Source organism: Andreesenia angusta, assembly GCF_001855385.1.
GTDB classification, from domain to species: Bacteria; Bacillota; Clostridia; order Tissierellales; family Gottschalkiaceae; genus Andreesenia; species Andreesenia angusta.
Map to the genome: position 1 here is coordinate 1 of NZ_MKIE01000002.1, position 57,671 is coordinate 57,671.

Consider the following 57,671-nt stretch of genomic DNA (forward strand, 5'->3'; position numbering starts at 1 on the left):
CTATAGCGGTTCAGAGACTTCAGATAGCTATAGACCAGGCAAAAGAGATGGGAGTTCTAGGGAAGAACATCTTCGGAACAGGATTCAACTTCGACCTAGAGATAAGACTAGGAGCAGGAGCTTTCGTATGTGGAGAAGAGACTGCGCTTATAGCTTCAATAGAAGGCGAAAGAGGAATGCCTAGGAACAAGCCACCTTTCCCAGCGCACAAGGGACTATGGCAAAAACCTACACTTATAAACAACGTTGAGACTTACGCAAACGTGCCACAGATAATCCTGAAGGGTTCTGAATGGTTCAAGAGCTTCGGAACAGAGAAGTCTCCTGGAACTAAGGTATTCGCACTTGGAGGAAAGGTAAGCAGAACTGGACTAGTTGAGATACCTATAGGAACTACGCTTAGAGAGGCCATATACGAAGTTGGAGGAGGAATCCCTAACGGAAAGGCTTTCAAGGCAGTTCAGACAGGAGGACCATCGGGAGGATGTCTTACAGCAGACGACCTTGACGTGGCTATAGACTTCGAGACACTTTACGACCTGGGATCTATGATGGGATCTGGTGGAATGATAGTAATGGACGAAGACACTTGTATGGTGGACATAGCTAGATTCTTCCTAGACTTCACAGTTGAAGAGTCATGCGGAAAGTGTACACCTTGTAGAGAGGGTACAAAGAGAATGCTGGAGCTTCTAGAGAAGATAACTAGCGGAAACGGAGAGATGGAAGACCTGGACAGACTAGAGAGCCTTGCAGAGACTATCAAGTCGGCGTCGCTTTGCGGACTGGGACAGACTGCTCCAAACCCTGTTCTTTCGACTATGAAGCGTTTCAGAGACGAGTATATAGCCCACGTTGTAGACAAGAAATGTCCAGCAGGAGTGTGCCAGGACCTTCTAGAGTACCACATAACAGACGACTGTATAGGATGTACGAAATGTGCTAGAAACTGTCCAGTGAGCTGTATAGAAGGTAAAGTGAAAGAGAAGCACGTGATAGATACAGAATCATGTATCAAGTGTGGAAACTGTATGGAAGTCTGCCCAGTAGGAGCAGTTATAAAGAGATAGCACAAAGATATAGAGAGTGGAGGAGACGTTTTGATAAAGAACATAGATATAGAGTCTGCAAGGGAGATGCTATTAGAGAGGGCCAAGCTGACAAAGTCGGAGATGGTACCTGTAGAGCAGTCTCTTCACAGAGTTATATCTTCCCCAATATACTCGAAGATAAATGTGCCTGACTTCAATAGGTCTCCGCTTGACGGATACTGCCTCAGGTCAAAAGACACTTCGGAAATAGGCGAAGGCGGAAAGTGGTTTGAGGTGGTAGGGAAAATAGGGGCTGGAGATGTGTTCAGAGGAGAATGTCCAGAGAATACAGCTGTCAGGATAATGACGGGAGCGCCTATTCCTAAAGGCTGCGACTGCGTGATAATGCAGGAGCAGGTTGAAACTTCAGAGGGAAAGGTCAGAATTCCAAGGCCACTGCTGGCGAACGAGAACCTGGTCGAGCTAGGAGAGGATATAAAGTCAGGAGAGCTGGTCTTGAAAGCTGGGAAGAAGATCACCCCTGAGGCCATGGGAGTGATTGCAAGTTTGGGCCTAAGTCAAGTAGAGGTCTATAGAAAGCCTAGAGTGGGCATAACTTCAACAGGCAACGAGCTGATGGAGATTTCTGAGAAGCTTGAGTATGGAAAGATATACAACAGCAATTACTATACGCTCTATGGGCTGATTCAAGAGCTTGGAGGGGAGGTGATAAACCTGGGTATCTCCGACGACTCTGTAGAGGCCATCTCTGAGAAAGTCGTAGAGAGCATAGACTCCCTGGACATGCTGATAACTACAGGTGGGGCCTCGGTGGGAGATTACGATCTGATACACAAGGTATATGAAAATCTGGGGGCGGATTTTCTGTTCTGGAGAGTCAAGATGAAGCCGGGTACTCCAATGCTTTCCTCTGTCTACAAGGACAAGCTTCTCATAGGCCTTTCAGGGAATCCAGGGGCTGCGATGATATCCTTCGAGGAGATAGTCAGCCCTGTCGTAAAGAAGATGTCGGGACAGCGCTGTTATGAGAGGATCAGAATAAAGGCAGAGCTTAAGGACGACTTCAAGAAGAAGAGTGTCCAGAGAAGGCTCCTCAGGGCCAAGTTCAGGATAGAAGGCGATAGGAATGCCGTATATATAGGGGAAAAGCAGAATCCTGGGGCGCTTAAGTCCATGTTGGACTGCAACTGCTTTATAGATATAGAGGCTGGCACTGCAGGGCTAAAATCAGGAGATATCGTGGATATTATTTTGTTGAAAGGAGATAGTTTTCTGTGATACCCGTTATACTTTTTTCAGGATATTCAAATTCAGGAAAGACTACAGTTATAGAGAGCGTAGTTTCGGAGCTTACAGATAGAGGCTACGACATAACTACAGTAAAGCACCACAAAGGGGATTTCGAGCTGGGCGGAGAGGAAAAAGACAGCTACAAGCACATGAGAGCTGGTGCTAGCAGGGTCATACTTTCCTCGGACACTCAGCTTGTGGATATAGTCAAGCTTGAAAGTGAGAGAAGCTTGAACTCTATCATAAAAGGCATATCAGATGCCGATTTGATTGTGGTAGAGGGATACAAGAGCACAGTATATCCCAAGATCGAGGTTTACAGAAGTGAGCTTGGGCACAAGAGGCTAGGAAAGAACAGAAACATAGTGGGACTAGTGTCCGACGAATCATTAGAGGAGTTTATGCCGGTTTTCAATTTCTCTGAAATGAAAAAACTGGCTGACTTTATAGAGGATAGCTTTTTAAGAGCAAAAAGTGAGGAGGTTCTAAGTTGCTAAATATAAAGATAAATGGAATAGACGTAGAGGCCAATGAAGGTATAACTATCCTGAAGGCCGCTGAACAGATTGGAATAAGCATACCTACGCTTTGCCATGAGGACTGTCTTACGACGTTTTCGGGCTGTAGAATATGTGTCGTAGAGGTCGAGGGTGCCAAAAACCTTATGGCGGCCTGTTCGACAGCTATATGGGATGGAATGGTTGTAGAGACTCATTCTGAAAAGGTTATGAAGGCCAGAAAGGACATACTTGACCTTATGTTCTCAAACCACCCTCAAGACTGTCTGACTTGCGAAAAGTCTGGAGAGTGCAGTCTTCAGGACTACTGCTACGAGTATGGAATAAAAGAGGGATCTTACAAAGGGGACAAGAAGAGTTTCGAGATAGACGACTCAAACCCTGTTATGATAAGAGACCAAAGCAAGTGTATACTATGCGGAAAGTGCGTGAGAGTTTGTGGCGAAGTCCAAGTAACTTCTACTATAGACTTCACTGGAAGAGGTTTCTACTCTAAGGTCACAACGGGATTCGACCTTCCTATAAGCACAGACAACTGTAGAATGTGTGGTCAGTGTATAAGCGTATGTCCTACTGGAGCGCTTATAAACAAGCAGTTTGTGGGAACTAGACATTGGGAGATAGAGAAGAAAGTGACTACTACTTGTCCATTCTGCGGTACGGGATGTCAGTTTGACTTGAACGTAAAAGGCGGAAAAGTGATAGGCGTTACTCCTAACCCAGACTCGCCTGTAAACGGAACTTCGCTATGCGTAAAGGGAAGATACCATACAGACCTTATACACAGCGAGGACAGGCTTACAGTGCCTCTTATAAAGAGAGATGGAGAGTTCGTGGAGTCTACTTGGGAAGAGGCTATGAGCCTAGTTGCATCTAGACTAGGGGAGATAAAGTCCAAGTTCGGACCTGACTCAATAGCGGGACTTAGCTCGGCGCGTTGCGTAAACGAGGACAACTTCGTATTCCAGAAGATGATGAGGGTTGCAATCGGAACGAACAACGTAGACCACTGTGCTCGAACCTGACATGCTCCGACAGTTGCAGGTCTTGCAACTACACTTGGAAGCGGAGCTATGACTAACTCTATCGGCGAGATAGAGGGAAATGAAGTGCTGTTTGTAATAGGTGCAAACCCTACAGAGGCACACCCTATAATAGGAAACAAGATGAAAAAAGCAGTTAAACACAATGGAACTAAGCTTATAGTTATAGACCCTAGACGTACAGAGCTTGCTGAGATGGCCACAATCTGGCTGCCTATAAACTCTGGTACAGATGCGGCGCTTGTAAACGGGCTTATCCATATAATAGTGAGAGAAAACTGGCATGATGCAGAGTATATAGAGGAGAGATGTACAGGTTTCGAAAACCTTATGGAGACTGTGAAGGAATACACTCCTGAGAGAGTTGCCGAGATAACTGGAATATCTGAAGAACTTCTATACGAGACTGCCAAGCTTTACACAAGCACAAAGAAAGCTGGAATATTCTACACTCTAGGAATAACAGAGCACACTACGGGAACTGCAAACGTAATGAACCTTGCAAACCTTGGAATGGTTACAGGCCATATAGGACATGAAAATGCAGGTATAAACCCGATGCGTGGACAGAACAACGTTCAGGGAGCATGCGACATGGGAGCCCTTCCTAACAGCCTTCCAGGATACCCTAAGGTGGAAAGCGCAGAGGGAAGAGCGCATTTCGAGAAAGCATGGAGCGTAATCCTAAACGACAAGAATGGACTTAGAATACCAGAGATGCTAGACGAGGCATACGATGGAAACCTGAAGGCTATGTACGTGATGGGAGAGGACCCTGTGCTTACAGACCCTGATGCAAACCATGTCAGAAAGGCACTTGCGAACCTTGACTTCATGGTAGTTCAGGACATATTCCTGACTGAGACAGCAAAGTATGCTGATGTAGTTTTCCCAGCGACTTGCTACGCTGAGAAAGAGGGGACTTTCACTAATACAGAGAGAAGAGTTCAGAGAGTCAGAAAGGCAGTAGAAGCTCCTGGCGAGTGTAGACTTGACTGGGCTATACTATCTGAAGTTGCAAGAAGACTTGGAGCAGAAGGCTTCGACTACAGCTCTGCCAAGGAGATATTCTCAGAGATAAGAGCGACTATACCGAGTTACAGAGGTATGACTTACGAGAGAATAGACAAAGTAGGTCTTTCGTGGCCATGTCCTACAGAAGAGCATCCTGGAACGAAATTCCTCCACAAGGGAACTTTCCCTATAGGAAGAGGAGTCATGGTTCCAGTAGAGTACGAGCCGCCAGCGGAGCTTACTTGCGACGACTACCCTATAATCCTGAACACAGGAAGAATGCTTTATCACTACAATATAATGACTAGAAATTCAAGCACGCTAGACGAGATAAGACCATACGAGCTTGCAGAGATACACCCTGCAGACGCTGAAAGGCTTGGGTTTAAAGAGCTTGAGTTCGCTAGAGTGAGCTCTAGAAGGGGATCGGTATTGACTAGAGTCACTATTACAGACAAAGTGAAGCCTGGAAACATGTTTATGACTTTCCACTACAAGGAGTCGCCTGTAAATGAGCTTACAAACGCAGCGTTCGACCCAATAACTAAGACGGCAGAGTACAAAGTATGTGCTGTAAAGTTAGAAAGAGTTGAAAATCAGGCGGAAGTATGTATATAATTAAGTGTATATAGACAGAGCTGGGGGAGAGCTTATGCTCTCCCCGAGTTTTATTGCATATACAACAATACAAAGACTCAATAGCGACAGGAGGTTTTTAAGATGAAAGAAGTTATAAAATTCGCAATCCAAAATGAAATCGAAGCCTACAATTTTTATGAAGATGCAGCAAAGAAAATAGAAGACAAGCAACTAAAAGAGACTTTCGAAGACCTTGCAAGAGAAGAGCATAAGCACAGAGAGTTTCTTGAAGACTTCCTTGCGGAAGGGCTAGAGAAGATGCACTTCAAGCCAGTTGAAGACTACAAGATAGCCGAGAGCGTAGATGAAGTTCACCTTAGCACAGACATGAAGTTTGTAGACGCAATAGCACTTGCTATGAAAAAAGAAGAGGAAGCCATGGCGATGTACCAGAAGCTTTCAGAAATATCTACAGACGAAAGCCAGAAAGAGCTTTTCGACGGACTTGCAGATATGGAGAAGATGCATAAAGTAAGACTAGAAGAAATATATACAAACGCGGCTTTCGTCGAGGTTTGGTAAAAAAGATCCGAAAGGATCTTTTTTGTTGTAAAAACACAGGCTCTTTATGTTAAAATATATATTAACGAAAGAAGAGGAGTGAGTTTTACTTGAGGATAATATCAGGAGAATACAGAGGTTTCAGGCTTAAGACTCCTAAAGGAGATAGCACAAGGCCTACTACAGACAGGGTCAAGGAGTCAGTCTTCAGCATGATAGAGAGCAAAAAACATATCACAAGCGGAGCTAGGGTGCTAGATCTGTTTGCAGGATCTGGAGGGATAGGGCTTGAATTCCTAAGCAGAGGTGCGGCTCACGCCTGTTTTGTAGACAGCGACGCAAGCAGCATAAGCGTAATAAAAGAAAATATAGCCAAATGCAGAGCAGAAGACTCCACGGAAGTCTACAGAAACGATGCATTTAAAGCCATAGAACTGCTCTCTAGAAAGAGGCACAAGTTCGACTATATATTCATGGATCCGCCTTACGAAAAAAATATAATACCCAAAATTCTAGAAACAATATATAATAGTGGTATATTGAGTTCAAACGGGCTGATAATTGCAGAGCATGAAGCCGGCCTAGAGATGGAAGAAAACGTGTGCAACATGGCGAAAATAGACTCTAGAAAGTACGGATCTATAGGTGTCAGCTTTTTCACACCTGGGGAGACGTCGGAATGATAGCCATCTATCCTGGAAGCTTCGATCCCATAACAAACGGGCACCTAGATATAATAGAGAGATGTTCAGAGAAGTTTGAAAAGCTCGTGGTTGCTGTGCTCAATAACACTTCCAAGAACACACTTTTTTCTGTGGAAGAAAGGGTGGAGCTTATAGAGCGGACTGTGAAGGACTACCCAAATGTAGAGGTAGACTCTTTTTCAGGGCTTCTAATAGAGTATGCATCTTCCAAAGATGTATCTGTCATAGTCAGGGGCCTTAGAGCGGTGTCGGACTTCGAGTACGAAATGCAGATGGCACTTACAAATAAAAGCTTACATAGTGAAATAGACACTTTTTTTCTTATTTCGAGCAGCCAGTACTCATTCCTAAGCTCGAGCGTAGTCAAAGAAGTGGCTAGGTTCGGCGGAGACGTTTCGGGAATGGTGCCTGAAGAAATAGAAGAGGCACTTCGAGAGAAGTTTAAAAAAGAGGAGGAAAAATAGATGGAGATAAACAGACTATTAGACGAGATAGAGGAGATAATCGAAGAAGCTGGATCGTCGCCTTTTTCGAAAAAAATAAAAGTTGACAAAGAAGAGCTTATGGACATAATAACCGACATAAGGTATAAACTTCCTGAAGAGCTGAAAGAAGCTGAGCAGATATCCCAGCAGAAAGAGAGGATACTTCAGGAGGCCAAAGAGAGAGCTGACGGAATAATGAGCGAAGCCAAGTCCCATATAGAGGGCATGATAGACGAGAGCATGATTGTAAACAGGGCTGACGAGAAAGCCAAGAAGATAATAGAGACTGCCAACCTCTCTGCGAAAGAGATAAGGGCTGGGGCCAATATATACGCAAAAGACCTGCTCACAGAGGTAGAGGAGAGCATAAAGCAGGCCAAGGCGGATATGGAAGAGATAATAGCAGAGATAAGAGAGAACAAGAAAGAACTTAAATAAGCCTGGATTCCAGGCTTATTTTTTTATATATGGAGTTGTAGTGTAGTCTGTATCGAACCTGAGAAGCGAAGAGTGCTTGCTTAAGCCCAAATAGTAAAGGTCTGAGGCCTTAGTGTCGAACTCAAGCATTTTAAGCGCCACAGTGTCTTCTATAAGCTTAGAGTCGGACATCTTGTTTATTATACATAGATCGGAATTGTCTCTCGTTTTTCTGAGTATTTCAAATCCCTTCTGGTTTGAAGCTAGAACCCTTATATACCTGGTTTCAGAGTCCATAAAGCTCCTGAAGTCATCTCTGTAAAGCCCTAGCAACATATGGATAAGGACTCTCTTTATGCGAGACATGGCGTACCTCTTTGTCTTTGTATGCTCTAGCACCTCTCTTATGGAATTCGAGACCCTGAGTGATTTGTAGAGCCTGTTGGAAAGGTCGCGGTCTAGATCTAGCACATTTCCTCTCGTCGCCTCGTCTGAAGTCCTTATCAAGTAGAGCAGTATGTCTGAAAAGTTCTCCAGCTTGTTGAAGGTGGAGTTGGAATCTAGAAACTCCTGCATAGCGCTATATGAGTCAGGCGGCACCGCCGACTCCACCGATGAAAGCTTCCCGGAGCTGAAGAAGGTGTTCCTGATGGCTGTAGCAGACGAGATCTCGTCCCGAAGGTCGCTGTCGTTGTACCTAGAGGAGACCCTTTCGATAGTGAAAGGCTCTATATGGCTTTTTAGTCGCTTGAGCGCCTTTATATACTCTATGCCGAGTATGTTGTTGGAAGACGATATGATCTCCGACATATCCTCCTTAGATTCATCGCTGAAATAAGACAAGAGTGAAAGCTCTCTGGCCTTCGGAAAGGAGTGCCCTTCTCCTAGATGCTTTTTAAGGGTAGCGACGTACTCCGTGGGCTCCTCTATCAAAATATCTGCAATCATGTTTAAATGCTTTAAAGAGCCGGCTTCGCTTCCAAAGGAGATGCAGTCGACTGAATTCATGGCATCGAGTACTTTCACGGCGCCAAAGGCGAAGTGCTCTGCAGACTGGCAGGCGAAGGCGAAGGGAAGCTCTACAACTAGATCGACACCGTTCTCTACGGCCATCTTGGCCCTTTTGTACTTGTCTATAAGCGCAGGCTCGCCTCTCTGGAGAAAATTTCCGCTCATTATGCTCACGCTGTATTCGGATTTTGTTAAAAATTTAGACTTCTCAAGGTGGTAGAGATGTCCCTTGTGGAATGGATTGTACTCTGTTATAAGGCCTACTGTCTTCAATGAAAAACATCCTTTCTTCTGATAAAATGCAATTACTGTTAGATGGCTTTTTATATATATTCTACTAACAAAAACAAGATAAAAAAAGCATTATTATTCTTAAATACACTAGAACAAGAAAAAGTTTTCATAGCTATTGCGACAGAAGTGAAGAAATCTTCAAGTATAGAATTTAGTACATAAAATCTCGATTAAAACGGCCTATAATTGTTGATTTTTTATCAAAACTATAATATCATGAAACAGGAAGAGATAAATTTCAAAGATAACAAAGACAAATTTTTAGGAGGTTACATTAAGACTATGAATATACTGGTAATAAATTGCGGAAGTTCGTCATTAAAATATCAATTAATAGATATGTCAAACGAGAGCGTTCTAGCTAAGGGACTGGCGGAGAGAATAGGAATCGAAGGCTCAAGAATAAAGCACGAGCCAACAGGAAAAGATAAGGTACTTATAGAGAAGGACATGCCTGACCACAAGGCAGCACTTGAAATAGTTACAAATGCGCTTGTAGATGGAGAGATAGGATCTATAGCTTCTATGGACGAAATATCAGCTGTAGGACACAGAGTTGTTCACGGTGGAGAGAAGTTCTCAGCATCGGTTATAATAGATGAAAATGTAATGAAGGGAATAGAGGAGTGCATAAACATAGCGCCACTTCACAACCCACCAAACATAATGGGAATAAGAGCATGTCAAGAGCTTATGCCGAATGTGCCAATGGTTGCAGTGTTCGATACAGCGTTCCACCAGACTATGCCAGAAGACTCTTACATCTATGCACTTCCTTACGAGCTATACGAGAAGTACAAGATAAGAAGATACGGAGCTCACGGAACTTCTCACAAGTATGTAGCTTACAGAACAGCTGAGCTGCTAGGAAAGGATCTTTCAGAGCTTAAGCTTATAACTTGCCACCTAGGAAACGGAGCTAGTATAGCTGCGATAAAGAACGGAAAAGTAGTGGACACTAGCATGGGATTCACTCCTCTAGAGGGACTTATAATGGGAACTAGATGTGGAGACATAGACCCTGCTATAGTGCCATTTATAATGGAAAAAGAGAACCTTACGCCATCAGAGGTGTCTGACCTTCTAAACAAGAAGTCAGGAGTTCTAGGAATTTCAGGAGTTAGCAGCGACTTCAGAGACATAGAGGACGCTATGGCTGCAGGAAACCACAGAGCTAAGCTTTCGCTAGAGATATTCAACAACGCTGTTGTAAAGTATATAGGAAGCTACGCTGCTATAATGGATGGAGTAGACGCAATAATATTCACGGCTGGACTTGGAGAGAACTCTAAGGAGGCTAGAGAAGAGATATGCAAGTACTTCACTTACCTTGGAGTTGAGCTAGACCTAGAGGCCAACGACATGAGAGGTAAAGAGAGAGTAGTCAGCACAGAGAACTCTAAAGTGAAAGTAATGGTCGTACCTACTAACGAAGAGCTTATGATAGCTAGAGATACATTGGGATTAGTTAAGTAAAACTATTCAGTTATAGTACAAAATTCTTGACAAAGTGATTCAGGGTTAATATAATAAAGTTTGGCAACATATAAGAGGTGACTTAGTATGAAACTAGATTTGACAGAAATTTTTGATAATTCTGTTTTATGCATCGAGTTTGATCAGTCGATTGAAGTAGACTTGTCAGAAGTAGCTAATGCTGTCCTGAATCCTGTACGTGTCAAGGGAACTGTGTACAATACTGGAGATGGAATTTTCCTGGACGGAACGCTTTACTACTGCTACAAGGATAACTGCGCGCGTTGTCTGACTGAAGTTGAGGGTGAAATTGAAACAGAGATATCAGGAAGAATCTTAGAAGACGAAGAATCTAAGTTAGAAGAAAGTGATGAAAAATTGATCGCTTACAATAAAGACGAGATCACTCTAGACGAAGTCATAGCAGATGCAGTACTCTTGTCAATGCCTATGAGGATTCTCTGCGGAGAAGACTGCAAAGGGCTTTGTCCTAAATGTGGAAAGGACTTAAACCAAGGGAAGTGCGAATGCCAAGACGACGAAGTAGATCCTCGCCTTGCTAAGTTGAGAAATTTTTTTGAATAGTTAAGGAGGTGTTTTTAAATGGCAGTACCAAAGCGTAAAATTTCCAAGTCAAAAAGAGATAAAAGAAGAGCTTCGGCACAAGTGCTAACAAAAGCTACTATAGTGGAGTGTCCACAGTGTCATGAGCCTAAACTACCTCATAGAGTTTGTGGATCTTGCGGATACTACAAGAACAAAGAAGTAGTGGCAATAGACTAGTCAAGATGAAAAAGAGAATCCAGGCGATTCTCTTTTTTTGTGTCTATTTGCAGGGAGCATAAAAATATTGATTTTTTAGTATCCGTAATATATACTTAATATTAGTATCTGGTACTAGTTATAAGTATTAGCTCGAGGTGATAAGGTGAAAGGGAAGAGGATAAGCAAAAAGGACAGGCAAGTGCAACTTGTAGAAAAGCTGAAGAACGATCCTTTTTTGACAGATGAGGAGCTGATGCAGATGTTTGGGGTCAGCATACAGACGATAAGGCTCGACAGGCTTGAGCTTGGAATACCAGAGCTCAGAGAGAGAATAAAGAGCGTAGCGGAGAGCAACTACTCGAAAGTCAGAACTATAGGCGGCAGAGAGATTGTGGGGGAACTTATAGATATAAAGCTTGGAGAGAGCGGGATATCTGTCCTTCAGACAGACGAGTCTATGGCCTTCGAGAAGACTAAACATATAAGAGGACATAATATATTTGCGCAGGCAGAGTCACTTGCCATAGCGGTTATAGACGAGGATACGGCCATAACTGCGGTTGCAAACACGAAATACTACATACCTGTAAAGGCTGGAGAGAAGCTTGTGGCAAAGGCAGAAGTAGTTAGACACAGAGGGGACAGGCATTTTGTCCATGTATTTATATACTCTGGACAGGAGCAAGTATTTAGAGGCAAGTTTATACTGATGCCCTTGAACTAGGAGGTTTTTTCATGAAGATAGCCGTGGATATAATGGGCGGAGACAGAGGTATAGGAAATAACGTCGCGGGGAGCTTAAAGGCCCTTGAGACTTTAGATATAGAGTTGGTTTTGGTAGGCAGAGAGAACGATATAGCTTTAGAGCTTGAGTCCCAAAGCTACGATAAGAGCAGGCTGGAAATCGTAAATGCAGATGAAGTGATAACAAATGAAGACGAGCCGGCCATGGCTGTGAGGAAAAAGAAAAACTCTTCGATAGTCATAGGGATGAACCTCTTGAAAGAAGGGAAAGTCGATGCATTTGTGTCTTCAGGGAACACCGGAGCGCTGCTGAGCGGAGGGCTTCTGATAGTGAAGAGAATAAAGGGCATAGATAGACCGGCGCTCGGCGTTGTATATCCAAACAGAAGAGGGCCATCTTTCTTGCTGGACGTTGGAGCCAATGCAGACTGCAAGCCCAAGTACCTTCAGCAGTTCGCCGTGATGGGGAGCATATACTCGAAAGAGGTACTGGGGGTGGAAAACCCTAGAACAGGGATAGTCAACATAGGAGCCGAAAAAGAGAAGGGCAACGAACTGACAAAGGCTTCTTTTGAACTGCTGGAAAATACAGATTCCATAAACTTCGTGGGGAATGTAGAGGCTAGGGAGATACCGGATGGAGAGTACGATGTGCTGGTATGCGATGGATTTACTGGGAACGTGATATTGAAGCTTTCGGAAGGGCTTGCCATGGGCATATTCTCTATACTGAAAGACAAGATGAAGTCTTCCATAAAGAACAAGCTGGGAGCGCTGCTCTTAAAGAGCGGGCTCTATGAGCTTAAGTCAAGCCTTGACTACAGCGAATACGGAGGGGCTGCGCTCCTTGGGATAAAGGCGCCTGTTATAAAGGCCCACGGAAGCTCTGACGAAGTGGCTATAATGAACGCCATAAGACAGGCAAAGCTGTTTGTAGAGTACAGAGTCGTGGATAGAATAGAGGAAAATATAGCCCTTTTAGGAGGAGACGATAGTGAATAAAAGAGGATTCAATGCAGGAATACTGGGCATAGGCTCATACGTTCCTGAAAAGAAAGTCACAAATTTCGACTTAGAGAAAATGGTCGAGACTTCAGACGAGTGGATTACAACTAGAACTGGAATAAAAGAGAGAAGAGTCGTTGAAGAGGGTCAGCACACTTCGGACCTGGCACTAGAGGCCAGCAAGAAGGCGCTAGAAGACGCCAAGATGACTCCAGAGGACATAGACCTTATAATAGTGGCTACTATGTCTCCAGACCTTCCTACTCCGGCTACGGCGTGCTTTCTGCAAGATAAGCTAGGTTGCACTGATGTGCCGTCTTTCGACATATCAGCAGCGTGCTCAGGCTTTATATACGGCCTTTCAATAGCAACAGCATATGTGAACTCGGGGCTATACAAGAACATACTTCTAGTAGGGGCTGAGGCCATGTCTAGAATAGTGGACTGGACAGACAGGTCCACATGTATACTCTTCGGAGACGGAGCAGGGGCTGTTGTAGTTGGAAAAGTTCCAGAAGACAGAGGTGTGCTGGGCTTTGAAATGGGAAGCGACGGATCTGGAGCCAAGCATCTGCTCATACCTTCGGGCGGAGTTTCAAATCCAAACACAGAGGAGACGCTCGAGTCTAGAGAGAACTATATAAAGATGGACGGATCTGAAGTCTTCAAGTTCGCAGTCAGAAGGATGGACCAGGTCTCAAAGAACGTGCTCGAGAAGCTGGAGCTGGAAGTAGAGGACATAGATCTGCTGGTTCCGCACCAGGCCAACATAAGGATAATAGATTCGGCTGTAAAGAAATTGAAGATAGACTACGACAAGGTAGTAGTAAATCTAGACAAGTATGGAAATATGTCAGCGGCTTCCATACCTGTTGCGCTTGACGAGGCAGTAAAGTCAGGCAGAGTTTCTGATGGAGACAAGGTGCTGATAGTGGGGTTCGGAGGCGGACTTACTTGGGGGGCTTCGGTCATAAGCTGGCATAAAGACAAGGAGGCTGTATATGTTTAAAACAGAAATTTGCAAATTATTCAATATAGATTACCCGATACTTCAGGGAGGAATGGCCTGGGTAGCCACTGCTGAGCTTGCAGCTGCTGTGTCTAACAGCGGAGGGCTTGGTATAATAGGATGCGGTAACTCTCCTACAGAGGTTGTAAGAGAAGAGATCAGAAAGATAAAGTCGCTTACAGACAAGCCTTACGGCGCAAACATAATGCTGCTTTCTCCTTATGCAGAAGAGATAGCGGAGCTTCTATATGAAGAGGGTGTGCCTGTGATAACTACTGGAGCCGGGAACCCTGGAAAGTACGTGGAGAAGTGGAAGTCAGTTGGGAGCAAAGTTGTGCCTGTGGTGCCGTCTGTGGCTCTTGCCAAGAGAATGGAGAAGTCCGGGGCAGATGCAATCATAGTGGAAGGAACTGAAGCAGGTGGACATATAGGGGAGCTCACGACTATGGCGCTACTGCCGCAGGTTGTAGACGCTGTAAACATACCTGTGATAGGTGCAGGGGGCATAGCTGACGGAAGAGGATTTGTGGCGGCCATGGCGCTTGGGGCGAGCGGAGTTCAAATAGGGACTAGGTTTGTATGCTCTGACGAATGTATAGCACACCCTAAGTACAAGGAGCTTATAATCAGCTCGAAGGACAGGGATGCAGTTGTAACAGGAAGAAGCACAGGGCATCCTGTGAGAAATATAAAGAACAAGTTCACCAAGGCTCTTCTGAAGATGGAAGAAGAGGGAGCTTCTGTGGAGGAGCTTGAAGCTTTCGGAGCGGGATCGCTAAAGAGAGCGGCTATAGACGGAGAAGTGGAAGAGGGCTCTGTGATGGCTGGGCAGACTGCCGGATTTATAAAGGACATAAAGCCTTGCCGTGAGATAATAGAGGATATAATGGCAGAGGCGAAGAGTGTGTGTGCGAACATCTGCTCGAACAGCTCAAACTAGGAGGAAAATATGGGAAAGACAGCTTTTATATTCCCTGGTCAGGGTGCACAGTACCCTGGAATGGGAAAAGACATATATGAGAACTATGAAGAGGCGAAGGCTCTTATGGACAAGGCAGACGAGGTGCTGGGCTTTAGCCTTACGGACACTGTGTTTGGCGGATCGGAAGAGGAGCTTTCAAAGACAGAGGTGACTCAGCCGGCTATACTTATGACTTCAATCGCCATGGCGGAAGTGCTGAAAGCCAAGGGAATAGCTCCTGACGTAGTTGCAGGACTCAGTCTTGGGGAGTACTCAGCGCTTGTAGCTTCAGGCGCCATAGACTACTCTGACGCTGTAGAGCTTGTAAGAAAGAGGGGAATCTACATGGAAGAGGCCGTTTCAGACGGAGCAGGGGCTATGGCCGCGATACTGGGCCTTGAAAACGAACTGCTTACAGAGATTGTAGAGAGCCTTAAGGGCGAAGGCGTGATAGAGATAGCCAACTACAACTGCCCTGGGCAGCTTGTAATCTCTGGAGAGGCTCATGTGGTTGAAAAGGCCGCAGAGCTTTCAAAGGAGAAGGGTGCCAAGAGGGCTGTAATGCTTCAGGTGAGCGGACCTTTCCACACTAGCATGCTTGCGCCGGCAGGAGAAAAGCTAGGCGTTGCACTTGACGATGCCAAGATATCGGAGCCTGAGACAGAGATATACTTCAACGTAAACGCAGAGAAGATATCCAGCCCTGAGGAGATAAAGAGCGCACTTGTAAAGCAGGTCTCGAATTCAGTGCTCTGGGAGAGCATAGTGGACAAGATGATAACAGAAGATGGAGTAGACAGGTTTGTGGAGATAGGGCCTGGAAAGACGCTGACTTCTTTTGTGAAAAAGATAAACAAGAAGCATAAGGCTGATATATCGCTTTACAATATAGAAAACCTGGAGACGATGGAGAAGTTTCTAGAGGAATTCAACGCTTAAAGGAGGAGTTATCATGGAATGCTTGAGTTTAGAGGGAAAAGTATCGCTTGTGACAGGAGGAGCTAGAGGACTCGGAAAGTCGATAGCGCTTAAGCTTGCAAGCCTTGGGTCGGACGTAGTTATAAACGACATAGGCGGAGAAGAATCTGCAATGGAAACAATCTCAGAGATAGAGTCTATGGGAAGAAAGGCTGTCTACATAAAGGCCGACATATCCAAGTTCGAAGAGGCCAAGTCGCTTGTAGAGCAATCTGTAGAGCAGATAGGCAAGATAGATGTGCTTGTGAACAACGCAGGCATCACAAGAGACAACCTCATAATGAGGATGTCGGAAGAGGACTTTGATGCAGTTATAAACGTAAATCTGAAAGGTACTTTCAACGTCAGCAAAGCCGCTATAAGAGGCATGCTGAAGACGAAGAACTGTTCTATAATAAACGTTTCGTCTGTTGTTGGAGTTGCAGGAAACGCCGGACAGACAAACTATGCAGCTTCCAAGGCTGGTGTAATAGGCTTTACGAAGTCGCTTGCCAAAGAAGTTGCCAAGAAAAATGTAAGAGTGAACGCTGTGGCACCTGGCTTTATAGAGACGGACATGACAGACAAACTGCCTGAAGAGATAATAGAGGGATACAAGCAAAATATACCGCTTGGAAGCCTAGGGTCACCTGAGGACGTATCAAACACTGTGGCTTTCCTGGCGAGCGATATGTCAAAATATATCACTGGACAGGTAATAGTTGTAGATGGTGGATTGTTTATTTAGGATAAATTTATTATAATAGAATAAGCTGTGGAAGGAGGTGCATACTATGGTATTCGAAAAAGTAAAAAAGCTTATATCAGAACAACTTGATGTTGAAGAAAGTGAGATACAATTAGAGTCTTCATTCCAAGGAGATCTAGAGGCGGATTCATTAGACGTAGTTGAACTTATAATGGCTATAGAAGACGAGTTCGATATAGAGATTCCAGATGAGGAAGCTGAGAAAATATTGACAGTTAAAAATGCCGTTGACTATATAGAGCAGAACCAATAGTCGATGGAGTATTTTAAGGCCCCATATGGGGCCTTAAAATAAATACCATAGTGATGGAGGAAGAATATGAACAGAAGAGTAGTCATAACTGGACTTGGTGTACTTAGCCCTATAGGAAATGGAAAAGAATCCTTCTACCAAGCGCTTAGAGCAGGAAAATCTGGAATAGGCAAAATAACGAGATTCGACACGGAGGCTTTTTCTACAAAGATAGCTGGAGAAGTCAAAGACTTCAATCCTGAAGAACATATAGATAAAAAAGAACTCAAGAAGATGGACAGATACACTCAATTCGCGGTAATCGCCAGCAAGATGGCGGTTGAAGACGCAGCCCTTGACCTTGACAGTATAGACAGAGAAAGATTCGGGGTGGTGCTTGGATCGGGAACTGGCGGAATGGAGACTTTCGAAGAGCAGTACGCCAAGTACATGGAGAAGGGACCTAGAAGAATCAGCCCGTTCTTTATACCTATGATGATAACCAACATGGCGGCAGGGCAGGTTTCGATCTACCTTGGAGCTAGAGGGATAAATGAGACGATTGTCACAGCTTGCGCATCTGCGACTCACGCTACAGGAGACGCTTTCAAGGCGATACAGAGAGGCGCTGCAGACATAGTCATAGCTGGAGGGACTGAAGCACCGCTTACACCTATGTCTCTTGGAGGATTCTCGGCTATGAAGGCGCTTTCGACTAGAAACGACGAGCCTGAGAGAGCAAGCAGACCTTTCGACAAGGAGAGAGACGGATTTGTAATGGCTGAAGGAGCTGGAGTGCTTGTGCTTGAAGAGCTAGAGCATGCGCTTGCAAGAGGAGCCAAGATATACGGGGAGATGCTGGGTTACGGAATGACTTCCGACGCAAACCACATAACTACGCCGGCAGAGAACGGAGAGGGAGCTTACAGGGCCATGAAGATAGCTGTAGAGGATGCTGGCATAAAGCCTTCTGATGTGGACTACATAAACGCCCACGGAACTTCTACAGAGTACAACGACAAGTACGAGACTGCGGCCATAAAGACGCTTTTCGGGGAGAGCTTGGACAAGCTTAAAGTCAGCTCTACAAAGTCGATGACAGGACATCTCCTAGGAGCTGCTGGAGGAGTAGAGGCTTGCGTCTGCGCACTTGCAGTCAGCGAGAGCTACATCCCTCCTACTATAAACTACGAAAACCCTGACGAGTCTTGCGACTTGAACTACGTTCCAAACGTAGGGATAGAGCAGGAAGTCAACTACACGCTTTCCAACTCGCTTGGATTCGGGGGGCATAATGCCACTATAGTTATAGGAAAATATAGAGGATAATATAACGAAAAGGTCTCAGCCAATAGAGGCCTTTTTCTTTTTTGTATATGTTTTGAAAGCGCGTTTGTGATAAGATATTAAGGAAAATAATAATGGCGATGTAAAGAGTTTAAGCACTTGAATTTTTTACACCGCTATTACATCTGGAGGTAGAAATGAACAGAGTAATAAAGTTTCAAGAGAGGATAAGCTACAGGTTCAACGATATGGACACTGCAAGGACCGCTCTCACACACAGCTCGTACGCCAACGAGAGAAAGGGAAAGAACATAAGCTACAACGAGAGGCTGGAGTTTCTAGGTGACTCTGTGCTTGGCATAGTTGTAAGCGACTATATATTCAAGGAGTGTCCGAACAGGCCTGAGGGGGAGCTCACAAAGCTGAGAGCCACCATAGTCTGCGAGGGGGCCCTTGCCATAGGGGCTAGGGAAGCTGAGCTTGGAAAGTACCTCTACCTTGGAAAAGGGGAAGAGTATACAGGAGGAAGGAACAGGGACTCGGTGCTGGCAGACGCATTCGAGGCCGTTATAGGTGCGCTCTATCTAGACGGAGGTATTGAGCACTCAAGGGATTTCATATTCAAGTACCTGGGAGGAGTTATAGGGAGGGCGCTTTCAGGAGAGGATCTATTCAAGGACTACAAGACGCAGCTTCAGGAGCTGCTTCAACGGGACAGCAGCGTGAAGATAGAGTACAGGCTAGAGCGGGAGGACGGTCCGGACCACAGCAAGCTGTTCTACACAGGTGTCTACGTAGACGATGACTTGAAGGGAATAGGCTCTGGGAAGAGCAAGAAAGAGTCTGAGCAGAATGCGGCCAAAGAGGCGCTTTCCAAGGAGAGCGAAGATGAGTAAGAGAAACTATATAATACCTATTTTCGTGCCTCACACAGGCTGCCCGAACGACTGCATCTTCTGCAACCAGAGAAAGATAACGGGAAAGAGCACAGACTTGACTGCGGGAGAGATAGTCGAGAGGATAGAGAGCTACCTTGAGACGCTTCCTTCCGAGAACAGGACGCTTGAGATAGCCTTTTTTGGCGGAAGCTTCACCGGGATAGATATGGATATACAGAGGGAGTTTCTGGACGTGGCCTACAGCTACAAGCAGAGAGGCGTAGTGGACAAGATAAGGCTCTCTACAAGGCCTGACTATATAGATGTGGAGAGGCTAGAGCTTCTTAAGTCCAGAGGAGTGGACATAATAGAGCTCGGAGTGCAGTCTATGGACAGCGAAGTGCTTGAGAAGAGCTACAGGGGGCATACAAGAGAGCATGTGGTGGAGGCCGCCAAACTTATAGCGGAGTACGGCTTTACGCTGGGGCTTCAGATGATGGTGGGGCTTCCAGGGGATAGTTTTGAGAAGAGCATAGAGACTGCAAGAGAGATAATAGCCCTCAAGCCTCAGATAGCCAGAATATACCCAACGCTTGTGATAGTGGAGACAGAGCTTGAAAACGAGTACAGAAACGGGAACTACTCTGCGCTCAGTTTAGAGGAGGCCGTTTACAGGTCGAAGTACATACTCTACCTACTAGAGAGTGCGGGAATTCAGGTCATAAGGGTTGGACTTCAGCCAAGCGACAACATAAGCGAAGGCGGAGACATAGTAGCAGGACCTTTCCATCCGGCCTTCAGACAGCTTGTAGAAGGCGAGATATACTACGATATAGTTGACAACTACCTCTCGGGGAAAGAGCAGACAGAGGGGCTGGAACTTGCGATATCGGCAGATGCTTCCAAGATATCTGAAATAGCAGGGCAGGGGGGAGTCAACAAGAAGAGGCTTATTCAAAAGTACGGGCTTGGAAATATAAGCATATCTCCTGCATCACTTGGAAAAGACAGACTAGAGCTGGACTTGGGCGGAGAATCATGCATACTGGACAGAAGCGCTGTGCTGGACATCATATATCGTGAAAAACTGAATAGAGAGGTGTAGGTTTTGTACTTAAAGAGACTAGAGATACAGGGATTCAAATCATTCGCAGACAAGACAGTCATAAAGTTCGAGAGCGGAATAACAGGAGTAGTAGGCCCGAACGGCTCCGGAAAGAGCAATATATCGGACTCCATAAGGTGGGTGCTTGGAGAGCAGAGCATAAAGAGCCTCAGGGGAAACAAGATGGAGGACGTCATATTCTCAGGAGCTTCCGGCAGAAACGCCTTAGGCTTTGCAGAGGTCACTATGGTGCTCGACAACTCAGGGGGGATTTTCCCTATAGAGTATGAGGAGCTGGCGGTGACCAGGAGGATGTTCAGATCAGGAGAGAGCGAGTACTACATAAACAGAAACTCCTGTAGGCTAAGGGATATACGCGAGCTCTTTATGGACACTGGAATAGGAAAAGACGGTTACTCCATAATAGGCCAGGGCAGGATAGATGACATACTGAGCTCCAAGTCTGAGGACAGAAGAAAGATATTCGAAGAGGCAGCCGGGATAGTGAAGTACAAGAGCAGAAAAGAGGAATCGGAGAGAAAGCTCCAGAGGACAAGAGACAATCTAGTCAGGATAGACGACATAATCTCAGAGCTAGAATCTCAGATAGGTCCTCTTTCGGAGCAGTCAGAAAAGGCCAAGAGATACCTAGAGGTAAGCGAAACTCATAAAAAGCTGGACCTTGAACTCTTCGCGATGGAATTTGAGTCGCTGAAGTCAGAAGAGGAGAAATGCGAGATAAGGCTTTCAGAGGTGTCAAAAGAGCTTGAAGAAAATTCAAAGCTAAAAGATAGCTTGAAAGAGAAGATATCCTCAGACGAAGAGAGCGTAGAAGAGCTTGAAGAAGAGCTGCTAAAAGCAAACGAAGAAAAATACAGTATACTTGCCAAAAATGAGAAACTGGAGGGTCAGGTAAGGCTTTATGAAGAGCAGATAAAGTCTAGCCAAAGGGATATAGAGCGTATAGAGAGAGAGACGGCCGAGCAGAGTGAAGAGCAGGCAAAGCTTCAGAGTGAGATGGAGCTTAAGACAAGAAGCAGAGAGGAATGTCTGGAGAAGCTTGAATCCAAAAACAAGACGATAACTCAGAGGGAGTCGGAGCTGTCCGAGATAATGAAGCGAGTGGCCGAGATAGAGGAGTCTGTAGAGCAGAGAAAAGAAGAGGCGCTTGAGCTTTTAAACTATATCTCCGAGGAGAAGCTGAAGCTCAACACACTGGACTCCAACAAAGAGAGCTTGAGACTCAGAGCCGAGCAGATCTCAAAAGAGATAGAGCGAAACAAAAGCAAGGCCGAAGAGGTCTCCAGGCACAACTTAGAGCTTTCAGAGAAACTCGAAAAGATGAAGAAGAGCTTGGCTGAAATAGAGTCGGAAGCTTCGATTAAGAAGAGCCAAAGAGAGCAGACGCTGGAGAGCAAAAAGAAAGTTCAGAACTACATTGAAGGCTTGAAGTCGGGGCTTCAGAGCAAGCAGTCCAACTTGAAATTCCTAAGAGAGATGAAAGAAGAGTACGAGGGCTACTACAAGGGAGTCAAGAACTTCCTGATTCAGTCTAAAAACATAGAGGAACTTCAAAACGGCATAGATGGGCTAGTTGCTGAGCTTTTAAGCGTCAGCAAAGAACATGAAAAGGCCATAGAGGTTGCGCTGGGAGGAAGCCTCCAGCATATAGTGTTGGGAACTCAGAGAGACGGAAAGCGCTGCATAGAGTTTCTGAAGGAGAGGAAGCTTGGGAGAATAACTTTCCTACCTAGAGACTCTATAAAGGGAAAGACACTGAACGCCAACGAAGACAGGATACTGTCGGAAAGCGGAGTTCTGGGGCTTGCCTCGGACATAGTGGAGTACGACGCAAGGTACGCGGAGATATTTAAAAATCTGCTCGGAAGAACGGTGGTCATAGACAATATGGACACCATGATATCTATATCTAAAAAATACGGCAACTACCTAAAGCTCGTGACGATTGAGGGAGATGTGCTAAACCCTGGAGGTTCCATGACAGGAGGAAGTTTCAAAGGAAACAGCCTGAGCCTTTTGGGAAGAGAGAGGCAGATAAAAGAGCTGGAAGACGGGATTCTTTCAGGCAAGTCGGAGTACAGCGAAAAGGTAGAGATATACAGAAGTTTGGAAGATGAGATAAGCTCCCTTGAAACAGAGCTAGTGGAGCTAGAGAAGAGCGAAAGAGAGATAAGTTACGAGAAAAACAGACTAGAGAGCCAGTACAGCCATACCTCGGAACAGGAGGCAGAGCTTGCAAAAGGAGCCTCAAGCTACGAGCAAGAGACTGTGCAGATAGAAGAGGAGCTTCAGAAGCTGGAGTCCAGAAGAGCTCTTGTAGAGCAGAAGATAGAGGAGCACAAAGAGAACATAGACAGAATACAGCTTGAAGTCGAAAATCAGAGCAGAGAGATAGAAAAAGAGAAGTCCGTGGTAGAGCAGGACAACGTCGAGCTTACAGAGCAGAAGATAGAGCGAGCTTCCATAGAGGAGAGCCTGAAGAGCGCAGACTTAGAGCTAGACAGGATTTCGAAAGAGATAGAGAAGACGGTGCGAAAGCTTGAGAGCTTGAACTCTGAGCGAGAGCGATTAAGTGAGAGCAGAGTAAAGATCGAGAGTGACATAGAGAGTTCCAAAGCTGAAATAGAGGGCTTGAAGAGCGACATCCAGCTTTCAGAGGAGAGCATAGAGAAGCTAAAGCAGTCGAAAGTCAAAGTGTTGGAAGCTTTAAAAGAGGCTGAAGCTAAGTACAAGCAGCTGGAGCTTGATATGGAAAGCATTGAAAAAGAAAGGCTGAAGCTGGAGCTTTGCAAAGAGAAAGCCGAGGTGAAGCTGGACTCTCTGAGAGAGAGAATATGGGACGAGTACGAGCTCTCATACTCCATGGTGCTGAATATGGAGCTGGACGGAGGGTCCAGAGCTGAAATAGAGAGCGAGCTTCAGACTGCAAAGCAGGAGCTTAGAAAAATTGGGAATGTGAATCTGGAGTCCATAGAGGAATACGAGAAGGTATCCGAGAGGTACAACTTCCTGAAAAAGCAGAGGGAGGACCTTATAGAGGCCGAGAAGTCGCTAAAGCACGTGATAAAAGAGATGAACCACAAGATGAAAGAGCAGTTCAAGTACAAGTTCGAGGAGATAAGAATTCAGTTTGCCGAGATATTTGTGGCCATGTTTGGCGGAGGGAAGGCCGACATAAGGCTTGAAGAGCCGGATGAAGTGCTGGAAAGCGGGATAGAGATAATAGCCCAGCCTCCCGGAAAGAAACTTCAGTCGCTTTCGCTGCTTTCAGGTGGAGAGAGGGCCCTTACAGCTATAGCCATACTGTTCGCCATACTGAAAACTAGATCCACACCTTTCTGCATACTGGACGAGATAGAGGCAGCACTTGACGAGTCGAACGTCTACAGATATGCAGAGTATCTGGAGAGCTTCTCGAAAGACACTCAGTTTATAGTCATAACCCACAGAAAGGGAACTATGGAGTCGGCAGACTCGCTCTATGGCGTGACTATGGAGGACAACGGCATAAGCAAGATAATTTCAGTGAAACTCACAGACAAACTCATAGAGGAAAGCAGCAGGGGTTAAAGCAAGGTCTAAAGCCCCTGCTTTATTTTTATCTCACTGGGTATTGAATAGATATATTCTAAATCTGGGGAGGGAGAAAAATGAAAAAATTCACAGGAATCATTGCTGGACTTATGATTATGGCGTTTGCACTTGCTGGCTGCGGGTCGTCGAAGCTAGGCGAAAACTACAGCGAGGATAAACTGAAGGCTGCGGCTGAGTCTGTAATAGAGAACACCAGCGAGGGAAACTACAAAGCTGTACTGGAGGGGGCATCGGACGAGCTTAAGGCTGCACTAAGCGAGGCGAAGCTCAAAGAGGTCTGGGACCTCTATGGCGAAAAGGGGAAGCTCGAGGAGATAACTAAGATGAAGTTTGAAGAAAAGGACGGCTACGGCGTGGTGACGGCGATTGCCAAGTACGAAAAAAAGAAAATACAGTTTACTCTGTCTTACAACGAGGATATGGAACTTTCAGGATTTTGGCTGAGATAGAAATCGCAAGAATTGATCTAAATCACGGAAGTAGAATATCTTATATCATATACTGTTGATAACGATTATCAATGGAATTCGACAGGGGGAATGGATATGAAAATGGAACAACATGTGAAGATAGATGAAGCGAAGATAGAAAAATTGATGAGAGTCAAGCTCTCGTACTTGAAGGGCGAGCTTGATCTGGAGAGCGCAAGAGAAAAGATCAGAGAGATAACGGATAGAGTTACAGCCCAGGAGTTCGCCATATGCGAGCAGAAGCTACAGGAACACGGCATAAGCGATGACGAGATAGCCGAGAGGATAGAGGAGATAGTGTCTATCTTCGATGGAGTGCTTCAAAGTGACGAGCTAGAAGTTCAGAGTGGACACCCTATAAGGACATATATAGAGGAAGTAAAGGCGATACGTGTAGTGCTTGAGCAGATAAAAGAAGAGCAAAGCGGAAAATTCATAAAGAACAGGTGGCTTGAGTTATACGAGAAGCTTTCTGAGATAAGTGTGCACTTTGCCAGAAAACAGAACCAGCTCTTCCCTGCGCTTGAAGGCAAGGGTTTTGACAAACCTTCAAAGGTGATGTGGACGCTTGAAAACAGGATTAGAGATATCATAAAAGAGGCTAGGGCTTACTTGGAGTCTGACGAGGATGAGAAATTTTTATCTATGCAAGTGGAAGTGATGGAGCTTGTAGAGGATATGATGCAAAAAGAGATGGAGATACTTTTCCCAACTGCGCTTGAGATGATCTCAGACGAGGAGTTTGTAAAGATGAGGATAGGAGACGACGAGATAGGCTATTGTCTTATAGAGAATCCACCGGCATATAAGCCTGAGCTGGGGGTAAGTGAAGGTATTAAGTCTGAAGCAAATGGAGAGCTACTTAAAGATCTGGCGAAGCTGCTTCAGAAACATGGACTTGATACATCGGAAGACAGCGAAAAAGTGCTAGATGTAAGGCAGGGGAAGCTCACTCTAGAGCAGATAAACCTTATATTCAGGCATCTTAAGGTGGACCTATCCTACGTGGACGAAAACGAGATAGCCCAGTTCTACAGCGACACAACGCACAGGGTATTTCCAAGAAGCCCAGGGGTGATAGGGAGAAAAGTCGAGAATTGCCATCCTAGGGAGAGTGTGAGCACTGTAAAAGAGATAATAAGGGCGTTCAGAGAAGGCGAACAGGAAGAGGCCGAGTTCTGGCTTGAAATGGGCGGAAAGTTCATATATATAGTCTACACTGCTGTAAGAGACGACAACGGGAAGTTCAGGGGAGTGCTGGAGATGATGCAGGACGCCACGCATGTAAGGTCTCTTGAGGGGAGTCAGAGGCTGCTCTCTTGGGAGAATGAAAAAAGAGATGCAGATCATGAAAAAGATATCAAAGTCGAAGTTAAAAGCAAAGATAACAGCTACGGCATAACTAAAGACACGCTTATAGGGGAGCTTGTAAAGAAGTACCCGCATATAAAGAGCTTTATGCTAGGCTTGTCGCCCAACTACAGCAAGCTGAAGAACCCCATACTCTTCAAGACCATGGCCAACATGGCCACTATGGAGATGATAGCATCTAGAGGTGGGTTTGAAACACAGGAGCTTATAGACAAGATAGTCGCAGAGATAGACTCTAACGAAAGCTAAAGACACTTAAAGAGCATATAAAAAAGAGATATGGAAAATCCATATCTCTTTTGCATTCTGTCTATTAAACTCTCTCTGCTACAAGCTCTCCCATCTTAGCACATCCAACTATCTTAGTGCCTTTGCTTGCTATATCTCCAGTTCTGTATCCTTCGTCTAGTACCTTTTCAACGGCAGCTTCTATTGCAGAAGCTTCTTCTTCAAGGTCGAAAGAGTATCTAAGCATCATAGCCGCTGAAAGTATAGTAGCTAGCGGGTTGGCCTTGTCCTGTCCTGCTATGTCAGGAGCTGAACCGTGGCTAGGCTCGTATAGTCCAAGCTTTCCGTCTGAAAGACTTGCAGATGGAAGCATTCCTATAGATCCTGTAAGCATGCTCGCCTCGTCTGAAAGTATGTCTCCGAACATGTTTGAAGTTACTATTACGTCAAACTGCTTAGGGTTTACAACTAGCTGCATAGCTGCGTTGTCAACTAGAAGGTGCTTAAGCTCTACGTCTGGGTAGTCTGCTGCAACTCTAACTACAACTTCTCTCCAAAGTCTTGAACTCTCAAGTACGTTCATCTTGTCTATGCTAGTCACAAGCTTGTTTCTCTTTCTAGCTATTTCGAAAGCCACTCTTGCTATTCTCTCTACCTCTGACACAGAGTACTTCTCAGTGTCATAAGCTGCTTCTTCGCCGGCTTCGTTAGTAAGTCTTCCTCTGTCTCCAAAGTAGATTCCACCTGTAAGCTCTCTAACTATGCAGATGTCAAGGCTGTCGCCTATTATCTCAGGCTTAAGTGGTGAAGCATCTTTAAGCGCCTTGTAAAGAAGCGCTGGACGAAGGTTTGCAAAAAGTCCAAGCTCTTTTCTGATTCCAAGAAGTCCAGCCTCTGGTCTAAGCTCTCCTGGAAGGTTGTCCCACTCGTATCCTCCAACTGCTCCAAGAAGTACAGAGTCGCTCTTCTTGCATATGTCTATAGTCTCCTGTGGAAGAGGCACGCCAGTCTTGTCATAAGCAACTCCTCCCATAAGCACTTCCTCGTAGTTGAATACGTGTCCGTATTTGCTACCTATCTTGTCTAGTACGATTTTCGCCTGATCTACTATCTCAGGTCCTATTCCGTCTCCGGGCATTACAGCTATATTGAATTCCATAAAAAAACCTCCTAAATATTATTTAAATTCGTTTTAAACTATTTTTCGACTCCATCTATGTTGAGTAATTTGTACTCGATAGAGTCCTTTAGAGCAATTAAACTTGCTTCTATTATATCAGAAGAGACCCCGATTGTCGTCCAGTTTTTGACTCCGTCGGTTGACTCTATGATAACTCTTACCTTGGCTGAAGTGGTGTTCTCAGTATCCAACACCCTTACCTTGTAGTCTGTAAGGTAGACATCTTTCAGGACAGGGTAGAAGACCTCGAGGGCTTTTCTAAGCGCCTTGTCTAGAGCGTCTACAGGTCCTTTTCCCTGTGCCGCCGTTATTTCGGCTACGCCACCAACGCTGACTTTCACCATGCTAGACGAAGTGAACTCGCCACTTTCCACGTCGTTCTCACCTATGGCCTTGAAGAAGTCTATGGCGAAAGGCTCTCTGTACATTCCAAGCACTTTCATGACTACAAGCTCGAAAGAGCTCTCTGCGCCCTCGTATTGGTAGCCTTCATGCTCTAATCGCTTCAGCTCGTCTATTATCAGCTGGGCTTCTGGAGAGTCTTTAGTGATGCTAGGGTCTATCTTCTGGACAGAAGATAGTATAGAGCTTCTGCCTGAGACCTCCGACATCAGGAACCTTCTCCTGTTTCCAACAAGCTCTGGAGATATGTGCTCAAAAGAGTGCGACGCCTTGTTGACCCCGTCTATATGCATGCCGCCTTTGTGGGCGAATGCGCTGGCGCCTACATAAGGCATTCCCGTAGACATATGGATGTTGGCTATCTCGCCTACAGCCCTTGCCGCCGGCGTAAGCTCTGACATAAGCTCTGATGGGATACATTCATAGCCCAGCTTTATCTGAAGGTTGGGTATTATAGTCGAGAGATTGGCGTTTCCACACCTTTCCCCGAAGCCTATGAAAGTACCCTGCACATGGTCTGCGCCGGCCCTAACGCCTTCCACGGAGTTGGCTACAGCCATTCCGCAGTCGTTGTGGCAGTGGAGCCCAACGCTTGTAGAAGGAAATCTCTCGCATACAAGCTTCACGATTTCAGATATTTCATGAGGGAAAGTCCCGCCGTTTGTGTCGCAAAGCGCAAGGCATGAAGCTCCCCCGTCTACAGCCGCCTGAAGCGAAGCTAGGGCATACTCGGGATTGGACTTGTAGCCGTCAAAGAAATGCTCTGCGTCAAACACCACTTCTTTTCCAGCAGACACAAAGAAAGCTATAGTCTCCTCTATCATCTCCAGATTCTCTGGAAGTGTAGCTTTTATTATATCTGTGACATGGAAGTCCCAGCTTTTCCCGAAGATAGCTACAGCAGGCGTTTCGGCTGTCAGAAGAGCCTGTACATTGGCGTCTTCCTCCACAGATATACCCTTTCTCCTGGTGCTTCCGAAGGCCACTATCTTTGCATGTGAAAGAGAAAGCTTCTTGACTTCGTTGAAAAACTCGAGGTCCTTTGAATTAGATCCAGGATTTCCGGCTTCTATATAGTTTACTCCGATGCTGTCAAGCTGCTTGACTATCTTTATCTTGTCTTTGACAGAGAAAGATATGCCTTCACCCTGAGCCCCGTCTCTAAGTGTAGAGTCAAATATATTTATATTTCTTTTCAAAATAAAACCTCCTTCGTTCTTGATTTGAAAAAACCGTATAAAAAAACTCGTCCTATATAAAAGGACGAGTTGAAAACCCGCGGTACCACCTTAGTTGAAAAACCACTTTAGAGCCTATAACGCGGCAAAACGGCATATCCTAACGGCGTAGCTTTCGGATATGCGACTCAAGAGTGATCTGTATATTGCGACTGGTGCCGGCTTTCACCACAGTGCCGGCTCTCTGCGACCATCCATCAAAATACCCTTCTCTTTCACAGTCTTTTCAGTTTCATGATAGTTAAATTATTTTATACTCTATCAATTAATAGGGGAGTTGTCAATAATTATCGTGCAAAAAATACTACGCCAGGCTTGGCTATTTTTTAACGATTTGAGCGCTGGGAGCATCTAAAAAGTGGTTGACAGAACATATGACGGGGGGTATAATTATTCTAAGAATTTGCATTATAAATAGTGTAGATATGATGATGGAGAGAAAAATGCACTGTCCAATTCAAGAGAGCTGACGAAACGGTGGAAGTCAGCATTGGTAGGCATATAATGATCACTCCTGAATAACTTATCTGAAAAGACGTACATAGTGTCTTATTAGGACGAGTCGGCAGTCACCGTTAAAAGACGAAAGGATTTAACCTTTAAAGAGGCATTTATGCAACTAGGGTGGTACCGCGGAAGTAGATCTTTCGTCCCTATAGATCAGTGGATCTATGGAGATGAAGGATTTTTTTAATATATCAATGAATATAAAATTTTAAAAATACAATATGATTAGGGGGATTTTTAGAAATGGCAAAAATGTACTATGACGCAGACGCAAACTTGGAATTATTAAATGGAAAGACAGTAGCAGTAATAGGATACGGAAGTCAAGGACACGCACACTCGCTTAACCTAAAAGAGAGCGGAGTAGACGTAGTGGTTGGACTATACGAAGGAAGCAAGTCTTGGGCGAAGGCAGAAGCAGAAGGACTTAAAGTGGCTACAGTAGCAGAGGCTACTAAAGTTGCAGACATCGTAATGATACTTCTACCAGACGAGAGACAAAAGGCTGTTTACGAAGAGTCGATAGCTCCAAACCTAAAAGAGGGAGCAGCTCTTGCTTTCGCACACGGATTCAACATCAGATTCAGCCAGATAGTGCCACCAGCTAACTCAGACGTATTCATGGCAGCTCCTAAGGGACCTGGACATCTAGTTAGAAGAGTATACCAAGAAGGATTTGGAGTACCAGCTCTTATAGCTGTATACCAAGACGCTTCAGGAAAAGCTAAAGACATAGCTCTTGCTTACGCTAAAGGAGTAGGTGGAACTAGAGCAGGAGTTCTAGAGACTACTTTCAAAGAAGAGACTGAGACTGACCTTTTCGGAGAGCAAGCAGTTCTATGCGGAGGAACTACAGAGCTTATAAAAGCTGGTTTCGACACACTTGTAGAAGCTGGATACCAGCCAGAGATAGCTTACTTCGAGTGTCTACACGAGCTTAAGCTTATAGTAGACCTACTATACGAAGGCGGATTCGAGAACATGAGATACTCTGTTTCAGACACAGCTGAGTACGGAGACTACATGATAGGAAGAAGAATCATAACTGACGAGACTAGAGCAGAGATGAAGAAAGTTCTTAAAGAGATCCAAAACGGAGTATTCGCTAGAAACTGGCTACAAGAGAACGCCCTTAACAGACCAGAGTTCGACTCTATAAAGCAAGCTGAGCTTGAGCATCCAATAGTTGAGGTAGGAAAGAACCTAAGAAGCATGATGGCTTGGATAAAAAAATAGGGGATGATTTAAATGAGAAGTGATGCAATAAAGAAAGGCGCCGCAAAGGCGCCTCATAGATCGCTGCTTAAAGCGCTTGGAATGACTGACGAAGAGATATCTAGACCGCTTATAGGTGTGGTGAACTCTTTCAACGAGATAGTTCCAGGGCATATAGAGCTCGACAAGATAACTGAAGCAGTGAAGCGTGGAGTGCTTATGGCAGGCGGAACTCCTATAGAGTTTCCGGCAATCGCAGTTTGCGACGGAATAGCCATGAACCACGTGGGGATGAAGTACTCGCTTGCGAGCAGGGAGCTTATAGCCGACAGCATAGAGACTATGGCCAGAGCGCACGCTTTCGACGGGCTTGTAATCATACCTAACTGTGACAAGACAGTTCCAGGAGCTATGATGGCTGCTGCAAGACTGAACATACCTACTATAGTTATGAGCGGTGGAGCTATGCTTGCAGGAAAGACTTTCAACCAGGACACAGACCTTGCGACTGTATTCGAGGGAGTTGGATCGCATGAGAACCAAAAGATGAGCGACGAGGAGCTTCTAGAGCTTGAAAACTCGGCTTGCCCTACTTGCGGATCATGTTCTGGAATGTTCACAGCCAACTCTATGAACTGCATGACAGAGGTGCTTGGGATAGGGCTTCCGTACAACGGAACTATACCGGCAGTCTTCGCAGATAGAAAGAGGCTTGCAAAAGAAGCTGGAATGAAGATAATGGAACTGGTTGAAAAGCAGATACTTCCAAGAGATATAATAAACGAGAAGTCGATAGAGAATGCACTTGTAGCCGATATGGCTCTAGGATGTTCTTCAAACACTGTACTTCACCTTACAGCCATAGCTCATGAGGCTAAGGCGGATATAAACCTTGAGAAGATAAACGAGATAAGCCAGAAGACTCCTAACCTCTGCAAACTGAGCCCAGCAGGACCTTACCATATAGAGCATCTTCACGCTGTTGGGGGAATACCAGCAGTTCTGAACGAGCTTTCTAAAAAAGGCCTTCTAAACGAGGACTGCATGACGGTTACAGGCAAGACTATAGGCGAGAACTTCAAGGGCAAAGAGAAGAAGGGAAGCAAGGTAATAGCCGATATAGACGCTCCGCACAGTGCAACAGGCGGAATAGCTATACTCAAAGGCACACTTGCACCGGAAGGCGCTGTTGTAAAGAGATCGGCCGTGGCTGAGAGCATGCTTAAAAACACTGGTACAGCCAAAGTATTCAACTCTGAAGAAGAGGCTGTAGAGGCTATACTTGGACACAAGATAGTAGCTGGAGATGTAGTTGTAATCAGATACGAAGGACCTAAAGGCGGGCCTGGAATGAGAGAGATGCTTTCTCCTACAGCTGCCATAGCCGGAATGGGACTTGGAGAGTCGGTTGCGCTTATAACAGACGGTAGATTCTCGGGAGCTACTAGAGGAGCCGCAATAGGACATGTTTGCCCGGAGGCTTCAGAGGGAGGACCTATAGCTCTAGTTAGAGACGGAGACGAGATAGAGGTAGACATCCTAGCTGGTGTGATAAATCTGCTTGTAGACGAAGCTGAGCTAGAGGAGAGAAAAAAGACTCTGGAGATAAGAGTAAATGAATTTGAAGGCTACCTTGGAAGATATGCGAAGCTTGTGGCTTCTGCATCAGAGGGAGCAGTCCTAAAATAATAGATTGTACACAAAAGTCCTCCTCTTAACAGAGGGGGACTTTTGCACTATAGAGAGAAAGAAGGGATTTAAATGAAACTAAGCGGAGCGCATATAGTGCTAGAGTGCCTTAAAGAGCAAGGTGCGGACACGCTCTTCGGATATCCGGGAGGGGCTGTTATACCTTTCTACGATGCACTTTACGACAAGAGCGGGGACTTCAACCACATAAGACCTTCGCACGAGCAGGGGGCTTCACATGCAGCAGACGCATACGCCAGAGTGACGGGAAAGGTGGGTGTCTGCGTGGTGACTTCAGGGCCTGGAGCAACTAATACAGTCACGGGGATAGCCAATGCCTATATGGACTCGGTGCCAATGGTGGTGATTACAGGCCAGGTAGGGAGAAGTCTTCTAGGGAAAGACTCTTTCCAGGAAGTAGATATAACAGGAATAACATCACCTATAACAAAGCACAACTTCCTTGTAGAGGATGTAAAGACGCTTGCAGACACTATCAGAAAGGCTTTCAAGATAGCGAGATCGGGAAGGCCAGGACCGGTGCTGGTGGACATACCGAAAGACGTATTTATGGAGAGCTGTGAATACGAAAGCGTGGAGATAGTCATGGATGAAAAGCATCACGAGATATCGGAGCCAGAGTGGTTCGAGCGCGCCGCAAAAGAGATAAACAGCTCCAAGAAGCCTGTGCTCTACGTAGGCGGAGGAGTAATTATCTCCGACAGCGCAGAAGAGCTGGTGAAGATAGCTAAAAAAGGCAATATACCTGTTGCAAACACGCTTATGAGTCTTGGATCTATAGACAGGGACGACGAGCTTTCGCTTGGAATGCTTGGAATGCACGGCGAGAAAGAGACAAATATGGCCGTGGACAACTGCGACCTCCTTATAGCTGTGGGGGCCAGGTTCGACGACAGAGTTACGGGAGACCTCGACAAATTCGCCCAAAGAGCCAAGGTAATCCATATGGATATAGATGCGGCTGAGATCTCCAAAAACAGGGAAGCTGATATATTCCTGATAGGCGACCTAAAGGACACGCTGGCGGAGCTTTCAAAGCATATAGAGGAAGGCGACAGAAGCGAGTGGCTTGCAGAGATAGAGAGCTACAAGGTGACTAGGTGTGTGGAGCACGACGAGTTTGTGGCCAAGAACATACTTGAATATGTCTCGGGGGCGCTTGGGGCTAATGCAAACGTGGCTACAGACGTAGGACAGCATCAGATGTGGACGGCGCAGTACTGGAGATTCAAGACGCCTAGAAGCTTTGTGACTTCTGGAGGGCTTGGAACTATGGGCTTCGGACTTGGAGCGGCCATAGGCTCTCAGGTGGGATGTCCAGAAAAGCGAACAGTACTTGTGACAGGCGACGGAAGCTTCAGAATGAACTGCAACGAGCTTGCCACAGTTAGAAAGCACAACCTTCCAATCATAATACTGCTTTTCAACAACAGCACGCTTGGAATGGTTCGCCAGTGGCAGAAACTGTTCCAGAAGGAGAAGTACTCGGAGACAGACATAGGAAACGAAGTGGACTATGTAAAACTTGCAGAGGCCTACAATATAGACGGACATAGAGCTAGAAGCCTTTCTGACTTCAAGGCGATATTCGACAATATAGCCGACAAGCACGAGCCTGTGCTTATAGAGTGCATAGTGAACAAAGACGACTGCGTATACCCTATAATCCCGGCAGGGGCAGGAGTGGAACAGTCTATAGTTGGGTAAGCGTAGAGTTTAGTTTTGTGAGAGTTTAAGGCAAATTTACAAGCTACTCACGCATTATGATTTGGAAAATATACTAGAACTGCATAAGTGCAAAATCCGGAACTCGCTGTCGCTCAGACACCGGACTTAAACGCACTTCTGCTTGTTCTATATTTTCATCAAATCTCCATGATGTTGCGTTGCCTAGAAAATTTGTTAAAACTCTAGAGAAAGCTTGCATTGGAGCGTATGATTTTTTAAAAAGATAATTCATAGTGGCAAAAATTGTGCTTTGAGCCAATACGAGCTCTATGAGCTTATCTTATTCTTTCTAAACTATACATATAATTAGTCAGAAAAAGGTGGTTATCCATATGGAAGATATTGAACTGGAAATTCCAGAAGACGTGGTGAGTCTTATAAGAGCGCTCGAGGAAAAAGGCCACGAGGCATATGTGGTCGGCGGGGCCATCAGGGACGCTCTATTGGGGAGGACTCCTAAGGACTGGGATATAGGCACTTCGGCGAAGCCAGAGGAGGTGATAGAGGCCTACAGCGGAAAATTTCGAACTTTCGAGAAGGGGATAGAGCACGGGACTGTAGGCGCCATAGTGGACCACAGGGACTACGAGATCACCACTTTCAGGATAGACAAGGAATACCTAGACAACAGAAGGCCCTCCGAAGTGGAGTTTACCTCATCGCTTGTTGAAGACTTGAAGCGTAGGGACTACACCATAAACGCCATGGCCTACGGACTTCGTACAGGGCTTGTGGACATATTCGGCGGTAGAGAGGATATGGCCAAGAAAACCGTTCGAGCAGTTGGAGACCCCTACGAGCGATTCGAGGAGGATGCGCTCAGGGTGCTTCGGGGTATAAGGCTTGCAAGAGAGCTCAACTTCCATGTAGAGAAGGAGACTTTCGACGCCATGATAGAAAAAGGCCATCTAGTGGAGAAGATAAGCCACGACAGGATAAGGCAGGAATTTACACGCATTATAATGACAGACAGGCCATCAATAGGAATGGGCTACTTAAAGGAGATAGAGGTGCTTAAGTACATCGTGCCGGAGCTTGAAATCTGCATCGGCTTTGACCAGAAAAACCCCTATCACACAAAAGACGTATACGGACATATAATGGACGTGTTGGATAGAACTCCCTCTGTGCTTGAGTTAAGGCTTGCGGCGCTCTTTCACGACATAGGAAAGCCGGAGTGCTTCCACCTTGACTACCACGGGGTGGGACATTTCTATGGGCATGAAAAGGTGAGCGAATCGCTGGCGGTCCATATAATGAGGAGGCTAAACTACAGCAAGTACACTGTGAAAAAAGTGGCGACTTTGGTCAGATATCATATGTCGATACATGAATTCAAGACAGAGTCCAGTGTAAAGCGCTTCATAAATAAGATAGGCAAGGAGAATATAGAGGAACTGCTAGAGCTTCAGGCTGCCGACAAGAACTCCACCAACAATGTGAAGGGCCTGCAAAATCTAGTGAACTTCAGGGGAAAATATGATAAAATCGTACTAGATGAAATACCTATGAGTCTTAAGGATTTAACTGTGAATGGACACGATGTAAAAGAACTTGGCATTTCGGAAGGAGAATATATAGGAAAGGCCTTAAACCAGCTTCTTCAGAGAGTTATAGAGAATCCACAGATAGACCAGAGAGGCGAACTGCGTAAAATAGTTGAAAAACTGTTAAATGAAGCTTAGACTGGGTAAAATGAATATAGGACAGATGAACTATGGCTATACTTGGACGCCTTATGCCATAGGGATGTGGTGGCGTAACCGACTAATGACTTCTGTTATTAGTCTTTTTTTGACTAATCAATAGAAGAGAGGAGTTTTTAGATGGAGAGAGAAATAACTGGAGCTTCCAGCAGAAAAAGCGTAAGACTTGGGGACCTTCTTGTCACCATGAAGCTTATAACCGAAAACCAGCTGAACTATGCGCTGGAGGTCCAGAAGAGGACCCAGAAAAAGCTTGGAGAAGTGCTTATAGACGAAAACATAATCAGCGAGACAGAGCTTATAGAGGTGCTGGAGTTTCAGCTAGGCATACCACATGTGAGGTTTGACAAGTACGAAGTGGAAAAAGAGGCCGTGGAGCTTATAGACGAAAAGACTGCCCAGAAGTACAATGCAATCCCCGTGAAGCTGGAAGGGGACAAAGTGCTGGTGGTAATGACCGATCCACTCAATATATTTGCGGTAGACGACCTCTCCATGATAATTGGGAAGAGCGTAGAGCCCGCTATAGGGACTAAGCAGGAGGTATTTCAGAGCATAGACAAGTACTACAGAAACAAAGGCGTGGAGAAAGAGCTGGAGGAGTTTAGCGACTCGCTTGAAGAAGTGGACTTCGAGGACGAGGAGCTTTCCTTCGAGGTCACAAATGCCCCGGTGGTAAAGCTCATAGACAGGCTTATACGCCAGGCTGTAGCCGAGAGGGCCAGCGACATACATATAGAGCCCTTCGAGAAGTCTGTGAAGGTCAGATTCAGGGTCGATGGAGATCTGCGAGAGATAATGAGCCCTGCCAAAAATACACACTCCGCGATTTCAACCAGGATAAAGATAATGTCCGGCATGAACATAGCCGAGAAGCGAATTCCCCAAGACGGCAGGATAGAGACGAAAGTCGAAGGTAGGGACATAGACATAAGGGTTTCGAGCCTTCCGACCGTGTTCGGGGAAAAGATAGTTATGAGGATACTAGACAAGTCGGGCTTTATGATTTCCAAGGGGGAGCTCGGGCTTACGGAGGGCGACCTTGAAAAGTTCGACAGTATAATAAAGTCGCCAAACGGAATAATGCTGGTTACAGGGCCTACGGGAAGCGGTAAGTCCACAACGCTATACACAGTGCTTAGGGAACTGAACGACGTAAGGCGGAATATAGTCACAGTAGAGGACCCGGTGGAGTACCAGCTTGAAGGGGTGAACCAGGTCCAGGTGATGCCGAAGGCCGGGCTGACTTTTGCCTCGGGCTTAAGGTCCATACTGAGACAGGACCCGGACATAGTCATGATAGGGGAGATAAGGGATGGAGAGACTGCAAGCATAGCCATGAGAGCCGCGATTACAGGCCACTTCGTGCTCTCCACAATGCATACAAATGACACCGCCTCAACGCTTGTAAGGCTTGTGGACATGGGGATAGAGCCATATGTGGTGGCTTCATCACTTGTGGGGGTAGTTTCGCAGAGGCTTGTAAAGAAGATATGCAAGGAGTGCCAGTACAGCTATCCTGCGGGGGAGCACGAAAAGCTGCTTCTTAAGCTGGAAGATGACGTGGAGCTTAAACGGGGAAAGGGCTGCATAGCCTGCAACAACACAGGATACAAAGGGAGAACAGCTGTATACGAGATAATGATGGTCACAAAAGAGCTCAGAAAGCTCTTAAACGACGGGGCCACAATAGACGAACTAAGGCAGAAGGCCGAGAGCGAGGGGATGGTCTCGCTCTTTGAAAACGGCAAGAGCCTCGTCTTAAACGGAAAGACTACAGTGGAGGAGCTTGTGAGGATAGCTTATTCACTCGACTAAAGGGGAGAAACAGATGGATTTCAATGAACTAGCACTAAAGACTATAGATATGGGAGCTTCAGACCTCCATATAACGGTGGGTATACCTCCAACAATCAGGATAAACGGGGACTTGGAGCCCATAGGGTCTGAAAAGCTGATGCCGGACGACACAAAAGATTTGGTCTACCAGATACTAGATGAGAGGCATAAAGTCACAATAGAGGAGAAAGGCGAAGTGGACTTCTCCCATACACTTACAGGAAAAGGCCGTTTCAGGGTGAACGCCTACAAGCAGAGAAACAGTTACGGGATGGCGCTGAGGGTTATAAACTCAGACGTTCCAAGCACAGATGAACTAGGTCTTCCCGTGTCTGTAAAAGAGCTTGCCAGAAAGAGAAGAGGGCTTGTGCTGGTCACAGGACCTACTGGAAGCGGTAAGTCGACTACACTTGCCGCCATGATAAACCAGATAAACGAAGAGAGGGCCTGTCATATAATGACGCTTGAAGACCCTATAGAGTACCTTCACAGGCATAAGAACAGCATAGTCAACCAGAGGGAAATAGGGCAGGATTCGCTTTCCTTTGCAAACGGGCTTAGGGCGTCGCTCCGTCAGGATCCGGATGTAATACTGGTGGGAGAGATGAGGGACCTAGAGACCATTTCAATCGCCATAACGGCGGCCGAGACGGGGCACCTTGTGTTCTCCACGCTCCATACACTCGGGGCAGCCAAGACAATAGACAGGGTTATAGACGTGTTCCCTCCGCATCAGCAGCATCAGATAAGGACACAGCTTTCCTCTGTAATGGAAGGTGTAATCTCCCAGCAGCTCTTGCCAAAGACGCATAGAGACGGAAGGGTGGCGGCCTTCGAGGTTATGACGGGAACTCCTGCCATAAAGAGCCTTATCAGGGAGGGCAAGACCCACCAGATGGAGAGCTCTATACAGACGGGCGGAAAGTACGGAATGCAGACTATGGACTCTTCGCTTATGAACCTATACAACAAGGGAGTCATAACTAGAGAGACGCTTACAACTTCGGCGTTCGACAGAGACACTGTTTCAAGGCTGCTCAACAACAGAGGCTACTAGGGGGGATTATAGATGCCGGAGTACAAATACAGGGCGCTGACGCAGGACGGCGCGACGCAGGAGGGGCTTTTTATAGCCGAGTCCGACAGCGAAGTGCTGGAGATGATAAGAGAGAGAAGCTGGTATCCTGTGGATATAGCTCTGAACTCCACAAGCTCGGAGCTTGAGCTTGACTTCTTCAACAAGGTCAAAACAAAAGATATTTCCATCTTTTGCCGTCAGTTCGCCACCATGATAAATTCAGGAATTACCATAATAAACATACTTGAGATTACAGAAAAGCAGACCCAGAACAAGAAGCTCAAGAAGGCAATAAAGGAAGTCCACAGCGACGTCCAGAAAGGGGCTACTTTCTCTGAGGCGCTGAAGCAGAGAGGAGAAGTATTCCCGGGGCTTCTGACCAGCATGGTGGAGGCCGGAGAGGCCAGCGGTAATCTGGACGAGATAATGATGCGTATGGCCGTTCACTACGAGAAGGAGTACAAGATAAACAACAAGATAAAGTCAGCCATGATCTACCCTGTGGTGCTTGGGATAGTGGCCTTTGCAGTAGTTGTGTTTATGCTGCTCTTTGTGCTGCCTAACTTTGTGTCCATGTTCGAGTCGGCAGGGGCGGAGCTTCCGCTTCCGACCAGAATGCTGCTTGCCATGAGCACGGGGCTTAAAAACTACTGGTTTATTGTATTCCCTGTGATATTTCTGGGCATATTTGGACTGTACAGGTATACCAAGACTCCGTCAGGCAGATGGGTTATGGACAGGGCCAAGCTCAGGCTTCCTGCCGTAAAAGGGCCTGTGAAGGACATAGTGACTTCCAGGTTCACCAGGACGCTCTCCATACTCTTTGGAAGTGGTGTGCCGCTCATACAGGCGCTCGACATAACCTCGACAGTTATACAGAACGTGGTCTTAGAGTCCAAGATACAGAATATGAAAGAGGAGATAAGGAAGGGCTACACCCTCTCCCGCTCGATAAGGGATATAGACGAGTTTCCGCCTATGATGAAATCCATGATAGGTGTAGGGGAGGAGTCCGGTACGCTTGACGAGATACTCGATAAGACGGCCAATTTCTACGACGAGGAAGTTGAAGTGGCGGTGCAGAGGCTTACGGCCCTTATAGAGCCTGTGATGATCATCTTTATGGCGGGGATAGTGGGGTTTATAGTCATAGCCATAGCGCTTCCTATGTTTGGGATGTACGAAGCCATACAGTCCACAGTTTAGAGAAAGCAATTCAAGGGGGTGAGGCCCGGGGGAGAAATGGGGCAGTGAAGGCATTATAAAAAACATATATGAAAGGAGAGAGATGAAATGATAAGTGCAATGAAGAAGAGAATTTCAAACAATAAGGGTCTTACCCTTATAGAGCTTATTATAGTTATAGCTATAATAGGTATATTGGCGGTAATAGGGGTTACACAGTTTGGAGGAATGACTGAATCAGCCAGAAAAGAAGCAGATAAAGCTGTTCTTGCGGAAGTTGAAAATGCAGCAAAGCTTTATATAGCAACAGAGGAAGATGCTCTAGCAAGCGGTGAAGTTAGTAGCGATCATGCACTGGTGAAAGACGGTTATTTGGAGTCAGCCCCTGAAATACAAGCTGAAGCTAACGGTGGACCTGATAACACAGTAACGATAACCGTTACAGATAATGATGTAACGGCTGCGGCAACAGGTGTAGTTGAAGGTGACGGTGAAGGGGAATAGAATCAGCGCTTAGACCGTGCCAGGCACTTAAGTTGTTAACTTATTTAACCTAAAGAGGAGGATTTCCTCCTCTTTTTTTAGAGTAAAAACAGAAAACTTACATATTGCATAATACTAAACTCCAGGAGGTGGATACATGGACAACAGAGGCCGTACCCTTATGGAACTTGTAATCACAATAGCAATTATAGCCATACTGTCCACTGTAGGGATTTCAAGGTATATGGGAATGCAGGAGATGGCCAAAGTTTCAGCCGACGAAGCGCTGGCTTCCGAGCTTGCAAGGGTGACCAAAGTATACTTGGCTCGAAGCGACGACAAGATTATATGGCCGGAAAAAGGAATTATGTACATAGAGCTTCAGACGCTTGTAGACGAAGACCTCGTAGACGGCGACATAAAGATACAGTCCATACGATACTCTAAGGCTCAAAACGCTTCGGGAATGGGCAAGCCGGGTAATTCTGGAAATGCACCAGGTCAGGCAAATAAGCCAAACACCCCAGGAAATTCAGAGAATGCACCGGGACAGAATAAAGATGTAGAGGACTTTGAAGCGGTAGAGATAAGCGCAAATAGAAGCTACTCTGTAACAGTAAAGTTCAACTGGAAGCAGTCGTATCCAGTTGTGAAATCGGAATGACAAAGTATACATAAAAAACAGAGGTGAAATAATTGATAGAGTACATATTTGTAATAATATTCGGCCTCCTATTAGGCTCTTTTCTAAACGTCTGCATATACAGAATCCCAAAAAAGCAGTCCATATCCTATCCGCCTTCCAACTGCCAATCTTGCAACACAAGGCTAAGGGCTTGGGACCTTGTGCCGGTATTTTCCTACCTTATGCTCAGGGGGAAATGCAGATACTGCGGAGCGCCAGTCTCTATAAGGTACCCGATAGTGGAACTTTTGAACCCAGCGCTCTACGTTCTGGTATACTGGAAATTCGGCTTTTCAGTGGAGGGCTTGTCTTACGCTCTGCTGTTTAGCATACTCGTGGTTATAAGCTATATAGACTACGACCATAAGATAATCCCCGATGGACTGAATATAGCGATAGCGCTGCTGTGGGTTCTGTACTCCGGGGCGAGGTTTGCCACGGGCGAAAACTTGTACTTTATGGATTCGGCACTAGGGTTTATAATAGGGGGAGGGTTCTATCTCCTAGTGGCGCTTATAACGGCGGGAGCCATGGGCGGAGGAGACATAAAGTTTATGGCGGTGCTCGGGCTATTTTTGGGTGTGAAATATTCTCTGCTCTCTATATTCCTGACCTTTATAATAGGCGGGGTAGTTTCCGTGGCGCTTATAGCCCTGAAGCTGAAGGGCAGGAAAGACGAGATACCTTTCGGGCCGTTTATAGCCGGGGCTTCTGCGCTTGTGATGCTATACGGAGACGAGTTGCTGGAGCTTTACTTTAAGATGATAATGTGATAGGAAGGACTGAAAGATATGAATATTTTTTCAAGGATATCTAAAAAGCCTCTAGTTGGAATAGATATAGGGGAAGACAGCATAAAGCTGGTGGAGGGCTTCTCCGACACTGCAAACGTATACGTGAAGAACTTTGCAGCGGTCAGGACGCCGGCCAACTCTTTTGTAAACGGAAATATAGTCAACCTAGACGCCATGGCTGGAGCCATAAAGACTGCGCTCAAAGAGAACGGCTTCGGCTCTAGCAGATACTCTTTCACCATAGACAGTTCAGATATACTGGACAGGTACATAGAGGTTCCAGCTGTGGACAAGAAGCAAGTGGCGAAGATACTCGACTTCGAGATTCCGCAGCAGCTGCCGATAGTCCTGAGCGAGCATGTGATACAGACCAGGATAGTGGAGCAAACGAACACCAAAGAGGTGAAAAAGTCAACTGCGCTGGTGGTGGCCATGAACAAGAACATGGCCGCAAGCTATCTGGAGCTTTCAAAGCTGATGGGAGGCGCTCCGCATGCTCTGGACACCATATACGACGGCATGGACAAGCTCTTGAGCGAAAAATTGTATATAAACCACAAAGACAGGCTGGCCGGAAAGACGGTTGCAGTGCTAGACATAGGCTACAGCACTGTGAACATAAACATGTTCAAAAACTCCAATTTCATATTCAACAGGATAGTGGAATACGGAAGCAAGGACATAGATATGAACATAGCCAATCTCTTCAACATGGAGCTGATAGAGGCCAAGGAGAGAAAAGAGCACATGGGGAATATAAACGAGGAGCCGCTAGACCTGGATTCAGCTGAAAGCATGGTCAGCACTGCTGTCAAGTCCTCGGTGGACAAGTGGGCTACAGAGATAAACAAGGTCTTCAAGTACTTTGTGACTAGGGAGTATGGAAATACAGTCGACGCAATCTACCTCTACGGTGGTGGCTCTAGGATATCAGGGCTGGACAGGTATTTAGAGGACTACTTCGAGATACCGACTTCACATTTAAAGCAGATGAGCAATGTGGTGAATGAGTCAAAAGGTGGAGAGATCCCGCTAGACCTTTACTTGAATGCACTCACAGCTCTTATAAGATTGGTATAGGGGGGATTTGATTTGAAGGATTTTAACTTTTTCGAACCCTTCGTGGAGCCGAGAAAGGCTTCAGGAGGGGACGACAAAAAGATTCTCATAACTGTGGCTGCTGTAGTGGCGGCGCTTGCTGTAATAGCCGTGCCTGCCTATCAGCAGATAAATATGCTGCTTATGAAGAAGAGCATAGCACAGTACGAGTCGCTGCTGAACGAAGAGAGCTCCAAGCGTAAGGTGGCGGAGATAGAGCAGAAGGAGACTTTGCTGAACTCGCTAAAGACTCAGAGTGGAAAAGTTGAGAAGATAAACGGTGAGCTCAACAAGCAGGACCAGATAGGAGGGCATATAGTCTCGGCCATAAGCGAATCGCTTGCAGAAGACGTGTTTATAAACAGGATGTCTATAGAGAAGAGCGCCATAAGCTTAGACGGAGTGGCAAAAGAGAAGGAAGGTGTGGCTTCTTTCCAGAACAATCTGAGAAGAGTGCCTTATTTTGAGGATATATTTGTGCCTAATATAAGCGCAGAAAACGACTACAACAACTTCACTGTGGATATGACTCTAAAGGGAGAGGGGGAGAGCGATGAGAAAGCTGACAAAGAGGGAGAAAATTAGTCTTGGGCTACTTTTGATACTGGGCTTCTCCTATCTCTACATACAGTTTCTAGTTGTGCCTCAGCATCGCAAGATGGCGGAAGTTCGAGCAGAGCTGGACACGATAGAATCAGAGGCAAAAAAAGTGGAGAACTACGGCTCAAGGATCAAGTCTGTTGAAAAAGAGCTGGAGAAAGAGAGCGAAAGGCTAGACGATGCACTAAAGAGGAACTTCACCAAGCTGGAGCAGGAAGACATAATAATGCTGGTAGACAACTTGGCTGAAGAGAGCGGGCTTGTGAGCGAAGGGGTCACGTTCGACAGGCCGACAGAAGAGGATATAGCTGAGGAGAAGCTGGAACTCAGCACAGCTGAGCTCTCCTTCAAGGGCGGATACCAGACGCTTAACGATTTTCTAGACAAGCTCTCAAGCTACAGAAAGAGAATACTCGTAGACAGGATAGCTGTAGACAATGACTCGGACGACCTGCTTACAGGTACGGTCTATATGAGGATGTACAGCTTGGAGAATGTAGTGGAAGAGACTGAGTCCTTGTTTTCGTGGAAGAAGGACAGCAACTATTTCGCATCCAACCCTTTCAGCCCGTTTTCAAGCTATATAGAGGCCATGAGAAGGCAGGAAGCTGAAGATTCGGCGAACGACAGTTCAAGCTCAGACTCCAATTCATCAGGAACTGTAAGCGGAGCTACGTCTGTTTCGCCGGGAGCTAGCTATATACCATACTATCCTTCAGTGCCAAGCACAGGGACGACTACAGGAAGCACGGGTGGATCAAGTTCATCATCTGGATCGAGCTCTTCAAGCGGTGGAAGCAGTTCAAGTGGGAGCGTTTCAGGTGGAACTTCCGGGTCGAGCGGGTCGAATAACACTTCGCCATCAAAACCTGTAACTCCGTCCAAGCCTGCAGAGCCTCAGATTAAAAAGATAGCTGTAGAGAACTTCGAGAACGCAGCTGACTTCTTCACTGTGGGAAGCCCAAGGGAAGACGTTTTAGGCAGCGCAGGAATAAGCTCAGACAAGAGAGAGGGAAGCGGCTCGCTAAACCTGAAGTACAATTTCTTGAAAGAGAGAAGGTACAGCTCTATAAACCTGGGGTTTGTGAAGGAGATATATGTGAACGACAGGTATTCCAAGATCAACATGGATATAAAGCCTATTATGAAAGCGCCTCATGGGCTAAGGCTTGTGATAAAAGACAGCAGGGGAAAATACTATGACTTGGGGCTTTCGCAAGATCTGAACTGGTCTGGATGGAAGACGCTCTCTATAGCGGTACCTTCGGATGCTGAGTTCCCTATAGCTTTCCAAAGACTGTATATAGAGAGCAAAGACTACGACAAGATACTGCTGGGAGATGTGCTCCTAGACAACTTGCAGATGATAGAGTAAATCGGAGGTGAAGAGATGAAAAGACTAGCAAACAAGGCGATTTCGGCGATACTGGCAGGGACTATGGTGATGTCGGTGCCTTTAGTTGCTCAGGCGGCGGAGACGGGAACTACTGCAACTGACGATAAGACCGAAGCTGAAAAAGAAGAAGAGGACAGGATAAAGACCCTTATAGAGAGAGGGGAGAGTGCTGGAAAGTCAGAGGCTGAAGCGCTGGCTGAAAGACATGCCGAAGTGCATTTCTTCAGCTCTCAGTCGGCCGACCCTACAAGGGATTCCCTAAAGAGCGATGCGGCTATAGTAGCCAAGTACTATCTGAACTACCAAGAGGCCGAGTACAGAAACGCCTTCTTGAACAAGTTCAAAGAGTACTATCCAACTGCCTATACCGAGAAGTTTATAAGCCTTGAGAAGGAAAACGAAGAAAAGCTCTACGAGAGGGCTAAAAAAGATGGAAGCGACATGGGTAAAAAAGCAGGCAGCACTAGAGCTATAATGGACTTTGTAGAGGGAAGGACTAACAGCTGGCAAAGGGCCTACAATGAATTTATAGCAGAGGAGAGTCTTGACGATAGGTACTTCCTGTACAACGAGCCCAGTTGGTATGTACCAACTTTCAAGGACTGGTTCAAAGCCGAGTTCAATGCTAACTATACAGGCACTTATATGGGCGCCAACATGGAGACAGCTACAGGCAATATGACTTACAAGAAGCTCTCAGGACTTGGGGACGTTATAACTTTCCAAGACACTGCTTTCAACATCGCAGATGGAGCTGTAGGAGTTAACAAGGTAAAGACTGTAGAGCTTTCCATACCGAAGGCGGCCTTCTACAACGACACCTATATAGGCATAGAGAAGGAGAAAGACAGCTTTGGGGCCTCATCAGGCAAGTACAAGCCTGTTACAAACGTGTACAGCGTGACTGTAAACAACTCCGAGGAAAATGTGGCGCTGAGAGAAGACCTGATGCTTACTTTCGACTACTACGGTACTGACAGAGTTGGCATCTACGAGTGGGCAGACGGAAAGTGGAGGTATTTAAACACTCTTCAAGACGAGCAGCGGGAAGGTCAGGCTGTGGGTCTTGTAAGCACTATCATTCCAAAGGGCACAGACTATAGCGGAGGGCAGTATGCTCTGTTTATAGACGATGACTTCAGCCACTTCAAGGATATACAGATGAGCTGGGCCAAAGAGGAGATATTCAGCTATTTAAGGCGTGGATATGTACTTGGCTACGGTGACGACACTTTCAAACCGGAGAGAAAGATCACAAGAGGCGAGTTCCTCATAATTGCATCCAGGATATTCGACTGGGACGTAAAGGGAAGCACTGCAAATGTCTACTTCGGGGATAAAGATGGATTTGGATATTACAAAGACTACGTAAACTACGCAGCTTCCAACGGATATGTTACGGGGTATCCGGACGGGACTTTCAGGCCTTGGGACAATATCTCTTACAGCGAGATAGAGTGGCTTATGAAGAGGCTTATAGACGACAAGAATTTCAACTGGAAGTACTTTGCAGATATAATGAAGTATGAGAAGTATAAATATTCCCCTAGCAACGACAATATGAATGCCAAGATAATGAGAGACGAAGCGGTATTTATGTTCTACACACTTGAAAAGCAGGGAAGGATATAGTGAAAACGGGCAGACCAAATGGTCTGCCCGTTTCTTATGCCTTAGATTTGCGGCGTATATATAAGGTTGCTAGTTTCTAGATGTCTTGAGGCTACTGTCTCTAGGTCTTCAAGCTTTAGCTCATCTAGAGGCTTTGCTATATCTATGTCTCTGTACTCGGCAGTGTCTATTCCGTCTGGGCATAGCTTGCAGCAGAACAGCGCACAAAACCTCTCTAAATCAAAGGCATTCACAACATGGTATCCGTTTTCAAAGCTGTCTAGGTCGTCTGTGTCTAATCTCAAGAACCTGGCCACAAGCTCTTTTTCAAGTCCTTGTTTTTCGTACAAGCTCTTCACAACTTTTCCTATATCTCTTGGTTTTTTTACATACATGTCGGCATTTCCTTTCTAAATGGATTAACGTTATCTTAATTATATATGTTTTGTACATAGTATTGCAAGTTTTTGAGGTGTGCTTGATATAAAAGTTGAAGAGACTTAGGTGTAAAAGAAGTGTAGAAAGTCTGCTGATCATGTATTTTCCAATAAAGTCGGAGGGACATCTATATTAAGTAGAGAATAAAAATTATAGGCATAATCTATAAAGAAATACTTTTGAATAAAAAATATCAATTTCATAATTTTAGAGAAAAGATATAAAATATATCAGGAAAGATATTATGAAAGGGGGATTTTTATGTCAGCAACATCAACATTCAAGTCAACAAATGCAATGGTCATCTCAGCACTTGGAATTGTTTTAAACATAGTTCTCGGAACAGTAGTGCAGTCTGTGCAAATACCGCTGGTATTTCTAGACACTGTTGGAACTATATTTGTATCGGTACTACTAGGACCTTTTGCAGGGGCGATGACAGGCGGACTTACCAATGTGATACAGGGAATAATGACTAATCCTAAGAACATACCGTTTGCAATAGTGAACATAGTAGTGGCTCTAATAGTTGGGGTTATGTCTAAAAAATTTGGATTTAAATTAAAAACAGCAGTAATCACAGGACTTATACTTTCAGTTGTAGCACCGCTTGTAGGAACTCCTATAGCTATACTCATGTTTGGAGGAGTAACAGGTGGAGGGACAGACCTTATATTCGCATGGCTTCTAAAGAGCGGACAGAGCATATTCACAGCGGCCTTTATACCTAGAATAACTGGGAACTTTATAGACAAGATATTGAGCTGTGTACTTGTATCTGTGCTAATAGACAAGCTGCCAGATAGAATCACTTCAAAAGAATATTAATACAGATTAGACTATGAATCCTTACTCAAGTAGAGATATCATAGTCTTTTTTACGGGGAGGATGGAAATGGATAGAGGAAAGAAAATAGTCGTTTTAAGCCACTGCATAATAAACGCCAACTCAAAAGTAGAAGGGCTGAGTACATACTCTTCCGCTGTAAAGAGCCTGGTGAACTTTTTTATGGACAGTGGTGTAGGTATGATGCAGCTTCCCTGTCCAGAGATGGAGATGTATGGAATAAAGCGATGGGGTCACGTGAAAGAGCAGTTCGACACTGTTCACTTCAGAAAAACAAGCAGAGAAATGCTTCGGTCCACTGTAGGCCAACTTCAGAATTACATCAGAAATGGATACGAAGTAATAGGACTGGTGGGGATAGACGGAAGCCCAAGCTGTGGAGTGGAGAAAACTTGCAGCAGCAGAATCTGGGGAGGAGAAACTTCAGAGAAAGAAGAGCTTTGGAAGAGAATAGAGAGTGTAGAAACGGTGAGTGGGAGAGGTATTTTTATAGAGGAGTTTTTGAAGCTTGCAGATGAAAGTGGCGTAGAAGTGGAGCTTTTCTCTGTGGATGAAAGCGAAATAGAGGGGTCGATTGAAAGCTTAATAGAAAAGATCAAAACGTATTTATAAAGCCTATAAACTGTGAATGATGGATACGGTAAATCTATTGGATATTTGATGTATATGCACTATAAAATATTGGAGAGATAGAGACTAAAGAGTAGGAGATGATTATTAATGAAAAAGTTATTAGCTATTTTAATGTTTTTTACAATCAGTCTGGGTCTGTTTGCTTGTGGCAATCAGGAAAGCGTTGATGACAAAAAAAGTGAAGCTACAGACACTTCTGGGAGTCAGATAGAAGAAAAAGGGAAAATTGTGGTAGGAAATTGTCCAGAGTATCCTCCATTTTCTTTCAGGAATTCAAATGATGAAATAGAAGGATTTGATTCAGATTATGCAAGAGCACTTGGAGAAGAAATGGGAGTAGAAGTTGAGATTAGAGATACTGCTTGGGAAGGTCTTGTAGCTGGGCTTCAAAAAGGTGATCACGATATAATAATATCATGTATGTCTCCAGAAGAAGCTACAGCAGCATCTGAAAATGTAAATATGAGCAATGCTTACTACAACTTGAGTGAAGTTATAGTTACAAGAAGTGAAGATGAAAGTATAAAGTCTAAAGAGGACCTAAAGGGTAAAGTGGTTGGAGCTCAGGCAAGTTCTACCAGTGAAGTGGCCGTAGACAGTCTGAAAGATATGGGAATAGAAACTAAAGAAATCAAAAAGTACAACAGAAACTCAGAAGCATTAGCTGATTTAAAGAACGGTAGAGTAGATGCTGTCGTTGTAGGGATAGCTTATGCCGCTACACAGGCAAAAGAGAATCCAGAAATTAAGGTTGTAAATGATCCAATCAGATCTGTGGAAATAGTGGTAGTGATGAACAAAGGAGCCGAAGAGCTTAATGAAAAAGTTAATCAAGCTATAGAGGCAGTAAAAGAAAGTGGAAAATACGATGAAATTAATAAAAAGTGGTTGGATATATAGAATATGGACAAATTAGATTTTAGATTCCTAATAGAGTATATTCCATCGCTCGTTAGTGCTGCAAAAATCACGTTGAAGATAGGGGTGCTGTCATTTTTGATAGCACTTTTTATCTCTGTGCTGGTAGGGACTCTTAGAGCTTACAGAACTCCAAAACTTATAAAAATTGTACTTTCAGTATACGTAGAAGTCTTTAGAGGAACACCTCTTCTTATACAGCTGTTTTTCATATACTATGGACTCCCTTCTTTTGGGATAATGATGGAACCTATAACAGCAGGAATACTGGGGTTGTCACTAAATTGTGCGTCGTATATGTCTGAAGTTGTAAGATCATCTATAATGGCAATAGATAGTGGTCAGCTAGAAGCGGCTTATACCTTAGGATATAGTAAATTAAAAGCATTTATATATATAATATCTCCACAGGCATTCAGAATTGCACTACCTACATTTATGAACTATTTTTCTACAATAATAAAAGAGACATCGCTAGTTTCAATACTTTCGATTGCAGAAATAACTAGAGTAGGAAACCAAATTTATGCTAGGACTTTAAGTCCGTTTGAGATATATATATCTATAGGAGCAATATACTTTATAATGACATACTCTATAGTATTAGCTTCAAAAGCTATAGAGAGGAGAAATAAAAGATGGCAGATGTAATAAAAGTCGAGGGAGTTTATAAAACATATGGTGAGACCGAAATTCTAAAAGGGATTAACTTATCTGTAAAAAAGGGAGAGAGAGTGGCTGTAATAGGATCAAGTGGATCAGGGAAAAGTACATTGATAAGGTGTTTAAATGGATTAGAGACTATAGACAGCGGGAAGGTTATAATAGATGGAGAATTAGTAAAGAACACGAGTTCGGTTGCTGGGAAAGTCGGAATGGTGTTTCAAGAGTTCAATCTATTTCCGCACTATAGTGTTTTAGACAATGTGATGAAGCCGTGTATAGCCATAAAAAAGCTAAACAAGAAAAAAGCTAAAGATATTGCTTTTTCAATGTTAAAGCTTGTAAAGCTCGAAGAAAAAGCTGAAGAATATCCTATGAATCTATCCGGAGGACAAAAGCAGAGGTTAGCCATAGCCAGGACGCTGGCTATGGATCCTGAAATTATACTTTTTGATGAGCCAACATCAGCGTTAGATCCTGAACTTGCATATGAGGTTTTTGAAACAATAAAATCTCTTGAAACAAAAGGCCTTACTATGATAATGGTGACTCATCAGATTGATATGGTGATGAATTTTGCTACTAGAGTAATATTCTTAGATAAAGGAAAGATAGAAATAGATTGTTCACCTGAGACGCTTAAGGTTAGTAATAACGACAGGTTGAAAAGTTTTTTGAGCAAAATAACAAGTGTTTAGAATTATTTGAGAGATTCAACTGAATTGAAAGATTCCTTGATGTTTCAAAATATAGATAGTGAGTCCCGATACCCCCAATGAAAATAGGGTATAAGTAAACTGTAAATTTAACTTTGGGGGTGTATGTAATGGGGGTTTTTACAGAATCAGTTAAAAAAGTGTCGCGTGGGGCTATAGATTCATTCAAGACTTTTCCAGCGGCCATGGGTTCAGCGCTTGCATTTGCACTGCTGACTGCATTCCGGATCAACTTAGACTGGCCAGAGCAGGAAGCGTATAATTTTCTCTTGAATTCGCTTGGATGGTCGTTTGTGCTTGGAGCTGTATTTGGACTTGCTGCAGTGACTTTCGTAAAAAGCAGAAAAAAGGAAAAGTCCAAGTTTGCAGTAGCCAACATAGCCACAGCTTTTGTGGTGGCGGTGTCGTTTGTTCTGCTTTACTTCTTCGGAGGATACAAGTATTTCCCTGAAGACAAGTACATGGTTATCAGCGGAATAGCTATGTCGAGGGTAGGCGTTGCAATATTTGTAAGTGTCATAGCTTTCGTAGTGTTTGGAGCTTTGCGAAAAGAGAGTACAGGGCTCTCAAGGTCACTCTTTATGGCACAGAAGTCGTTCTTCATAGCGGCCATATACGGTGGAGTCATGATGGGTGGGCTTTCAAGCGTAGCCGGGGCTTTTGAGGCTCTGCTCTACAGTGCCATGAGCTACAAGGTATATCAGTATATAGGGGCGGCTGTAGGCTTTATAGCCTTTGCGATATTCGCTGGGAACTTTCCTGACTTCAGCAAAGACGAAGTTGATGAGAAGAGAATCGCAGCTGAAAAGCAGCCTAAGTTTGTAGAGACGCTTTTCTCGTATATAATGGTTCCTATAGTGCTGGCTCTCACTCTTGTGTTCTTGATATGGACCATAAAGACAGTAGCCACTGGATCAGGGCAGAGCTTCATCATGCTTTCAGGAATAGCTACAGGATATGCTGTGGCCGGGATATGGCTTCACATAATGGTGACAGAGCATGAGTCTGGAATGGCCAAGTTCTACAGGAAGGTATATCCATTTACTGCGCTTGTGATCTTGGCTTTTGAGCTATGGGCTCTTGTGGAACAGCTCAATAAGTCTGGAATGAAATCTGAAGAGTATATGTTTATGCTTATTTGGATAGTTGCGGTGATTTCAATTTTGCTTCTTATGTTCAAGAAGTCACGGGCACACTCTAAAATAGCCTTAATAGTAGCGATAGCGGCTGTAGTTACAGTTATGCCTATAATAGGATACCACCAGCTTCCGGCTTCCATGCAGTCAAGCAGGCTGGAGTCTCTTCTTGAAAGCCAGGGAATGCTTGAAGGGGGAGCTATCGTTCCAGCGGATTCAGAGCCTGACCGTGAGGTGAAAGAGGGCATAACAGATGCAGTCGTATACCTTGCGTACCAGAGGGACGCCAAGCTTCCGGACTGGTTCGACAGGGAACTTGAAAGCGATGTGGAGTTCAAGAAGGCTTTCGGATTCGAGAAGACATGGCCTGAATATGAAGGCGAAAACCCTGAGTATATGGGCGTAAATTTGAGCTTAAAGCCATCGTCTCTAGATGTAAGCGGATATGACTGGGTTCTTACAATGCAGGACACCAAGGGCAGGGGAGAGGCCATGGTAGACATATCTGGAGAAAGAGGAAAGTACGAGATAGTTTGGGATATGGGCTATAGAGGAGACGGAATACCTGAGATAAGCGTCTACCTAGATGAGAACCTTATCTTGAAAGAAAATATGACAGGATATGTAGAGGGTATAAAGGAGAAGTACCTCCCGGAAAAAGGCGGCTTTACTGAGGCTGGGCTAGAGGATATGAGCCTTAAGCTCAGCACTGACGAGCTAGATATAATGCTTGTATTCAGCAATATAGACATATATATCGATGAGAGCAACAGCACTCCTGGATACAACTTAAACCTTCAGGCTGTATATGTAGACGAAAAATAGCATAAAAAAGTGAAGCTGACTTCAAATTCAGCTTCACTTTTTTTATGCCTTAAATGCTTTAGCGTGAGCCGCCACCTCCGCCACCGAAGGAGCCGCCACCTCCGCCAAGGCTTGTAGAACCACCGCCACCACTTGAGGCGCTTAGTCCGCTTTCGTAGCCTCTGTTGAAGCTGGTTGCAAAGTGGTGCATCACATAGACATCTGTGTAAGTCAGATGGTTTTCCACCGCAAACTGAGGGTAGAGCTTTTCAAGCTGTTTTGAAACTTCCTCGGCTATGCCGTAGAGGCTTGCCCATATGAGCATATTCTCCCAAAGAGATACTTCGCTTACCTGTCGCTCTGATAGAAGAGAGAAATCTCTCAAGTAGTTTTCATACTGAACTATTTTGTCCATGAGCTCGTCTCCGACAGGAGTTGCACTTGAAAAGGTCTTGGAGAAGACTTTAAGCACCTTCACAGTCTTCTGCTCAAGATAGCCTTTCTCCAGCAGCAGATACTCCGAGTCTGTGTACAGCTCCGACTTCAGAGAGGATATCTGAGAGTAGTTTTTCTTGGCCCACTTTGTGAACTCTTTTTCCTCTAGCTTGTTGTCGTCTCCAGCAGCAGACTGCATCATGTTCCAAAGCCTGCTCTCTATATCATAGGCTTCCATCTGGAAGGCATTTAACTGTATAACAGAGGCGTCTTTTTTGAATATAAGTCCCTTCTCTTCAGTTACATGGCTTATCTTTCCTTCGCGCAGCCATTTCAGCATATATGCTCCGAAGTAGTCTTCTATCTGACCGTTTCCAAGCTGGTTTAGCAAGAAAGCCACATCCGAGATAGGCCCTTCCTGGTATGGGACATCCCTGTAGTACTTGTCTTTGTTCATGTTCTTTCGCTGCCTACCTCCGATAAGAGGGTTTGCGTTATTTACAGCTCTGCTTCTAAGCGCAAATCCTACGGCTATGAATATAGCGATTAAAGCCGGAATGATTCCAGCTAAGAAAGCTATGACTTTGTCTAAAGTGCTGCCGTCGCCTTCCTCATCGTTGTAGGAGCTGCCCTCTTTGGCAAGCGACTCCTGCTCTGCGAGCGTCTTGTCGAGGCTTAGAGTGGGCTGAAACGGAGAGTCTAGAAACTGCATAAGTATTGTGACGTAGTTGCTATCTGAAAGCGGAGCGTTTGACTTACCTACAAGCTTTCCGCTTTCTAGGAAGACTTCTCCTTCAAATCCGAATCCCCATATCCTTGTGTCGTCTAGAGTGAACTCCTTAGGGCCGCCTATAGTTATAGTCATATTCTCCGGATTTATATTTCCGTCTCCATCAAACAGCTTCCAGTTCATGCCCTGGCCGTCTTCAAGCTGTCTGACCATGCCGCTTATGGTGTAGGTTACGGTGTACTCGTGGTAGCCGTATTCGCCGATTCCCCAGCAGAGCTCGTATCCGGACGATGTCTCGACTATTCCATATTTGCCAGCTTTTTCCTCACGGCTAGCCTCTATGTTCCAGTTGGGCTCGTAGGCGAGCGGAGTTCCAAAGTCGCTTACGCTGAAGTTGGAGATTTCAGAACCTCCCAAGTTGTCCATCACAATGTATATCTCGGTGTCTTCAGTCATATTCATCTTTCTGAACTCTGTGACTACACCGGACCCGTCAGGCTGAAGCTCGACTTTAAAGTCAAGCGACTCCATGGAGTTTGCCAGTGAGTCCGACTGGATTCCAAGCCCGAAAAACATGGCGATCAGAAATGCTGCTAGGTACTTTATACTCTTCTTAAGCATAATTATCAGCTCCAGCTAGGCATCTCAGATTTTTCCTGAGAGCTTTCAAAGTATTTTTCGACGTTAAAGTTGAACATCCCGGCTACTATATTGCTAGGCACAGACTGGATTATCCTGTTGTACTTTGTAACAGTGTCGTTGTAGATCATTCTAGACTGACGAACTTGCTGCTCGTACTTGTCTACGTTTTTCATAGTCTCCTGGTAAAGCTGGCTAGCCTTTAGGTCAGGGTAGTTTTCAGCGACTGCGAACAGCTTGCCCATGGCTTGCCCAAAAAGGCTGTTGTCGTTCTCAACGTCCGCCACGCTTGCATCCCTTCCAAGAGAAGACCTCTTCGCTGTTATCTCCTCTAGCGTTTTCCCTTCGTACTCGGCGTACTGCTTCGTACCCTCTATCATGTTCTTCAGGGCGTCCCATCTAGACTCTATCTGGGCGGAGATCTGCCCCATGGAATTTCTGACAAACTCCCTCGACTTTATAAGGCTGTTGTAGGTGGATATGACCCAGACTGCCACAACTGCCAGAATTACTCCTATCACTATAAGAACTATCATTTTGAATTCCCCCTCGTGTTTGTTTTTAAAACGATTTCTCAAGTATATGATACCCAAAAGAGCTTTGTGAAAGCGAAAAGTTTTCTGTTTGGCGAGAGCAAAGCGAAAGTTATTTCATTGACCAAGAGTGGATAGAGGAGTAGTATTTAAGACAAAGATATGAAAACGTTTTCATAAAAAGGAGAGGATAAAATGGAAAACAAGTTGATCAGGGAAGGTATAACTTTTGACGATGTGCTTTTAATACCGCAGAGGTCTACAGTGCTTCCATCGGAAGTAAGCGTAAATACAAGGCTGACTAGGGGCATAAGGCTCAACATACCGCTTATGAGCGCCAGCATGGACACCGTTACAGAGGCCAAGCTAGCTATAGCTATGGCTAGGGAAGGCGGAATAGGCATAATACACAAGAACATGTCTATAGAAGCTCAGGCTGCCGAAGTCGAAAAGGTCAAGAGAAGCGAAAACGGCATGATAGTGGATCCGTACTGCCTCTCGAAAGACCACAGGGTTTCAGACGCTGTAGAGCTTATGGACAGCCACGGTATATCAGGACTTCCTATAATCGACGAAGGGCGAAAGCTGATAGGAATAGTTACAAACAGGGACTTGAGGTTTGAAGACGACACAGAGAAGAAGCTAGAGAGCGTTATGACAAGAGAAGGGCTTATATCCGCCAAGGTGGGGATTTCAATGGCAGAGGCCGAGCAGACTTTCAAGAAGTACAAGATAGAGAGATTGCCGATAGTGGACGAAAGTGGAGTGCTTAAAGGGCTTATATCTCTAAAGGACATAGAGAAGTCGGTGACTTTTCCGCACAGAGCTGTGGACTCCGGGAACAGGCTTCTGGCGGGCGCAGCAGTTGGGATAACGGTAGATATGATAGATAGGGTGGATGCCCTTGTCGGAGCGAAAGTGGATGTAGTAGTGATAGACACGGCCCACGGTCATTCGATGGGAGTTATGACTGCTGTCAGAAAGGTTAAGTCAAAGTACCCTGAATTACAGGTAATAGCTGGGAATGTGGCCACAGCCGAGGCTACTAGAGAGCTTATAGAGTCGGGGGCAGATGCAGTGAAAGTGGGGATAGGTCCGGGGTCGATCTGTACAACCCGTGTAGTTGCAGGAATAGGGGTTCCACAGATGACAGCTGTATACGACTGCGCAAGAGAGGCAGACAAGTACAATGTGCCTGTAATAGCGGACGGCGGCATAAAGTACTCTGGAGACATACCTAAGGCTATAGCGGCTGGGGCGAGCATGGTTATGATAGGGTCGCTGCTTGCAGGAACGGAGGAGAGCCCTGGAGAGACTATAATATACGGTGGAAGAAGTTTCAAGGTCTACAGGGGCATGGGATCTATAGGGGCCATGGCAGAGGGAAGCAAAGACAGGTACTTCCAGGAAGACGCAAAGAAACTGGTGCCAGAGGGAATAGAGGGAAGAGTCCCATACAGAGGAAAAGTCAGCGAGACAATATATCAGATGATAGGAGGGCTCAAAGCGGGAATGGGCTACTGCGGGACTCCGAGCATAGAGAGCCTTAGAAGGGACGGAAAGTTCATAAAGATAACAGGCGCAGGGCTGAGAGAGAGCCATCCACACGATGTGCAGATAACGAAAGAAGCGCCAAACTACAGTAGTAGCAACGATTAAAGTTCCAAAAGACATAGCGAAGCGAGGTGGACAGATGGAAAGCGTGAAAAGAATTTTCGTGGAGAAGAGAGAAAACTTCGATATAGAGGCGCAGAAGATGCTTAAGGACATAAAAGAGGAACTAGATATAAAAGGGATTAAGGGATTGAGGCTTCTCAACCGCTACGACATGGAGGGCTTGGACGAGGAACTGTTTGAGAAAGTCAGGACTCTTATACTGTCGGAGATGACTGTTGACAGAGTGTACTGTGAAGAATTCGATAAATCTGGCTCGGATATTGTATTTGCCGTAGAGTACCTTCCGGGGCAGTACGACCAAAGGGCTGACTCGGCATCGCAGTGTATACAGATACTCTCGGGAGGCGAGAGGATTAAAGTAAAGTCTGCGAAAGTAATAGCGCTTTCAGGGAAGATATCGGAAGAGGAACTCCAGGAGATAAAAGACTATATTATAAACCCTGTGGACTCCAGAGAGGCTGGGACCGAGAAGCCCCAGAGCCTTTGGGAGAGATGCGAGATACCTAAGTCGGTAGATAAAATCGAAGGGTTCTCCAAGATGGGAAGTGAAGAGCTGGACAGTCTTAGGCTGGAGATGGGGCTCTCCATGGACCTAGACGATTTAGACCACTGTGCAACCTACTTTGGCAGCGTGGAGCAGAGAGACCCTACGGTTACAGAGATAAGAGTGCTAGACACCTACTGGTCTGACCACTGCAGGCATACTACTTTCAACACCGAAATAAAAGATATTGAGATAGCGGAAGGGCCATATAGAGAGGCCATAGAGAAAGCCTATAGCGACTACCTTGACTCTAGAAAAGCTGTCTACGGAGAAGACGAATCATCCAGGCCTATCTGCCTTATGGACATGGCAGTGATTGCAATGAAAGAGATGAGGGCGAGCGGAGAGCTTGAGGACTTGGAAGTCTCGGACGAGATAAACGCATGCAGCATGGAGGTGGACGCGGATTTAGACGGAAAGCTCGAGAAATGGCTAGTGATGTTCAAGAACGAGACCCACAACCACCCCACAGAGATAGAGCCTTTCGGAGGGGCAGCGACATGCCTCGGCGGAGCTATAAGAGACCTGCTTTCGGGAAGGTCGTATGTATACCAGGCTATGAGGGTGACGGGAAGCGGAGACCCTAGGACTCCTGTAAAAGACACTATTCCAGGAAAGCTTCCCCAGAGAAAGATAACTACAGAGGCGGCCCATGGCTTTAGC

General features: G+C 45.3%; 52 protein-coding genes and 2 other annotated features (1 of these 54 running past the window's edge). Of the genes, 46 read left to right on the forward strand and 6 right to left on the reverse strand.

Annotation, left to right across the window (positions count from 1 at the left end; all coding sequences use genetic code 11):
- The 8 genes from EUAN_RS02155 to EUAN_RS02195 all read left to right on the forward strand — a co-directional run.
- Nucleotides 1-1,070 (forward strand): NADH-ubiquinone oxidoreductase-F iron-sulfur binding region domain-containing protein (locus EUAN_RS02155; protein WP_143000699.1); only part of this gene is annotated, 1,070 nt, incomplete at its 5' end.
- A gap of 30 nt (nt 1,071-1,100) precedes the next feature.
- The gene (locus tag EUAN_RS02160) at nt 1,101-2,330 is read left to right on the forward strand and encodes a molybdopterin molybdotransferase MoeA (protein ID WP_071061243.1); all 1,230 of its coding nucleotides are present in this window, start codon (nt 1,101-1,103) and stop codon (nt 2,328-2,330) included.
- Nucleotides 2,327-2,839, forward strand: a complete 513-nt coding sequence (gene mobB, locus EUAN_RS02165; protein ID WP_071061245.1) for a molybdopterin-guanine dinucleotide biosynthesis protein B — start codon at nt 2,327-2,329, stop codon at nt 2,837-2,839. The genes EUAN_RS02160 and mobB overlap by 4 nt, the downstream gene beginning before the upstream one ends.
- A complete protein-coding gene (gene fdhF / locus EUAN_RS12145) occupies nt 2,833-5,535 on the forward strand; it encodes a formate dehydrogenase subunit alpha (RefSeq protein WP_084655669.1) in 2,703 nt (900 codons plus the stop codon). Before mobB ends, fdhF begins: the two co-directional genes overlap by 7 nt.
- A gap of 102 nt (nt 5,536-5,637) precedes the next feature.
- Complete coding sequence (locus EUAN_RS02180; protein ID WP_071061251.1) at nt 5,638-6,078, forward strand: ferritin family protein; 441 nt, start codon at nt 5,638-5,640, stop codon at nt 6,076-6,078.
- A gap of 89 nt (nt 6,079-6,167) precedes the next feature.
- Nucleotides 6,168-6,740 (forward strand): 16S rRNA (guanine(966)-N(2))-methyltransferase RsmD, encoded by a 573-nt coding sequence (gene rsmD, locus EUAN_RS02185; protein WP_071061253.1) that lies wholly within the window; start codon nt 6,168-6,170, stop codon nt 6,738-6,740.
- Entirely contained in the window at nt 6,737-7,225 is a 489-nt protein-coding gene (coaD, locus tag EUAN_RS02190) for a pantetheine-phosphate adenylyltransferase (RefSeq protein WP_071061255.1), read from the forward strand. Before rsmD ends, coaD begins: the two co-directional genes overlap by 4 nt.
- Nucleotides 7,226-7,684 (forward strand): hypothetical protein, encoded by a 459-nt coding sequence (locus tag EUAN_RS02195; protein ID WP_071061258.1) that lies wholly within the window; start codon nt 7,226-7,228, stop codon nt 7,682-7,684.
- A gap of 15 nt (nt 7,685-7,699) precedes the next feature.
- Here the strand turns inward: EUAN_RS02195 and EUAN_RS02200 are convergent, their stop codons facing one another.
- Nucleotides 7,700-8,947 (reverse strand): nucleotidyltransferase, encoded by a 1,248-nt coding sequence (locus EUAN_RS02200; RefSeq protein ID WP_071061259.1) that lies wholly within the window; start codon nt 8,945-8,947, stop codon nt 7,700-7,702.
- Nucleotides 8,948-9,250: 303 nt separating this feature from the next.
- Here EUAN_RS02200 and EUAN_RS02205 point away from each other — a divergent pair, with 303 nt between their 5' ends.
- From EUAN_RS02205 to EUAN_RS02280, 16 genes are all read left to right on the forward strand, one after another.
- Nucleotides 9,251-10,444 carry an acetate/propionate family kinase gene (locus tag EUAN_RS02205; RefSeq protein WP_071061262.1) on the forward strand — a complete coding sequence of 398 codons (1,194 nt, stop codon included), beginning with the start codon at nt 9,251-9,253 and terminating at the stop codon, nt 10,442-10,444.
- A 162-nt stretch (nt 10,445-10,606) separates the two neighbouring features.
- Entirely contained in the window at nt 10,607-11,029 is a 423-nt protein-coding gene (locus tag EUAN_RS02210; RefSeq protein ID WP_169817318.1) for a YceD family protein, read from the forward strand.
- Nucleotides 11,030-11,047: 18 nt separating this feature from the next.
- Entirely contained in the window at nt 11,048-11,227 is a 180-nt protein-coding gene (gene rpmF, locus EUAN_RS02215; RefSeq protein ID WP_071061266.1) for a 50S ribosomal protein L32, read from the forward strand.
- A 145-nt stretch (nt 11,228-11,372) separates the two neighbouring features.
- Complete coding sequence (gene fapR / locus EUAN_RS02220) at nt 11,373-11,933, forward strand: transcription factor FapR (protein WP_071061268.1); 561 nt, start codon at nt 11,373-11,375, stop codon at nt 11,931-11,933.
- An 11-nt stretch (nt 11,934-11,944) separates the two neighbouring features.
- A complete protein-coding gene (plsX, locus tag EUAN_RS02225; protein WP_071061270.1) occupies nt 11,945-12,955 on the forward strand; it encodes a phosphate acyltransferase PlsX in 1,011 nt (336 codons plus the stop codon).
- On the forward strand, nt 12,948-13,967 hold the full coding sequence (locus EUAN_RS02230; protein ID WP_071061272.1) for a beta-ketoacyl-ACP synthase III: 1,020 nt from the start codon (nt 12,948-12,950) through the stop codon (nt 13,965-13,967). Before plsX ends, EUAN_RS02230 begins: the two co-directional genes overlap by 8 nt.
- Nucleotides 13,960-14,907, forward strand: coding sequence for an enoyl-[acyl-carrier-protein] reductase FabK (gene fabK / locus EUAN_RS02235; RefSeq protein ID WP_071061274.1), 948 nt, complete (start codon nt 13,960-13,962; stop codon nt 14,905-14,907). Before EUAN_RS02230 ends, fabK begins: the two co-directional genes overlap by 8 nt.
- A gap of 9 nt (nt 14,908-14,916) precedes the next feature.
- Nucleotides 14,917-15,867 (forward strand): ACP S-malonyltransferase, encoded by a 951-nt coding sequence (fabD, locus tag EUAN_RS02240; RefSeq protein ID WP_071061276.1) that lies wholly within the window; start codon nt 14,917-14,919, stop codon nt 15,865-15,867.
- 13 nt (nt 15,868-15,880) lie between these two features.
- Nucleotides 15,881-16,633, forward strand: a complete 753-nt coding sequence (gene fabG / locus EUAN_RS02245; RefSeq protein ID WP_071061278.1) for a 3-oxoacyl-[acyl-carrier-protein] reductase — start codon at nt 15,881-15,883, stop codon at nt 16,631-16,633.
- Nucleotides 16,634-16,679: 46 nt separating this feature from the next.
- Nucleotides 16,680-16,907, forward strand: a complete 228-nt coding sequence (gene acpP, locus EUAN_RS02250; protein ID WP_071061280.1) for an acyl carrier protein — start codon at nt 16,680-16,682, stop codon at nt 16,905-16,907.
- A 66-nt stretch (nt 16,908-16,973) separates the two neighbouring features.
- The gene (gene fabF, locus EUAN_RS02255; protein ID WP_071061281.1) at nt 16,974-18,215 is read left to right on the forward strand and encodes a beta-ketoacyl-ACP synthase II; all 1,242 of its coding nucleotides are present in this window, start codon (nt 16,974-16,976) and stop codon (nt 18,213-18,215) included.
- 155 nt (nt 18,216-18,370) lie between these two features.
- On the forward strand, nt 18,371-19,069 hold the full coding sequence (gene rnc, locus EUAN_RS02260) for a ribonuclease III (RefSeq protein ID WP_071061283.1): 699 nt from the start codon (nt 18,371-18,373) through the stop codon (nt 19,067-19,069).
- Nucleotides 19,062-20,156: an elongator complex protein 3 gene (locus tag EUAN_RS02265; RefSeq protein WP_071061285.1), complete on the forward strand. Its 1,095-nt coding sequence runs from the start codon at nt 19,062-19,064 to the stop codon at nt 20,154-20,156. Before rnc ends, EUAN_RS02265 begins: the two co-directional genes overlap by 8 nt.
- 3 nt (nt 20,157-20,159) lie before the next feature.
- Nucleotides 20,160-23,747 carry a chromosome segregation protein SMC gene (smc, locus tag EUAN_RS02270; RefSeq protein WP_071061288.1) on the forward strand — a complete coding sequence of 1,196 codons (3,588 nt, stop codon included), beginning with the start codon at nt 20,160-20,162 and terminating at the stop codon, nt 23,745-23,747.
- Nucleotides 23,748-23,827: 80 nt separating this feature from the next.
- Nucleotides 23,828-24,220 (forward strand): DUF3887 domain-containing protein, encoded by a 393-nt coding sequence (locus EUAN_RS02275; protein WP_071061290.1) that lies wholly within the window; start codon nt 23,828-23,830, stop codon nt 24,218-24,220.
- A 96-nt stretch (nt 24,221-24,316) separates the two neighbouring features.
- Nucleotides 24,317-25,861, forward strand: coding sequence for a PAS domain-containing protein (locus EUAN_RS02280; protein WP_071061293.1), 1,545 nt, complete (start codon nt 24,317-24,319; stop codon nt 25,859-25,861).
- A gap of 64 nt (nt 25,862-25,925) precedes the next feature.
- Here the strand turns inward: EUAN_RS02280 and leuB are convergent, their stop codons facing one another.
- Both leuB and cimA read right to left on the reverse strand, forming a co-directional pair.
- Entirely contained in the window at nt 25,926-26,999 is a 1,074-nt protein-coding gene (leuB, locus tag EUAN_RS02285; protein ID WP_071061296.1) for a 3-isopropylmalate dehydrogenase, read from the reverse strand.
- A gap of 38 nt (nt 27,000-27,037) precedes the next feature.
- A complete protein-coding gene (gene cimA / locus EUAN_RS02290; protein ID WP_071061299.1) occupies nt 27,038-28,621 on the reverse strand; it encodes a citramalate synthase in 1,584 nt (527 codons plus the stop codon).
- Between the two features lie 57 nt (nt 28,622-28,678).
- Nucleotides 28,679-28,888: a binding site (T-box leader), on the reverse strand.
- A gap of 191 nt (nt 28,889-29,079) precedes the next feature.
- Nucleotides 29,080-29,318: a binding site (T-box leader), on the forward strand.
- A gap of 92 nt (nt 29,319-29,410) precedes the next feature.
- Between cimA and ilvC the strand changes: the two genes are divergently transcribed.
- The 14 genes from ilvC (at nt 29,411) to EUAN_RS02360 (ending at nt 46,316) form a co-directional block, all read left to right on the forward strand.
- Complete coding sequence (gene ilvC, locus EUAN_RS02295) at nt 29,411-30,403, forward strand: ketol-acid reductoisomerase (protein ID WP_071061301.1); 993 nt, start codon at nt 29,411-29,413, stop codon at nt 30,401-30,403.
- Between the two features lie 12 nt (nt 30,404-30,415).
- Nucleotides 30,416-32,071, forward strand: coding sequence for a dihydroxy-acid dehydratase (gene ilvD, locus EUAN_RS02300; RefSeq protein ID WP_071061303.1), 1,656 nt, complete (start codon nt 30,416-30,418; stop codon nt 32,069-32,071).
- Nucleotides 32,072-32,143: 72 nt separating this feature from the next.
- Nucleotides 32,144-33,799: a biosynthetic-type acetolactate synthase large subunit gene (ilvB, locus tag EUAN_RS02305; RefSeq protein ID WP_071061305.1), complete on the forward strand. Its 1,656-nt coding sequence runs from the start codon at nt 32,144-32,146 to the stop codon at nt 33,797-33,799.
- A 353-nt stretch (nt 33,800-34,152) separates the two neighbouring features.
- Nucleotides 34,153-35,505 (forward strand): CCA tRNA nucleotidyltransferase, encoded by a 1,353-nt coding sequence (locus EUAN_RS02310; protein ID WP_071061307.1) that lies wholly within the window; start codon nt 34,153-34,155, stop codon nt 35,503-35,505.
- Between the two features lie 141 nt (nt 35,506-35,646).
- Nucleotides 35,647-37,344 (forward strand): GspE/PulE family protein, encoded by a 1,698-nt coding sequence (locus tag EUAN_RS02315; RefSeq protein ID WP_071061310.1) that lies wholly within the window; start codon nt 35,647-35,649, stop codon nt 37,342-37,344.
- A 13-nt stretch (nt 37,345-37,357) separates the two neighbouring features.
- Nucleotides 37,358-38,422 (forward strand): type IV pilus twitching motility protein PilT, encoded by a 1,065-nt coding sequence (locus EUAN_RS02320; protein ID WP_071061312.1) that lies wholly within the window; start codon nt 37,358-37,360, stop codon nt 38,420-38,422.
- A gap of 12 nt (nt 38,423-38,434) precedes the next feature.
- The gene (locus EUAN_RS02325) at nt 38,435-39,649 is read left to right on the forward strand and encodes a type II secretion system F family protein (RefSeq protein WP_071061314.1); all 1,215 of its coding nucleotides are present in this window, start codon (nt 38,435-38,437) and stop codon (nt 39,647-39,649) included.
- Nucleotides 39,650-39,748: 99 nt separating this feature from the next.
- A complete protein-coding gene (locus tag EUAN_RS02330; RefSeq protein ID WP_097678048.1) occupies nt 39,749-40,132 on the forward strand; it encodes a prepilin-type N-terminal cleavage/methylation domain-containing protein in 384 nt (127 codons plus the stop codon).
- Nucleotides 40,133-40,268: 136 nt separating this feature from the next.
- On the forward strand, nt 40,269-40,775 hold the full coding sequence (locus tag EUAN_RS02335) for a pilus assembly FimT family protein (RefSeq protein ID WP_071061318.1): 507 nt from the start codon (nt 40,269-40,271) through the stop codon (nt 40,773-40,775).
- Between the two features lie 32 nt (nt 40,776-40,807).
- Entirely contained in the window at nt 40,808-41,569 is a 762-nt protein-coding gene (locus tag EUAN_RS02340; RefSeq protein WP_071061320.1) for a prepilin peptidase, read from the forward strand.
- A gap of 18 nt (nt 41,570-41,587) precedes the next feature.
- Entirely contained in the window at nt 41,588-42,670 is a 1,083-nt protein-coding gene (pilM, locus tag EUAN_RS02345) for a pilus assembly protein PilM (RefSeq protein ID WP_071061322.1), read from the forward strand.
- 12 nt (nt 42,671-42,682) lie between these two features.
- On the forward strand, nt 42,683-43,273 hold the full coding sequence (locus tag EUAN_RS02350) for a PilN domain-containing protein (protein ID WP_071061329.1): 591 nt from the start codon (nt 42,683-42,685) through the stop codon (nt 43,271-43,273).
- Complete coding sequence (locus EUAN_RS02355; RefSeq protein ID WP_071061331.1) at nt 43,242-44,663, forward strand: hypothetical protein; 1,422 nt, start codon at nt 43,242-43,244, stop codon at nt 44,661-44,663. The genes EUAN_RS02350 and EUAN_RS02355 overlap by 32 nt, the downstream gene beginning before the upstream one ends.
- A 15-nt stretch (nt 44,664-44,678) precedes the next feature.
- Entirely contained in the window at nt 44,679-46,316 is a 1,638-nt protein-coding gene (locus EUAN_RS02360) for an S-layer homology domain-containing protein (RefSeq protein WP_071061333.1), read from the forward strand.
- A gap of 41 nt (nt 46,317-46,357) precedes the next feature.
- On the opposite strand, the gene EUAN_RS02365 is transcribed toward EUAN_RS02360, so the two are convergent.
- On the reverse strand, nt 46,358-46,690 hold the full coding sequence (locus EUAN_RS02365) for a hypothetical protein (RefSeq protein WP_071061335.1): 333 nt from the start codon (nt 46,688-46,690) through the stop codon (nt 46,358-46,360).
- Nucleotides 46,691-46,994: 304 nt separating this feature from the next.
- On the opposite strand from EUAN_RS02365, the gene EUAN_RS02370 reads away from it, so the two are divergent.
- The 6 genes from EUAN_RS02370 (at nt 46,995) to EUAN_RS02395 (ending at nt 52,471) form a co-directional block, all read left to right on the forward strand.
- Complete coding sequence (locus tag EUAN_RS02370; protein ID WP_071061337.1) at nt 46,995-47,561, forward strand: CD3073 family putative ECF transporter S component; 567 nt, start codon at nt 46,995-46,997, stop codon at nt 47,559-47,561.
- 67 nt (nt 47,562-47,628) lie between these two features.
- Nucleotides 47,629-48,192, forward strand: a complete 564-nt coding sequence (locus EUAN_RS02375; protein WP_071061339.1) for a CD3072 family TudS-related putative desulfidase — start codon at nt 47,629-47,631, stop codon at nt 48,190-48,192.
- A 108-nt stretch (nt 48,193-48,300) separates the two neighbouring features.
- On the forward strand, nt 48,301-49,113 hold the full coding sequence (locus tag EUAN_RS02380) for a transporter substrate-binding domain-containing protein (protein ID WP_071061341.1): 813 nt from the start codon (nt 48,301-48,303) through the stop codon (nt 49,111-49,113).
- Between the two features lie 3 nt (nt 49,114-49,116).
- Nucleotides 49,117-49,782, forward strand: a complete 666-nt coding sequence (locus EUAN_RS02385) for an amino acid ABC transporter permease (protein ID WP_071061343.1) — start codon at nt 49,117-49,119, stop codon at nt 49,780-49,782.
- Nucleotides 49,770-50,492: an amino acid ABC transporter ATP-binding protein gene (locus EUAN_RS02390; RefSeq protein ID WP_071061345.1), complete on the forward strand. Its 723-nt coding sequence runs from the start codon at nt 49,770-49,772 to the stop codon at nt 50,490-50,492. The genes EUAN_RS02385 and EUAN_RS02390 overlap by 13 nt, the downstream gene beginning before the upstream one ends.
- Nucleotides 50,493-50,620: 128 nt before the next feature.
- Nucleotides 50,621-52,471 carry an MATE family efflux transporter gene (locus tag EUAN_RS02395; RefSeq protein WP_071061347.1) on the forward strand — a complete coding sequence of 617 codons (1,851 nt, stop codon included), beginning with the start codon at nt 50,621-50,623 and terminating at the stop codon, nt 52,469-52,471.
- Nucleotides 52,472-52,529: 58 nt separating this feature from the next.
- On the opposite strand, the gene EUAN_RS02400 is transcribed toward EUAN_RS02395, so the two are convergent.
- Together EUAN_RS02400 and EUAN_RS02405 are read right to left on the reverse strand one after the other, a co-directional pair.
- The gene (locus tag EUAN_RS02400; RefSeq protein ID WP_071061349.1) at nt 52,530-54,236 is read right to left on the reverse strand and encodes a DUF2207 family protein; all 1,707 of its coding nucleotides are present in this window, start codon (nt 54,234-54,236) and stop codon (nt 52,530-52,532) included.
- Between the two features lie 5 nt (nt 54,237-54,241).
- The gene (locus EUAN_RS02405; protein ID WP_071061350.1) at nt 54,242-54,790 is read right to left on the reverse strand and encodes a LemA family protein; all 549 of its coding nucleotides are present in this window, start codon (nt 54,788-54,790) and stop codon (nt 54,242-54,244) included.
- 192 nt (nt 54,791-54,982) lie between these two features.
- Here EUAN_RS02405 and guaB point away from each other — a divergent pair, with 192 nt between their 5' ends.
- Entirely contained in the window at nt 54,983-56,446 is a 1,464-nt protein-coding gene (gene guaB / locus EUAN_RS02410) for an IMP dehydrogenase (protein ID WP_071061352.1), read from the forward strand.
- A gap of 34 nt (nt 56,447-56,480) precedes the next feature.
- On the forward strand, nt 56,481-57,671 hold the 5' portion of the coding sequence (locus EUAN_RS02415) for a phosphoribosylformylglycinamidine synthase (RefSeq protein ID WP_071061353.1). The gene runs 2,574 nt beyond the window's last position; the window shows 1,191 of its 3,765 coding nt (coding positions 1-1,191); the start codon lies at nt 56,481-56,483; its stop codon lies off the right edge, out of view.

Excerpts from the sequence above, each read along its gene's own strand:
- fabK (WP_071061274.1), top strand. The coding sequence starts at position 13,960 with ATGTTTAAAACAGAAATTTGCAAATTATTCAATATAGATTACCCGATA.
- rnc (WP_071061283.1), top strand. The coding sequence starts at position 18,371 with ATGAACAGAGTAATAAAGTTTCAAGAGAGGATAAGCTACAGGTTCAAC.
- EUAN_RS02400 (WP_071061349.1), bottom strand. The coding sequence starts at position 54,236 with ATGCTTAAGAAGAGTATAAAGTACCTAGCAGCATTTCTGATCGCCATG.
- fabF (WP_071061281.1), top strand. The coding sequence starts at position 16,974 with ATGAACAGAAGAGTAGTCATAACTGGACTTGGTGTACTTAGCCCTATA.
- EUAN_RS02335 (WP_071061318.1), top strand. The coding sequence starts at position 40,269 with ATGGACAACAGAGGCCGTACCCTTATGGAACTTGTAATCACAATAGCA.
- EUAN_RS02360 (WP_071061333.1), top strand. The coding sequence starts at position 44,679 with ATGAAAAGACTAGCAAACAAGGCGATTTCGGCGATACTGGCAGGGACT.
- EUAN_RS02320 (WP_071061312.1), top strand. The coding sequence starts at position 37,358 with ATGGATTTCAATGAACTAGCACTAAAGACTATAGATATGGGAGCTTCA.
- EUAN_RS02365 (WP_071061335.1), bottom strand. The coding sequence starts at position 46,690 with ATGTATGTAAAAAAACCAAGAGATATAGGAAAAGTTGTGAAGAGCTTG.
- EUAN_RS02355 (WP_071061331.1), top strand. The coding sequence starts at position 43,242 with ATGAGAAAGCTGACAAAGAGGGAGAAAATTAGTCTTGGGCTACTTTTG.
- fabG (WP_071061278.1), top strand. The coding sequence starts at position 15,881 with ATGGAATGCTTGAGTTTAGAGGGAAAAGTATCGCTTGTGACAGGAGGA.
- EUAN_RS02385 (WP_071061343.1), top strand. The coding sequence starts at position 49,117 with ATGGACAAATTAGATTTTAGATTCCTAATAGAGTATATTCCATCGCTC.
- guaB (WP_071061352.1), top strand. The coding sequence starts at position 54,983 with ATGGAAAACAAGTTGATCAGGGAAGGTATAACTTTTGACGATGTGCTT.
- EUAN_RS02380 (WP_071061341.1), top strand. The coding sequence starts at position 48,301 with ATGAAAAAGTTATTAGCTATTTTAATGTTTTTTACAATCAGTCTGGGT.
- EUAN_RS02180 (WP_071061251.1), top strand. The coding sequence starts at position 5,638 with ATGAAAGAAGTTATAAAATTCGCAATCCAAAATGAAATCGAAGCCTAC.
- EUAN_RS02275 (WP_071061290.1), top strand. The coding sequence starts at position 23,828 with ATGAAAAAATTCACAGGAATCATTGCTGGACTTATGATTATGGCGTTT.
- ilvB (WP_071061305.1), top strand. The coding sequence starts at position 32,144 with ATGAAACTAAGCGGAGCGCATATAGTGCTAGAGTGCCTTAAAGAGCAA.
- EUAN_RS02325 (WP_071061314.1), top strand. The coding sequence starts at position 38,435 with ATGCCGGAGTACAAATACAGGGCGCTGACGCAGGACGGCGCGACGCAG.
- ilvD (WP_071061303.1), top strand. The coding sequence starts at position 30,416 with ATGAGAAGTGATGCAATAAAGAAAGGCGCCGCAAAGGCGCCTCATAGA.
- ilvC (WP_071061301.1), top strand. The coding sequence starts at position 29,411 with ATGGCAAAAATGTACTATGACGCAGACGCAAACTTGGAATTATTAAAT.
- EUAN_RS02205 (WP_071061262.1), top strand. The coding sequence starts at position 9,251 with ATGAATATACTGGTAATAAATTGCGGAAGTTCGTCATTAAAATATCAA.
- EUAN_RS02330 (WP_097678048.1), top strand. The coding sequence starts at position 39,749 with ATGAAGAAGAGAATTTCAAACAATAAGGGTCTTACCCTTATAGAGCTT.
- acpP (WP_071061280.1), top strand. The coding sequence starts at position 16,680 with ATGGTATTCGAAAAAGTAAAAAAGCTTATATCAGAACAACTTGATGTT.
- fabD (WP_071061276.1), top strand. The coding sequence starts at position 14,917 with ATGGGAAAGACAGCTTTTATATTCCCTGGTCAGGGTGCACAGTACCCT.
- EUAN_RS02395 (WP_071061347.1), top strand. The coding sequence starts at position 50,621 with ATGGGGGTTTTTACAGAATCAGTTAAAAAAGTGTCGCGTGGGGCTATA.
- EUAN_RS02405 (WP_071061350.1), bottom strand. The coding sequence starts at position 54,790 with ATGATAGTTCTTATAGTGATAGGAGTAATTCTGGCAGTTGTGGCAGTC.
- plsX (WP_071061270.1), top strand. The coding sequence starts at position 11,945 with ATGAAGATAGCCGTGGATATAATGGGCGGAGACAGAGGTATAGGAAAT.
- EUAN_RS02375 (WP_071061339.1), top strand. The coding sequence starts at position 47,629 with ATGGATAGAGGAAAGAAAATAGTCGTTTTAAGCCACTGCATAATAAAC.
- EUAN_RS02280 (WP_071061293.1), top strand. The coding sequence starts at position 24,317 with ATGAAAATGGAACAACATGTGAAGATAGATGAAGCGAAGATAGAAAAA.
- EUAN_RS02195 (WP_071061258.1), top strand. The coding sequence starts at position 7,226 with ATGGAGATAAACAGACTATTAGACGAGATAGAGGAGATAATCGAAGAA.
- EUAN_RS02390 (WP_071061345.1), top strand. The coding sequence starts at position 49,770 with ATGGCAGATGTAATAAAAGTCGAGGGAGTTTATAAAACATATGGTGAG.
- EUAN_RS02370 (WP_071061337.1), top strand. The coding sequence starts at position 46,995 with ATGTCAGCAACATCAACATTCAAGTCAACAAATGCAATGGTCATCTCA.
- EUAN_RS02315 (WP_071061310.1), top strand. The coding sequence starts at position 35,647 with ATGGAGAGAGAAATAACTGGAGCTTCCAGCAGAAAAAGCGTAAGACTT.
- EUAN_RS02310 (WP_071061307.1), top strand. The coding sequence starts at position 34,153 with ATGGAAGATATTGAACTGGAAATTCCAGAAGACGTGGTGAGTCTTATA.
- leuB (WP_071061296.1), bottom strand. The coding sequence starts at position 26,999 with ATGGAATTCAATATAGCTGTAATGCCCGGAGACGGAATAGGACCTGAG.
- coaD (WP_071061255.1), top strand. The coding sequence starts at position 6,737 with ATGATAGCCATCTATCCTGGAAGCTTCGATCCCATAACAAACGGGCAC.
- pilM (WP_071061322.1), top strand. The coding sequence starts at position 41,588 with ATGAATATTTTTTCAAGGATATCTAAAAAGCCTCTAGTTGGAATAGAT.
- EUAN_RS02265 (WP_071061285.1), top strand. The coding sequence starts at position 19,062 with ATGAGTAAGAGAAACTATATAATACCTATTTTCGTGCCTCACACAGGC.
- rpmF (WP_071061266.1), top strand. The coding sequence starts at position 11,048 with ATGGCAGTACCAAAGCGTAAAATTTCCAAGTCAAAAAGAGATAAAAGA.